Source organism: Breoghania sp. JC706 (assembly GCF_037026715.1).
Taxonomy (GTDB): domain Bacteria; phylum Pseudomonadota; class Alphaproteobacteria; order Rhizobiales; family Stappiaceae; genus Breoghania.
Window position 1 is genome coordinate 1 of sequence record NZ_JBANCG010000015.1, and the last position, 56,625, is coordinate 56,625.

The following is a 56,625-nucleotide window of genomic DNA, read 5'->3' on the forward strand; positions in this document are numbered from 1 at the left end:
CTTGCCGTGGGAGCGATCAGCGAGATCACCCATACGGTGAACCAGATCAACGAGATCACCTCCGGCATTGCGGCCGCCGTCGAACAGCAGGGTGCCGCCACCACGGAGATCGCCCGCAACGTTCAGGAGGCCTCGCGCGGCACCCAGGACGTGTCGGAAAACATCGAGGGTGTCTCCCAGGCCGCCGACGTCGCCAACCAGGCGGTGGCGATGGTCGCGGACGCGTCCGTCGCGCTGGAAAAGGAAGCCTCCATGCTGCGCGACCACGTGGGTTCGTTCCTGAACTCCATCAAGGACAGCGACGCCGCCTGAACCTGCGTGTTCACTTTCCGAATGAAGCGACAGGAAAAGGCCCGCCGAGATACTCGGCGGGCCTTTTTCATGGTCGTTTGGCGCGCACCCGCCGGGTGGCGACGATCTCAGATCTTGCGCAGAGCGACCCGCTCGATGGAGTGGTTCGCCGACTTGGTCAGGATCAGGTCGGCGCGCGGGCGCGTCGGCAGGATATTCTCCGACAGGTTTTCCAGATTGATGTTGGTCCACAGGTCATTGGCGATATCCATCGCCTCCTTGTCGGTGACCTTGGAATACTTGTGGAAGTAGGACCCCACGTCGCGGAAGGCGGTTTCGCGCAGCCGCATGAACCTCTGCACGTACCAGTCGTGCAGCACCGGGATCTCCGCATCGATATAGACGGAGAAGTCGAAGAAATCGGAGACGTAGGGCACGGCCTTGCCGTCGCGCGGCAGCTTGGACGTCTGCAGCACGTTGAGCCCCTCCACGATCAGGATGTCCGGCCGGTCGATGAAGATCGACTGCCCCGGCATCACGTCGTAGTAGAAATGGGAATAGACCGGCGCGCGGACATTTCGCCGTCCGGCCTTGATGTCGGAGAGAAAGTGCAGCAGCTCCGGCAGGTCGTAGCTCTCCGGAAAGCCCTTGCGCCGCATCAGCCCTTCGCGTTCGAGAACGGCGTTCGGGTAGAGGAAGCCGTCCGTGGTCACCAGATCGACCTTGGGGCTCGCCGGCCAGCGGGCGAGAAGCGCCTGCAAGAGGCGCGCGGTGGTGGACTTGCCGACCGCGACAGATCCCGCCACGCCGATGATGTAGGGGACCTTGTTGTTGTTGGTTCCGAGAAACTTCTTGGTCGCCAGATGCACGCCCTGCATCGCCTCCACATAGAAGGAGAGCAGGCGCGACAGCGGCAGGTAGATGCGCTCCACCTGGGCCAGCGAGACCGGATCGTTGAGGCTCTGGAGGCGTCGAACTTCCTCCGCCGTCAGCGTCATCGGCGTGTCGGCGCGAAGCCTGGCCCATTCCACTTCGGAAAAGGTGGTGTAGGGAGAGAGTTCCGCCGGTAGCACTTCGTCCATGCATTCACCGCGCAAGGTGTTGCGCGCTCCAACCAGATCCTGCATTTCGGGCCCATTCGCCCGCGTGGGGTTTCCTCGCCATGCGCGGGTTTGATCAGGAGCGCGCCGTTCGGCGATCATGATCGTGGAAAATGGCCGGAAGGAAGCCCTCGCCGACCTGCCCACCCGGCCGAAACGCGCTCAGGCCCCTCCGAATTCCCCTTGCCGGATGATGAAAACCCTATTCCTTCGGCCGCGAGGCCTTCTCCTCCAGGCCGCTCTGGCCGGTCCGCCCGGCAAGTTCCGCCATCACATCGTCAAGCGGCACGTTCGACGCCTCCAGCACCACGCACAGGTGATAGAGTAGGTCGGCGGCCTCCGACGTCACTCCCGCGCGGTCGCGCTCGACGGCGGCAATCGCGGTTTCCACGGCCTCCTCACCCAGCTTCTGGGCGCATTTGGCGATGCCCTTGCCGATGAGCTTGGCGGTGTAGGAGCCCGGATCCCCGGAGCGCGCGCGCCTGGCGACGATGTCGGCGAGATCGTTCAGCGTGAAATCGGACATGGCAGGCCTTGATCGTGGGGACCGGCGGCAGGCGCGGTCACGGGGCGCGCGCGCATCTCGAATGCCCCTTTGAAGCGTACGGAACGCGTGCGCCGCATCATTTAGGACAATTTCGCGTCCCCGTCGAGGCGCATCGGTATGCCGGCAGCCGCCATGTGGCGCTTCGCCTCGCCGATCGTGTAGGTCCCGAAGTGGAAGATCGAGGCGGCGAGCACCGCCGTGGCATGGCCGTCGCGGATGCCTTCGACGAGATGATCGAGCGTGCCGACCCCGCCAGACGCGATCACCGGCACATGCACCGCATCGGCAATGGTGCGGGTCAGTTCGATATCGAAGCCGACCTTGGTGCCGTCCCGGTCCATGGAAGTCAGCAGCAGCTCGCCGGCGCCGAGCTCCACCACCTCCTGCGCGTATTCGACCGCGTCGATGCCCGTCGCATTGCGCCCGCCGTGGGTGAAGATTTCCCAGCGCCCCGGCTCGCCTTCCCCGCTCACCCGCTTGGCGTCGATCGCCACGACGATGCACTGGTTGCCGAATTTCTCCGCCGCGCGACGCACGAACTGCCGGTCCTTGACCGCCGCGGTCATGATCGAAGCCTTGTCGGCGCCCGCTTTCAGCAACGCGCGGATGTCTTCAACCGTGCGCACGCCACCGCCGACGGTAACCGGCATGAAGCACTGCTCGGCCGTGCGTTGCACCACGTCGAGCAGGATGCCCCGGTCCTCGTGGCTTGCGGTGATATCGAGGAAACAGAGTTCGTCGGCCCCCGCCGCATCGTAGGCCTTGGCCGCCTCCACCGGATCGCCGGCATCGACGAGATCGACGAAATTCACGCCCTTGACGACACGGCCGTCCTTGACGTCGAGACAGGGAATTACGCGGGCCTTGAGCATGGTCAGTTACCTCGTGCCGCCTTGATCAGCGCCAGCGCCTCGGCTGGATCGAGCCGCCCGTCGTAGAGCGCCCGGCCCGAAATCGCGCCCTCCAGAATGGCGCAATCGGGCTCCAGAAGCCGTTTCACGTCGTCGATGGAGGCAAGTCCGCCCGACGCGATGACCGGAATGGAGACGGCGCGCGCGAGCTCCAGCGTGGAAGCAATGTTGAGCCCCTTCAGCACGCCGTCGCGGTCGATGTCGGTGTAGATGATCGCGGCGACGCCGGCGTCCTCGAAGCGTTGCGCCAGATCGACGGCGGTGAGTTCGGAGGTCTCCGCCCAGCCTTCCACCGCCACCTTGCCGCCGCGGGCGTCGATGCCGACGGCGACGCGGCCCGGATGCGCCTTGCACGCCGCCCTGACGAGATCGGGATCGCGCACGGCCACCGTGCCGAGGATCACCCGGCGGATGCCCTTTTCAAGCCAGGCATCGATCTGCGCCATGGTGCGGATGCCGCCGCCGAGCTGCACCGGGTTCGTCGTGGCCGCGAGGATGCGGTCGACGGCCTCTCCGTTGCGGCTTTCGCCCGCAAACGCGCCGTCGAGGTCGACCACGTGCAGCCACTCGAAGCCCTGGTCCTGAAAGGTTCTGGCCTGTGCGCCGGGGTCGTCGTTGAAGACGGTCGCCTCGGCCATGTCGCCAAGCTTCAGGCGCACGCACTGGCCGCCCTTCAGGTCGATCGCGGGAAAGAGGATCATGGGTCTGTCCGTATCGGCAGCCGGCCCGCTTTCAGGGCTTACGGCTTCCATTTCAGGAAATTGGCGATGAGGGCGAGGCCGAGCTGCTGGCTCTTTTCCGGGTGAAACTGGGTGCCCACCATATTGTCGCGCCCGACCATGGCGGTGAACGGTCCGCCGTAATCGAAGCTCGCCACCACCTCTTCCGGCCTGTGCGCCTCAAGGTGATAGGAATGCACGAAATAGGCGTGGCGTCCGTCGGGCCCGGTGGGGATGCCGGCGAGGACCGGATGGACGTCCGCGCCGACGTTTATCGTGTTCCAGCCCATGTGCGGGATCTTCAGGCTCGCATCGTCGGGCTTCATTATCACCACGTCGCCGGCGATCCAGCCGAGCCCCTGGCTCGTTTCGTATTCGAGCCCGCGCTCGGCCATCAGCTGCATGCCGACGCAGATGCCGAGGAACGGCCGGCCTTTCGTGATGACCGCCTCGCGCAGCGCCTCGTCCATGCCGGAAACGGCGGCAAGTCCGCGCCGGCAATCGGCGAAGGCGCCGACGCCCGGCAGCACGATGCGGTCGGCGGCCGCCACCACATCCGGATCGGAGGTAAGGCGGATTTCCTCCGCAAGGCCGTTGTCGCGCGCCGCGCGTTCGAAAGCCTTGGTCGCGGAGTGCAGGTTGCCGGAACCGTAATCGATGATGGCGACGGTCATCGCGTTGCCTCCGGAAACAGGCCGATCACCTCGTCGGAGGGCGTCGGGACGCGAGCGGGAGGAGCCTTCCGGCCGTCGGCCGCGGGGGGCGTGAAACGGCCGGCCGCCGGCGCGGCGGGTTCCGGTCCCTTCCAGGCGGAAAAGAAGCGTATCTCGCATTCGTCGCGGTTCGCGCCCGCCACCACGCCGGCCATCCGCCAGCCGCGCCGCTCCAGCGTCCAGCGGCGCAGGCCGTTGGCCTCCAGCGAAAACAGCAGCGAGAAAGCGAAACCTGCGACGAACGGTGCAACCCCGCCGATGAGCTCGCCGGCGCCCGCAACGAGGATCGCCAGCACCAGATAGCCGACCAGCACCAGCCAGAGGCCGCGAAAGAGAAGCCACGGCACGGCGAAGAAGAAGGCGGGCCAGCAGAAGCCCTCCTTGACGAAGACGACTTTGGTCGCATCCCGCTCGGCATCGTCCGAGGGCGGCGGCGTCATCACCATGAAAGCGCTCATGAGCGATCAGTCTCCCAGCCGGCCCTTGGTGGAGGGCACGCGCGCGCCCTGGCGCGGATCGAGCGCGATCGCGCCGCGAAGCGCCCGCGCGACCGCCTTGAAGCAGGTCTCGGCGATATGGTGGCAGTTCGTGCCGTAGAGATTGGCGATATGCAGCGTGATCCCCGCATTCATCGCGAAGGCGCGGAAGAACTCCTCGAAGAGCTCGGTGTCGAAATCGCCGATCTTCGGCTTGGAGAATTCCACCTGCCAGACCAGAAACGGCCGGCCGGACACGTCGATCGCGCAGCGCGTCATCGCCTCGTCCATCGGCAGGTGCACGTCGGCATAGCGCGTGACGCCCGCCATGTCGCCAAGCGCCTGGCGCACCGCTTGGCCGAGCGCGATGCCCACGTCCTCGGTGGTGTGATGAAAATCGATATGCGTGTCGCCGGCCGCGCGCACGGTGATGTCGACCAATGAATGCCGGGCGAGCTGCTCCAGCATGTGATCGAGAAAGCCGATGCCGGTCACCACATCATAGGCACCCGTGCCGTCCAGATTGACGGTCACCTGGATGTCGGTTTCCTTCGTGGCGCGCGTGATCGAGGCGGAACGCATGCGGAATCCTTCAAGTGCGAGGCCGGACCTTGAGTGTCAAAGGCAGTGTCAAGGGAGCGCAGGCTTCTTAGCAGCCGAGCGGGGCGAAGAAAATAGCGCTGAACGTCAGTTGCGGCAGGCATTGCGCGCGCAAGGCCGATTCCCTCCCGTGCCGGGATCGACTAACCATAGGCCCGTTCCCCTGTCCCGGGACCGATTCGAGGAGCCAGCCGATGTCTTTCCAGCCCCAAACCGCTACCGATCGGCTCATCCTGCCGCTCGACGTGCCCACCGTGGAGGAAGCCCGCGCCATCGTCGCGGAAACGAAGGGTGCGGTCGGGGTCTACAAGGTCGGCATGCAGCTGCAGTTCGCCGGCGGCCTGCCCTTCGCCGAGGAACTGGCCCGCGAAGGCCACAAGGTCTTTCTCGACGTGAAGCTGCTCGACATCGACAACACGGTGGAACAGGCGGTGCGCAACATCGCGAAGATGGGCATGACCTTTGTCACCATCCACGCCTACCCGAAGACCATGCGCGCCGCCGTTGCCGGGCTTGGGGGCGCCGGTCTCTGCCTTCTGGGCGTGACCGTGCTCACCTCCATGGACGACGAGGACGTGAAGGCGGCGGGCTATGCCGGATCTGCGGCCGAACTTGTAAAATCGCGCGCGGTCGCGGCACGGGCCGCCGGCATGGGCGGCATCGTCTGTTCGCCGCAGGAAGTGGGCGACTTGCGCGATCTCGTCGGCCCCGATCTGGTGCTGGTCACGCCCGGCGTGCGCCCGGCCGGATCGTCGGCGGATGACCAGAAACGCGTGATGACGCCGGGCGATGCCATCCGCGCCGGTGCCGACTATCTCGTCTGCGGCCGCCCGATCACCGGCGCCGCCGACCGCCGCGCGGCGGCCGAGGCTGTGGTAGAGGAAATCGCGGCGGCCCTTTGAGAGAAGTGGAAAGCCGGCCCGTGACGAGGTGGACAGGTCCCGGCCGTCCGCCTTTGCCAAAAGCCGTCATTGCCCGGCGAAGTCCGGGCAATCCAGCACGATCCTTGCGCGTTGAATGCGCTGGATCCCCCGGACTTCGCCGGGGGATGACGATAGAGGGCTCTTGAAGGTTTCGCGGGGAGGTGCCGGCCTCACCAGGCCCTTTCGTAGATCGCCAGGATATCCTCGACGCCGAGATCGACCGGGTTCCAGTCGAGAAGCCGGCGGATGCCGTGGGCATCCTTCGCCATCTCGGCGAGATCCTCCTTCGGCACGCCGTGCGCGCGAAGCCGCATGTCGAGCTGAAGCGCGCGGCAGAACTCCATCGCGCCGTCCAACACCTGCTCTGCGCTGCCGGTCTCAAAGCCGAGCGCGGCGCCGACATGCGCGGTCTTTTCCGCCGTGGCATCCGCGTTGGCCGCCAGAACGTGCGGGAAAATCAGCGCGTTAGCGATGCCGTGGGCGATCTTGTAGCGCGCCAGCGGGTAGGAGACGGCATGTCCGGCCGTTGTGTTGACCGGGCCGAGGCATACCCCGCCGTAAAACGCGGCAAGCGAAAGCCCGGCGCGGGCCTCCGTGTCGGATCCGTCGTCGACGGCGCGCTTCAGGTACTTGCCGACAAGCTGGATGCCCTGCAGCGCATAGGCGTCGATCAGCGGATGCGCGCGCTTGGAGGTATAGGCCTCCACGCAGTGGGCCATCGCGTCGACACCGGTCGCGGCGGTCACGAAGGCCGGCACGCTTTCCGTCAGCGCCGGATCGATGATGGCGATATCCGCCAGCATGTGGACGCTCTCGGTCGCGATCTTGGCGTAGGTTTCAGGATCGGTGATGAGCGCGCGCGTGCCGACTTCGGATCCGGTGCCGGCCGTTGTCGGGATCTGCGCCAGCCCGACCTCGCGCGCCGGCGCCCGGTTGGGGCCGGAAATGTCTGCAAGCTGAACGTCGCGCCCCACCATCACGGCCACGAGCTTGGCGAGATCCATAGCCGAGCCGCCGCCGAAGCCGATGACGAGATCGGCGCCTTGCGCCGCCGCCACTGCGCGTTCCAGCATCGGAAGGTCCGGTTCGCCCGTCACGTCGCCGAAACAGGCAACCTTGCCGGAGCCGGGCCGATCCAGGCCGAGCCGATCGATCCGCGCGGCGTTGACCGGGTCCGCCACCACGAAGGGGCGCCGAAAGCCCCGGGTCTCGGCCCAGTCGGCAAGGCGCGACAGCGTCCCTGCGCCAAAGTGAAGCACCGGCGGTCTTTGCAGTTCGATGGGATTGGTCAATTCGAGCATCACGATCTCCGACAGGTCCGGGAGTGAATTCCGGGCGCGGAGCACCCGAATTCGTCAGCACGTGCCGCCTTTCCACCTGTCTCGAAACGCCGTTCCCGGCAGGCGGCATGCTCGCGGAATCCGACAGAAAATCATCTCTGCATCAAAATTTGTCAATTGGTATAAATGGGCTTCGTGCCCGACATGCAGTCTTTCTTCCAGCCCGCCCTAAATATCTGATTTTATATTAACTATATGATTTTATAAGTAAAAATATGGAGCCTCAACCAGTCGAAATACCGTGAAAAATCGGGAATTGCCCAATGAAATTGCGAAAGACCAGAGATTGAGCATACATGTGGATTTATAATTTGACATCTAGAGGCGAGCTGCGCATTCTTCCCTTCGCCCATGAAGCTGGTTAGGGAGGCGCGGGCAGGTCGGCCTGCGGCCGGTCTGAAAAGCCCCAGTCAAGGACACCCATGGTCGGGATGGATTCTCGAAAAAGCGATGTCGTCATCGGCGCGGTCATACTGGCCTTTTGCGCCTTTGCCGCCTGGCGGACCACTTACGTGCATTCCGCGCCGACCGGCACGGTTGCCGGCTCGGCATTCGTGCCCTGGCTCGCCATAGCGCTCATTGCCGCTCTTGCGCTGATCCTCATCGTGCGCGCGCTCATGCACATGAAACTCGGCGGCGCCGACGAGCCCGTCAGCCTGCCCGGCCGCGCGACCTTCGCGCGCATGGGGCTGTTTGCGGCGCTCATGGTCGCCTACGCGGCCGCTTTCATGGCCATCGGCTACATTCCCTCGACCCTGGTCGCCTTCGTGGCCGGCCTGGTTCTGTTCGGCGAGCGCCGTCCGCTGGTGCTGATCCTCTTGCCCTGCATCGCGACGACGGCCGTCTACTACGCTTTCACCACAGTTCTGAACGTGTGGCTGCCCTGACCGGCCGTCCCGGTCGCGCGGTGCGCAGCAACGGATACGTCACGAACACGATACGGAGGAAACCGACGTGAAGCGGAAACTGATTATCGGAATGACCCTGGCCCTGATGGCGGCTCCCGCCGCGGCCGCGGACTTCCCCTCCCGGCCCATCCAGGTCATCGTTCCCTATTCTGCCGGCGGCAGCACCGATTTGTCGCTGCGCGTGGTCGCCGACACCTTCAAGCGGCTTTATGACGGCAAGCAGTTCGTTGTGCGCAACCAGCCGGGCGGCGGCGGCGCCATCGGCACCTCGGCCACCGTGCATGCCCGTCCGGACGGCTACACGCTGGGCGCCGGCGCGCAAGGGCCCATCGCCATCCTGCCCCACCTCGGCGGCACGGACTACACGCTCGATGATGTCGAGTTCGTCGGCCTCTTCGGGCGCAGCATCCAGGTGATGGTCGCCTGCAAGGGCGCTCCGTTCGACGATTTCGAAAGCTTCTTCGAGTACGCCAAGACCAAGGCGCCGCAGATCGGCAACTCCGGAGCCGGTGGCGCCAACCATGTGTCGGCCCAGGCCTTCGCCGACGAAGCCCACATCAAGATCGAGAACGTGCCCTACAACGGCTCGTCCGATGCCCGCACGGCCTGCGTCGGCGGTCACATCGACGCCATGGTCGCCTCTCCGGCCGAAGCGCTGGCCCAGTCCAAGGCCGGCAACATGAAGCCGATCTTCGTGATGGAGCCCAAGCGCATCGACCTCTTCCCCGACACGCCGACGGCGGTGGAAAAGGGCATCAACTTCACGTGGTCCTCGTGGAAGGGCATCATCGCGCCGAAGGGCATTCCGGAAGCCGATCTCGCCTTCCTGCGCGAGGCGGTGAAGAAGATCGCGACCGACGATGAGTTCGTCAAGAAGATGACCGACATGGGCGAGTTCGTGACGTACGAGGACGCGGCCACCTTCAAGGCGCGCGCCGAAAAGGACAGCAAGTCCGCCGAACGCGTGCTCAAGGACATCGGCATGTACGGCATGAACAAGTAGGCATCGCCAGACGAAATCCCGGGCCGGAACCGCCGCAAGGACGGCTCCGGCCCGACGTTTATCAAGAGACATCAAGACAGGCCGCTGGTCATGGAGACGCTCGCCTATCTCGCCCCCCTGTTCCACATCGACGTGCTCGGCGCGATCATGCTGGGCACGCTCGGGGGTCTCGTCATCGGCGCCCTGCCGGGCCTGACCGCCACCATGGGCGTGGCGCTGCTCATTCCGCTGACTTTCGGCATGCCGGCGGTCATGGGCCTCAACATGCTGATCGGTATCTATATCGGCGGCATCTATGGCGGCTGCATCTCCTCCATTCTGCTGAGGACGCCCGGCACTCCGGCCTCCGCCGCCACGGTGCTCGACGGCTATCCGATGGCGCAGAAGGGCGAGGCCGGCAAGGCGCTCGGCATGGCGACCATCGCCTCCACCATCGGCGGCCTCGTCGCCGCCGTGGTGCTCGCCGCCCTTGCCCCGCAGCTTGCCTCCATCGCGCTGCAGTTCGGCGCGCCGGAATATTTCGCGCTGGCGCTGTTCGGCCTCACCATCATCGCTTCGCTCTCCGGCGATCTTCTCAAGGGCGCCATTTCCGGCCTGCTCGGCATCCTGATCTCCTGCGTCGGCGCCGATCCGATCTCCGGCGTGCTGCGCTACACCTTCGGTGTTTCCGGCTTTGCCTCGGGCTTCGCCTTCACTCCGGCCCTGATCGGCCTCTTCGCGCTGTCGGAAGTGTTCACGCTGATGGAGCGCATGGCGCGCGACGAGCCCAACATCCAGCCGGTGCGCGGCCGCTGGCCCTCGTGGCAGGACATGCGCGAGAGCCGCGGCGCGCTGATCCGAGGCTCGCTGATCGGCACGCTGATCGGCATCATCCCGGGCGTCGGCTCCGGCACCGCGTCGTGGATCTCCTACAACGAGGCGCGCCGGTCTTCGCCGACGCCTGAAAAGTTCGGCACCGGCTATGCGCCGGGCATCGCGGCGACCGAGAGCGCCAACAATGCCGTGTGCGCCGCCGCGCTCATTCCGTTGCTGGCGCTCGGCATCCCCGGTGACGTCGTCACCGCCGTCCTCATGGGCGGGCTGATGATCCAGGGTCTTGCGCCCGGACCGATCATGTTCCAGACCAACCCGGACGTGATCGTCGGTATCTTCGGCGGCACCTTTCTCGCCACGATCTTCATGTTCATCTTCGGCATGGCGCTGATCCCTCTCTTCAGCCGCATCCTCGCCGTGCCGCGCCACATCCTGGCCGTGGCGATCATGATCTTCTGCTTCATCGGCTCGTTCGCCATCAACCTGAACCCGGTCGACCTCTACACCATGGTCGGGTTCGGCGTGCTCGGCTGGTTCATGCAGAAGTTCGGCTTCAGCCAAGCGGCGCTGTGCATCGCGATGATCCTCGGCCCCATGCTGGAGGCGAACCTGCGCCGCGGCCTGATGCAGACCCATGACGATCTGTTCGCCTTCGCCTCGGGCCCCCTTACCATCCTGTTCCTCACCCTGACGGTCCTCTCGCTCGGCTGGCCGGTTCTCTCCCGGTTCCTCGCCCGTCGCCGGGAGGCCAAGACCATGACCCTGGAAACGAAATGACCAAGTCCGCCTATGTCGCCCTCGTGACCTGTTTCAACGAAGACGAGACCATCAACTTCGAAGCGACGCGCGCCCAGGTCCGACGCCAGGTCGCAGCCGGCAACAACATCCTGTGCGCCGGCACCAACGGCGATTTCTCCGCCCTCACCTTCGAGGAGAAGGTGAAGCTCACCGAGGCCGTCGTCGACGAGGTTTCCGGCAAGGCCAAGGTCATCGTCAACGCCGGCATGCCGGCCACCTTCGAGACGGTGAAGCTCGCCCGGGAGATCGACCGCGTCGGCGTCGACGGCATCGCCGTGATCACGCCCTTCTTCATCGCCTGCACGCAGGACGGTCTGGAGCGCCACTTCACCACCGTCGCCGATGCGGTGAAGACGCCGATCTACCTCTATGACATCCCGGCCCGCACGCAGAACCACATCGAGCCGGAAACGGCCCGCCGGCTCGCCGACCACGGCAACATCGCCGGCATCAAGGATTCCGGCGGCAAACAGGACACGCTGGAGGCCTACATGGCGATCGGGCGCGAGGTCGAGGGCTTCGACGTCTATTCCGGCCCCGACCACCTCGTCCACTGGGCGCTGCAGAATGGCGCCGCGGGCCCCATCTCCGGTCTCGGCAACGTGATGCCGGAAGTGCTGGCGCGCATCGTCTCCTGCTTCAATGCCGGCGACGAGGCGGGTGCGGCCGCTGCGCAGGAAGCCTACACGGCGCTGCGCGTCGATCTCTACGCGCTGGGCTTCCCGCCCGCCATGGTCAAGCGCGCGCTGTGGGTGATGGACAATTCCGTCGGCGCCAGCCGTCAGCCCGCCCTGCTGCCGAACCCCGAACAGGACGCGCAGATCCGCGCCATCCTCGTCAAGCACGGGCTCCTTGGCGCATGACCACGATCCTCACCACCTCCCCCGGCTTCGGCAAGCACGGCCGCGTGCCGGACCTGATCAAGGAAAAGGGCTGGACGCTCGTCCGTTGCGTCGACACGGCCAAGCCCGATGGCGGTACGTCGGAGCACATCGCCGAGGCCGATTTCCTGGTTGTCGGTCTCGTTCCGGTAAAGGCGGAAACGCTTGAGGGCGCGGCAAAGCTCAAGGGCGTGCTGAAGCACGGCGTCGGCGTCGACAACATCGACATTCCCGCCTGCACCGCGAAAGGCCTGCCGGTCGTAAACACGCCGGGCGCCAATGCCGATGCAGTCGCCGAACTCAGCCTGGGTCTGATGTTCGCGCTCGCCCGCAACATTCCCGCCGGCCACGCCTCGGTTGTCTCCGGCGGCTGGGACCGCAAGGTCGGCACCCAGCTCGGCGGCAAGGTGCTGGGCATCGTCGGTCTCGGTAACATCGGCCGCAAGCTGGCGCTGAAGGCGCGCGGCCTCGGCATGAAGGTGGTCGCCACCGACCCCTATGCCGACCGCGCGTTCGCCGCCGCGAACAATGTCGAGATCGTCGAGCTGGACGCGCTTCTGAAGGCGTCCGACTACGTCTCGCTGCATGTCTTCGGCGGGGCGGGCAACGCTGCCCTCATCAATGCGGAAAAGCTCGCGCTGATGAAGCCGACGGCGTGCCTGCTCAACCTGGCGCGCGGCGAGGTCGTCGATCTCGATGCGGTCGCCGAAGCGCTTTCCGCCGACAGGCTCGGCGGCGTCGCGCTCGATGCCTTCGTCAGCGAGCCGCCGGATGTGAGCCACCCGGTCTTCGCCCATCCGCGCACGGTGTGCACGCCGCATTCGGGGGCGGATACGAAGGAGTCGGTGGAGAACATGGGGCTGATGGTCATCGAGGATATCCAGAGCATTCTCGACGGCAAGACGCCCGGCCGCTGCCTGAACGCCGCCGATCTCGCCTGACCTGCCGCCCACTGGAGTTGAGACATGAACGACAAACCCATCGTCATCACCATGGGCGATCCCTCTGGCGTCGGCGCCGAGGTGACCGTCAAGGCCATGACGAGCCTTTCGGATGCCGAGCGTGCGCGCTATGCGGTGATCGGCGACTTCGACACGCTGGAACGTGCCCGCGACGTCTGCGGCCTGACGCTCGCGCTGCATGCCCATGGCGAGGCGGCACCCGCCGGCTCACTGGCCGTGGTCCATGTGCCGGTCGCCGATCTGCCGGGTCGCTTCGGCGTGCTGTCGCCGGCCTGCGGCGAGGCATCGTTCCGCTATGTCGACACGGCCGTGAAGATGATCCAGGCCGGCGAGGCGGCCGGCATGGTCACCGCGCCGATCAACAAGGAGGCGCTGAATGCCGCCGGCCATCACTATGACGGCCACACCGGCATGCTGGCGCACCTGACCGGCTGCAAGAGCTCGTGGATGCTGCTGGCCTCCGATACGCTGAACGTCATCCACGTCTCCACCCATGTCTCTCTGAAGGACGCCATCGGCCGGGCGACGCCGGAGCGCGTGCTGGAGACGATCCGCACCGGCTACAACCACTTCCGCCGCATGGGCGTGGAGAACCCGCGCATCGCGGTCGCCGGCATCAATCCCCATTGCGGCGAGAACGGCCTGTTCGGCCGCGAGGACGACGAGCAGATCGTGCCGGGCATCAAGCAGGCGCAGGCCGAGGGCATCGACGTTTCCGGCCCGATCCCGGCCGACACGGTCTATCACCGTGCCAACCAGGGTGCGTTCGATCTGGTCGTCGCCCAGTACCATGACCAGGGCCACATCCCGATCAAGCTGATCGCCTTCGACACGGCGGTGAACGTGTCGCTGGGGCTTCCCATCGACCGTTCCTCGGTCGATCACGGCACGGCCTTCGACATCGCCGGCACCGGCAAGGCCAACCACACCAACATGCTCTCCGCGCTCTCCTACGCGGGCAAGCTGGCGGCCGGGCGCAGCTGAAGCGATCCTGCCGCCATCATCCCCCGGCTTCGTCCGGGGGATTCAGCGTTTTTCGAGCGGAAAACGCGCTGGCGGCCCGTCCTTCGAGACGCCCGCTTACGCGGGCTCCTCAGGATGACGTTGTATGCGTTGATGTATTTCGCCGAGCCAACAACACGATAACGTCATCCTGAGGAGCCGTCGCAAGACGGCGTCTCGAAGGATGGGCCACCCGATCAACACCGTCCGCGATCCGCTCCCGGCCTATTTCATACTGAGATCGATCAGCCCGCCGCCGAAAAGCCGGTCGCGGGAATGCTCCAGATGTGCCTGCATCAGGCGGCTGGCGTCGTCGGGACGCCGGTCGCGGATCGCGGCGAAGATCGCCGCATGTTCCCCCAGAACCTCCTCCAGGCTCTTGGCACCATCGCGCATCAGGGTCTGGCCGTGCAGCGTCATGCCGACATTGACGTGATCGCGCAGCGCGCGGAGCGTCGCCTCGAAATACTGGTTGTTTGAGGCCTTCGAGATCGCCAGGTGGAAGTCGAAATCGGCATCCTCGCGGTGCTGCTGCGAGCCGGTGGCGTCGCGCAGCAGGTCCAGCGCCTGCTCGATCTCGGCCAGAACGGCCGGATTGTGCCGCTCTGCGGCGAGGCCCGCCGCCTTGGTCTCCAGATTGAGCCGAAATTCGTAGCAGCGCTGGATATCGGCCAGCGTCTCCACCCGCGCAAAGCCCACCGGCGTCGATTGCGGAGCCCGCACGTAGTTGCCGGCGCCCTGGCGGGAATAGACAAGCCCTTCCTCGCGCAGCCGCTCCAGCGCCGTGCGCAGCACCGGCCGCGATACGCCGAATTCCTGGGAAAGGGTGTTTTCCGGCGGCAGTTTCTGGTTCGCTGGATAGTCGCCGTTGGAAATGCGGCTGAACAACGAATGGTAGACCCGGTCCGCGAGCGACTTCCGCTGCTTCATTCCCAATCCCTCAATGAACAATTTTGGGCGCGTCGCGCCCGGAAACAGTGACGGCCGCCCCATCCGCGCCGGCGAGGTCGGCCTGCGCAGGCGCGCCGAACAGCCGGACAAGCGTGTCGGCCATGCCGAAACCGCCGGACTTGGTCACGACATCGAGCCCGACGGCCCCGTCAAGGGCCCGGGAAACCGGGATTCCAGGCAAGGCCTCTCCCTTCAGTTCAAGCAGGCCGACGCCGAGCCGGCGCAGGATCGCGGCCGCGGATTCGCCGCCGCATGCAAAGAGTGTTGCCGGCTTCAGCGCCCCGACAAGGTCGCAGACACCGCCGGAAAACCTGTTTTCCGCCTCGCGCGGAGCAATCGCATCGTCACCTTGCGCCATCTGCACGACAACGAGCGGCGCGGCACGGACCTCCGGAACCGCACCGTTCGGTGCAATGACAAGTGCATCCTTATCCAATGCCGCGATCTGTCGCAACGTCACGGGATCGCGCGAGCCTATTGCGGCCAGAACCGGTTTGGCCAGAACCGGACTTCCGCTTTCCGGCACGCCTTCCCCCGCCTGGCCGCCGATCGCCGGATCGCCCGCAAGCCGACGCGCGATCGCCTCCGCCAGGCCCGCCGCCCCCACGAACAGCGTGCCCTCAAGATCGTCGGGCAAGGCCTCGTCGAAATCGGCATCCGTCCGGATATCGGGGATCTCCGCCGGCCGGTTCAGCGCGGTGGCCACATCGATGGGCGCGTCGACGCCCGTTCCGGTGACGGCGCCATCCACCACGAGGCGTCCGAGCCGGGGAATGGCGGGCGCGGCCAGCACCGGCCGCGGCATGCTGGCGCTCAGCGTATCGACCTCAGCCGCCACCGGTCCCTTCAGGCGGCTGTCCACCTTCTTCATCACGATCCCGGAAAACCGGCCGACGACGTCGCAGACGCGGGAAACCGCCGCGCTCGCCGCCTCCTCGGACATCTCGCGCGAGCCGGTGGAAACCGCGACCACATCTGGCGCGGCCGCCAGCGCATCGGGCAGTCGCGACGTGTCGAGCGCGACGACGACGCGCAGGCCCCGCTCGGCGAATGCGACCGAGCTGTCGAGCGCGCCCGTCAGGTCGTCGGCGATGATGAGTACCCGTGCCATTCCCGTGCCGTCTCCCCGCCGTCGCCGTGGCGGCACGGGGGAGCGTGCCGCATCCAGCGTCGGATGTTTGTAAACTTGTATTTTCATTCCGGGATGTTGGCAAGGACGGGCGCAGCTTGAACCAAGCTGATGTATAAACGTAATTTTCCGGATAGCGCTCCCGTTACGGAAAGCGCGCGCCCGGTGAAATCGGGGGAACAGATTCTGACAAGAATGGACAATTGCGCGGTCGCCGATCGGGGCCGACATGTCAGGCCGTCGGGATACGCGCCGGGACCGGCATCAGGGCGGGCGCCGGCAGAGGTCGGCGCCCGGGGGCTTTTGGTCGCGCGCACGGGCGGACTTTGAGCGGGGAGGCGGTTCGCCCCCGCTTTGAGCGCGTCAGCCGATCAGATCATCGCCCGCCGCAACGGCGAGGGACGTTCCGTTGGAAAAGGCCAGACGCACCTGCGCGCCCGGCCCGTTCTCCACGGTGATCTTTTCGTCGGAGCCGTCGAAGGTGATCGTCGCGGTATCGCCGTCATAGGCGACGTGGGTGCTTTCCGGCTCGATGCCCGCGCCAAATTTCAGCGTCACCTTGCCTTCGGCCCTGATCGTGTCGTTGCCGTCGCCCGCGGCGTAGTTCACGATACCGGAACTGATGGTGATGCTGTCATCGCCGGTGCCGCCGGTCACCTCGCTGTCTTCGCGAACGGAAATGCGATCGTCGCCCGCTCCGCCGTCGACCGTGCTGCCGGTCCACGCGGCGATCACGTCATCGCCCTCGCCGCCATCCACCACGCTGTTCGACCATACCGAGATGTCGTCATTGCCGTCGCCGCCGAAGACGAGGCTGTTGGACCAGGCCGAGAGGTAATCGTCGCCCGACCCGCCATCGACCCAGCTGTCGGACCAGGCGTCGATGCGGTCATCGCCCTCGCCTCCGGACAGCCGGCCCTGTGTCCACGAGACCAGCGTATCGTTGCCCTCGCCGCCATCCACCGAGGAGCCGGACCAGGCATAGACCGTATCGTCTCCTTTCCCGGCACTCACCGCCGCGTTGCTGCCGACGGCGATATGGTCCGCCTCGTCGGTGCCGATCACCTGCGCTCCGTCGATGCCGTTGACGAAATCGTGCCCCTCGCCGGTGAAGAAGCCGCGTTCCTGAAGCTGCAGCAGGAAATTGCGAAACGTCTCAGAAAACTGGCTGGAGGGCGCGACGAGAGGGGATGTTCCGCTCTCCTCCTGCGAGGTCTCCGAGCTGTCCGCGGAAGCCGTTCCCGCGTTCGTGCCGGCGGACTGGCTCTCCTCGCTGTCAAGCGGGTCCTGCCAGGTGATCTCGCTCGCGCGCGGGGAATGGAAACTCAAGGGCATGAGCGAGGGAAGGCGGTGAAGATCGGCGATGTTCATCGTATCAGGCTCCGACTCGAACGTATCGCTGGCGCTTTGCAGGAACCGGGCCACAGAAGGAAGGCGGCTATACCATTGGAAAGGAATAGCAAAATGCCATCGCGCCGCGCGCGGGGTCGGGCCGGGCGCTTCTTGCGGCAAATTCTGCCGGTCCGTCCCGTAAAAATTACCTAGAGCGCGGTCGGGCTACCGCGCGGCGAGGCAGGCGTCAGCGTCCGCCTCCATGCCGGCGTGCCCCGGTCACTCGGGCTGCATGGACATGCGCGTGCGGTCTGATTGACGCGAAGCCGTCCGGCTGATTGCGGCCAGACCGCCTCGCGTGCCAATTCCGACATCGCAGACCCCGGGATCCTTTCCCGAAAGCGGCGGTTCCGGAACCGCACCGTCGAAGTCTGTGCGGAACAAATCCGTGTCCTCTTGGGGCTGCGCCACTGGGGCATTCCCGTGAGACAACACCAATCAATTGAAACAAATGGCTTAAATCCAGCAGCGTGCGTTCCGATTGAATATCTTTGGAAGGATCGATGTGACCCTTTTTATTGACGGTGATGGAGGGTATCCAGACACGATGTAAACGACCTGAACTGTCTCGCCTGGAAAACGCATGCCGATTACGTCAACGTCACTCGAACGTATCTATTTGCTTTGGGACGACCTGGCCGACTGCGACGTCGGTGCCATCCATGCCTCGCGCCGGTTCCTGCTCGAGACGGTCTGCGGCCTGATCGACGCGCAGAACGCGGACTGGATCGGCTGCGTGCGGTTGAACTCGCCAAAGTCGCGCGATCCGATGAAGGGCTGGCGGCCGCGCACGCTCTTCACCCTGACCCCCTGCGACCACACCAAAGGGGCCATCGGCGTGGCTTTCGAGGAAATGGACAAGGGCGAACCAGACATCACCACCATGCGCAACGTGGAGCTGGCCGGGACTTTCCGGGTGCTCAGCCTGAAGCAGCTGGCCACCCCGGAGTGGTTCGAAGGGCCCTCCTACCAGAACTACTACAAGGCGCTCGACCGTCAGGATTCCCTCTGGGCCGGCATCCCGATCAACGAGGATGCGGAAATCCAGATCGGCTTTCATCGCAGCTTCGCCCGTGAGCCCTTTACTGCGGACGATCAGGAAATCGTATCGCACGCGCTGCGCGGCATTCGCTGGTTTTTCAAGCATCAGATGCTTGGAGAAGGCGTCGGCGTGGCAAGCGCCCCGCTGACCCCCGTTGAGCAACTGGTTCTGCAAGGCCTGCTGCTCGGCCTGACGGAAAAACAGATCGCCGAACAGAACAACCAAAGTCCCCACACCACCCACGACCACGTGAAGCGGATCTTCCGCAAATATGGCGTTTCCAGCCGCTCGGCACTCATGGCCCTTTGGCTCGGCAAAGGCTTGGTTTCAAACAATAACCCCTAAACAGGGGATAGCTCCTTCCCTCTCTGCCGCGTCAAAAGACGGCCAATGCCACAACTTGCGCCGCGGGCAAGCCGCGCGCGGTGTCGCGCCGAGGGGGGATCCATGGACACAACGAAAACAACGGCTCGCTGGGTTTGCGATACGGCAGGCTTGGCGCGATCGGGCGTCTCACGCAGGCTCAGAACCACTCTCCTGCTCGGCACCGCGCTCGTCGTTGCGACCGCCATGGGCCTCGGAACCGCTCAAGCCGGCGGTGGCCGGGGTGGCGATGGTGGACAAGGCCCAGCCGGCGGTCTCTCCATCGTAGGGCGCGGCGGCGGCGGCGGTACAGCGGGAAACGGCGGAAGCAATGGGACCGCCGGCAGAGATAGCGCAGGCAATGGCGGTGGTGGTGGCGGCGGTGCCGGCGGCTTTGCAGGCGGAACCGGTGCCACGAGCGCTCCAGGAGGCCCCGGCGGTGATGGCGGCGCGGGGGGCGCGCATGGAGTGGTCATCTCCACCTCGGCAGTGATTGCAGGTGACAGGACGGGGCAAAACGGCGGCGATGGGGCCAATGGCGGTGACAACGCAACATTCGGCGGCGGTGGCGGCGGCGGCGGCGGTGGCGAAGGTGGTCATGGCGTCGCCGTGACTGCTGCCGTGACTGTCACCAACAGCTCCGTTATTACGGGTGGCGCGGGCGGTCAGGGTGGACTGGGCGGCGCCCATGGGGCCTTTGGCACCAACGGATCCCGTGGCTATGGCGGCACGGGCGGAGCAGGCCTCTCCACGTCGGTGTCCGGCGTGTTTGTCACCAACAACACATCAGCCATCATCGCGGGCGGCAACGGCGGCGCAGGACGGGGGGATGCCGCGGGCGGCGCCGGTATTGTCGGGTCAGGGCTATCTATAGCCAACAACGGCACGATTTCCGGCGGGCTCTCCGGCACCAGCGGCACCCGCGCCAACGCCATCGAATTCACCGGCGGCAGCAACCGTCTCGAGCTTGGGCCCGATTCCATACTGAACGGCGGCATTGCCGTCACCGGCAGCCTGGAGATCATCCAGTTCTACGATGTTGACATCGCCAATACGATTTCCGGAAGCGGTTCGCTGGAGAAAAGCGGCACCGGCGCCCTGACGCTCAGCGGCACCAACACCTATACCGGCGGCACGACGGTCAATGGCGGCAGGCTTACCGTTTCCTCCGATGCCAATCTCGGCGCGGCGAATGGGAGCGTAACGCTCGCCACCGGACTGTTGCAGATCACCGGGACCGGCTTCACCCAGTTGACCCGCGATCTCGCGGTCACCAATAACGCGGGGCTCGAGAACAAGGACGCCGATCTGGTGGTCTCAGGCGCGCTGTCGGGCACGGGGACCTTGAACAAGTTCGGGGCAGGATCCCTCATCTACAATGGCGACGGCTCCAGCTTCAGCGGGTCCCTGAACATTGCAGGGGGCACGCTCGGCGGCTCCGGAACGATCGGCGGCACGGTTCGCATCCAGTCCGGGGCCACGCTTTCCGCCGGCAACAGCCCCGGCACCCTGAACGTTGGGGAACTGATCCTGTTCTCCGGCTCCACATCCGAGTTCGAATTGGGGACGGCGGGAACCGTCGGGGGGATCACGAATGATCTCGTCATCGTGGCCGGAAATCTGGTGCTTGGTGGCACGCTCAACGCCACGGCCGGGTCTTCGGGCTACTACCAGCTGTTCCAGTATGGCGGAACGTTGTCGGGCAGCTACGGTACCGTCAATGTCAGTGGGGTGGCCAACGCAAACGGCGTGATCCAGACCGGCATCTCCGGTCAGGTCAACTTGGTCGTGCTCGCCGACGGGCAGGTGCTGCAGTTCTGGGACGGCGCGGACACGATCGGCAACGGCACGGTCGATGGCGGCTCGGGCACATGGTCGACGAGCGGGACCAACTGGACGGGCCAGCCCGGCGAGGCCGGGATCAACGGTTCGTTCGTGGGCGCAGTCGCGGTCTTCGCAGGCACGGCCGGCACGGTCACGGTCGACGGCACGCAGTCGGTCGACACGCTGCAGTTCAAGACCGACGGCTATACGCTGTCCGGCGGCACGCTGAACCTCGCGCCCGCCTCCGGCACGACCGCCTTCCTCAATGTCGACGGCAACCTTGGGGCCACCATCGGCTCGACGCTGACGGCCGCGGCCGGCATCGGTCTGGAAAAGACCGGCGCAGGCAATGCCTTCCTGTCGGGCGACAGTTCCGGCTTTGCCGGCGACGTGCTGGTCTCCGGAGGCGCTCTCTTCGTCAACGGCACGCTCGGCAATGGCACCAACCGCTTCGACGTGAGCGGCGCGAGCATCGCCGGGCTGGCCGGTGGCGGCACTGTCGCCGGCAACGTCTTCGTCGGCACCAATGGCATTCTGGCGGGATATGGCGGCACGCCGGACAATATTTCGCCCGCAACGCTCACCGTCACCGGCAACGTGGACTTCTCGGCCGGCGGCGCGCTCTACGCGCTGGTGGACTTCGACACGGACACCCACTCCCAGGTCAAGGTCAACGGCACGGCGTCGCTGGCGGGAACCGTCAATGTCACCACCACCGGCACGGCGCCCAATCTCTCGACCGTCACGATCCTGACCGCCGACGGCGGGCGGACCGGCGAGTTCGACGCCGTCACCGACAACTACGCCTATCTGGACGCGGCCCTGAGCTACACGGCGACCACGGTCGACCTGACCCTGACGCGCAACGACGTCGTCCTGTCAGATGTTGCCAAAACCCCGAACCAGAAGGCCGTCGCCAGGTCGCTCCAAGGCACGCCCATCACCAATCCGCTGGTCCAGCAGATCCTCGGTCTGTCGGAGGATGGTTCCCGCGCCGCCTTTGACCGGCTGTCGGGCGAAGCGGTCGCCTCCATGCAGGGCAGCATGACGCAGGAGGCCAATCTCGTCGGCACGACCATCTTCACCCGCATCAACCAGGCCTTCGACGAGGGCGGCCCGACGCCGACCCCCGGGGTCGCGATCGCGACCCACGGCGCCCCGGACGGCCTTGGCGGCGACGCCTACACGATCTGGATGCGGGCCTACGGATCGCTTGGATCCACCGGCTCAACCGCGAACACCGCGGGCCTCGACCGCTCGGCCGGGGGCGGCATGTTCGGTGCTGACGCCCAGCTTGGCCTGGCGCGTCTCGGCGCCTTCGTCGGCTACCAGTCGTCCGATTACGAGGTCAGCGCGCGGGGATCGTCCAGCAAGGCCGACAGCTACCGCATCGGCGCCTATGCCGGCACGAGGCTCGGCGGCTTCCGCCTGTCCGGTGGTGCGGCCTACACCTGGCATGACATCGACACGACCCGCAATGTGGTCGTCGGAGCGCTGGGCGAGCGGCTGACGGGCTCGACCCATGCCGGAACGGCGCAGGCCTTCGGCGAGATCGGCTATGCCTTCCGCCTGCAGGGCGCGACCAACTGGCTGCAGCTCGAGCCTTTCGCAGGGTTGAACTATGTCTCCACCGATCTCGACGGCTATGCCGAAAGCGGCGGCGCCTCGGCGCTGACGGTGAGCGGCTCGACCAATGACGTGACCTTCACGACGCTCGGCGTGCGAACTTCGTCGGAGTTCACCCTGCCTGGTGATGGCCGTCTGGCGCGGGTTTCCGCCATGGCGGGTTGGCGGCACGGGTTCGGCGATCTCACTCCGACCTCGACTAACCGGCTTGCCGGCGGCGCGGCCTTCACCGTCGAGGGCGCACCGATCGCCGAGGACGTCGCGGTGCTCGGCGCCGGCCTGTCGCTGGACATCACCGACCAAGCCAGGCTCGGGCTCGACTATTCAGGCCAGTTCGGAGAGCGGGCCGCCGAGCATTCCGGCTCAGCGCGCTTGAGCTTCCGGTTCTGAGAGGAAGCTGGCCCGGAAATGGTATCGGGTCATGCGCATCCATACCCCTCACGCCCATGCGTCATCACCAGCACAACCGGCCCGGCTCGATTAGCCGGAAGCTCTGCAGCGGATCGATCTCACGCATGGCCCCACTCCCCGGCGAGCCGGCGGCGATGAGGGCTCACCAGCCCTGTTCGGTCGGCATGATGAACATTTCCGACATGTCCATCCGCTCGGGCGCCTTGAGCGCGAAGAGGATGGCGTCGGCGATGTCCTCGCCTTCCAGATAGGTCATTCTGGCGGCGAGATCGTCCATCTGCTTGCGGTATCCGGGATCGCTGATCTGCTCGTAAAGCTCGGATTTGACCGCACCCGGCTGAATGCTGGTGACGCGGATATTGTGCTTGGGGGCGAGTTCCATGCGCATTCCGTCCGACAGGGCGGCCACCGCGGCTTTGGTCGCGCAATAGATGGACAGGCCGGCAAACACCTTGCGTCCCGCGATCGAGGACATGTTGAACACATGACCCGATTTCTGCTTGATCATCTGTGGCAGGACGGCAGCCGAGACATTGAGAACGCCCGAGATATTCACATCGACCATTCGCTGCCATTCATCGGTCCTGAAGCTGTCGATGTCAGAAAGCGGCATTAGTCCGGCATTGTTCACCAGCACGTCGATCCGCCCGTGGGCCGCGATCAGTGCCTCCGCGGCCCGCTTGCACGAGGCCGGGTCCGTCACGTCGGTTTCAAGCGCGATGGCCTGACCGCCGCCTTCTGCGATTTCCGCGACAAGCGCATCGAGTCTGTCGCGCCGGCGTGCGGCAAGTCCGACATTGATGCCCTCTGCAGCAAGTTTGCGCGCGGTTGCAGCACCGATGCCGCTGGATGCACCGGTGACGAGGGCGACTTTGTTCCTGATATCCATTGCTCATTCTCCGTCTCTGGCCTCCAGGGCCGTGAAGGACGTGAGAAGATCTAGAGGCTTCGTCCCCGCCACGCGTTCGCGCCCTTGCGGAGACTGTCGCGATTTTGCGCAAACCTCACATGGCGCGATAGGCCGTTGGGCTCAGGCCGGTGTATTTCCGAAAAACCTGAGCGAAATGTCCGGGGCTGTCATAGCCAACGGACATGGAGATTTCGACGACCGGCAGCGCCGTTTCGCGAAGCAGCGATTTTGCCTTCTCGACCCGGCGCGCCATGAACCAGCGCGAGGGGGGCTGGCCTGTGGTGTTTCGAAAGGCGCGGCTGAAGTGGAACCGGCTCATGGCGCAGAGTTCTGCCAGGACGTCGAGGTCGAACGTCTCCGCCAGGTGCGCGTCCATGTGGCTCAGAACGCGGCGCAGCAGCCAGGCAGGCAATCTGGCCTCTCGGCGCCGCCACGCCGTGTCTTTTTGAGAAAAGTTGCGAAGCAGATGCACGCAGAGCCCGCTTGCCAGGCCTTGCACCAGACATGCATTTCCGTCCGGACCGCGCCGCAGCTCGTCCGCCAGCGTTGAAAGGATGCTTGCGACAAGCGGATCCTCGCCTGCAGAGACATCCTGCAGCCGGACGGCCGGGAGTTTCAGCCCGAGCGATGTGGCCGCAGCCTCCATCAACGCATGGCCGGGATAGAGCTGCAACACATCGAACGGGCGATCATCCGACGTGTGCCAGCGCATGTGATAGGGTTCATCGGCATGGGTCAGGTAAAAGGCGCCCTCGCGGACCCTGGCGCCGATCCAGTCGCCATCCGGTTCACGTTCCTCCACGAACGCCTCGCCCGACAGGATGTAGACGACAAGCGGTTCTGCGACGGCCGGAACGAGAATGTCCTCTTCGCGTGCGGGGCGGGAAAAGATCTGGGCGTCGAGATTGCGCCACGCATCGCCGCTACCCTGAGCTATTTTTCTGCCAGGGAGGTAATTTTCCAGCCCCATGCCGGAGCTGCGGGCCAGGTTGGCATGCGTTTGCACGTTCATTGTGAAGGCCCCAAGGGCAAAATGGAACGTTTCGCGGAAACATTGACCGGTGCTTCCGTCATCACGATGGGCCTGAAATGGTCACAGCACTATCGCGCAGCAATAGTGCCCAGTTTCATCCCGCATGGCCCGCTGCGCGAAAGCAGATCCGCGCGCGATCAAACGCGAGCCTGGCGCCAGGTATCCAGGCATTTGGAAGGTCTCTTCGGGAAGAAAATGGTGCACCCGACAGGATTCGAACCTGTGACCTCTGCCTTCGGAGGGCAGCGCTCTATCCAGCTGAGCTACGGGTGCAGCTTTGCGCGGCGGTGACCCGCCGGCGGATATGCGTTGCATAGCTCAAACCAAAGCCGCAGGCAACCGGATAGACCGACGATCCCGCAACCATCGGTGCACACCCGTCAGGCCAGCCCTGCGGCGTCGCCGTTCCGTCCGATGCCATGCGCGCCGCGTCGCCCGAAATCCGGCCCTGAAACGCTTCCAGGTGCGTCTGGACGAGGGTATCGCGCGTGACGGTGCCGGGCGTCCGGAAGGTGTTCCTCAGGTCGGCGACGCATTCGCAAAGCCCGCCGCCGGCCGGCGATCGATCCGGACAAAGCCCATGTTCGATCGGCCGCAGCGGGTCTCGTCGGGGGAGAGCGTTCTAGAAATCGAGATGGTCGACGACGCGGCTCAGCAGTCCCTTTTTCGGGCCGCCGTTGCCGCGCGGCGTCTTCTGGCGGGGCTGGTCGGATTTGGCGTCGTGGAACTCCAGAACCAGGAACGAGCGGCCGTCATCGGAAAACTCGCTCGCCTTCACCCGGTAGTTCTGCGCGCCGCCCAGCAGGCTGCGCACCGGGCACACGAGGCCGGCCTCGCTGCCATCGGCCTCGATGTCCTGCCTGATCTGGTTGAGGTCGGCAGCCCGCATCAGGATCTGGGTAATCGTGTCGTTGCCCACATGCTCGCGCCTGAGGCCGAACATGCGCAGCGCCGCCGCGTTCGCCGCCGCGATCACGTTGTCGTGCAGCGCGACGGCCATCGCCGGCGTCGGCAGCCGGTCGAAGACCGCGCCCATGTCCACCGCATCCGGATCGGTGACCTCGCCGGCAAAGATCATGCCCTGCTCGCCGGCGGTTCCGCCGAAACGGTGGCAGCGGAAGGTCAGCGTCACCATCGAATTGTCGGCAAGCTGAAAGCGCTGCTGGGCCTTCTGCACGTCCTTGGTGTTGTCCATCAGCGTGGCGATGGTGGAGACGAAGCTCTTGCCCAGCACGTTTCCCGAGGCGCGGATGTGGCGTGCCACCACCATGCGCTCGTCGGTGATGTGGAAGGTGCGCAGGAATTCCGGGTTGGCGGAGCGGATCAGCCCATTCTCGTCGAGCAGCAGGATCGCGGAGGGCGACGTCGTCGTCAGCCGGCTCAGCAGCGTCAGCGCATCGTTGAGCGCGACCTCCCGCCCCACATCCTCCTCGCAATTTCGGAAAATGCCGCGTACCAGCGGCGTGCCGTCCTTCGATTCCGATCGGATCGCCGCGCTTTCGATATGGGTCGCGATGCCGGCCCGGTTCATCACCGTGAAGCGCACCGGCCCGTGATGTCCGTCGCGCAGGGCCGATTCGTAGTGGCGCAGCAGGTTGGCGCGGTCCTCCTCGGCATAACGGGAAACCACATCGCCCAGCCGCTCGGTCGATTGCGGACGGCTCTCCCCCGGCGTTTCGGCGAAAATGCGCTGCCAGGTGATCGTGTTCCGGCGCGGGTCGTAGATCCAGGTCGCCACGCGCAGGATCGAAAGCAGACCGTCGAAAGCGGGGTCGGCGGCGAATGCCGTGTCGCCAGGTCGCGCCTTCCGGTTCGCAGGCGATGCCGCGTCCGCACCGGTTGGCGCCGGTTTCGCCTTGCGTTGGATTGCTTCGACCATATGCCCCTTGACCACGCCTGTTGCGCGCTTTTCGGTCATCCGCTCGTCACTCGTCTCTCGTGTAACCGCGGAGCACTTAACATTCCGTTGTTTTTATCGGTTTCATTTGCCGTATTGCGCTTTTGAAATAAGGGTATAAACCATTGTTATTTATTGCTTTATTCCCATCCGCGAAACGTTGCGAAACCGGGTCCGGCGGCCTGCTGGATCAAGAAGCGCCCGCCGCGTGGCCGTGCTTTCTGCCGGGGTTACAATGCCGGCTTGCCCCGCGCCGTCGCCCGTTCGTGCCGGCCCCTGGAAATCCGAAATCCGGTGGTCTTGATTTCGTCGAACATAGCAAGAACAATGTGGCATCTTCGAGGTACGGGAGCGTTCATGAACGTCTTCGAACAATCCATCGCCGCCGGGCTGATCGACGGCCGCCAGTCGGAGGCCGCGCTGATGGTCCGGCGCGGGGTCTCGCGTCTGATGCGCCGCTCCGGCGCGGCTTGCGTGGTGGAATTCACGCTGCCGTCGGGCCGCCGCGCCGATATCGTCGCGGTGGGGGCCAAGGGCGAGATCTGGATCGTGGAAGTGAAATCCTCGATCGCCGATTTCCGGGCCGATTCGAAATGGCCGGACTACCGGGCCTGGTGCGACCGGTTCTTTTTCGCCACCCATCCCGACGTGCCGGCGGAGATCTTTCCCGAGGAGGCGGGGCTGATGATGTCGGACGGCTTCGGCGCCGACGTGCTGCGCCCGGCACCCGATCATCCGCTTGCCGCGGCTAGGCGCAAGGCGATGACGCTCAGGCTCGCCCAGTGCGCGGCCAACCGGTTGCACGATCTGATGGATCCGGCCATGGGCGGCGGCGAGGCCGGCAGCGGTTTCGGTTTGTGAGGGCGCCCTGCCGCGCCCTGCGGCCGGCACAGGCTTGCGGATATTTCATCCCGATCATTTCAAACCGGTCGCGATTTGCTCTATCGTCCCGCCCCGTTCGATCCCGCGCCACGGCCGGCTTGCGACACGACATCGAGCCCGCCGGCCTTCGTGGCGATGCCATGCGCGCGCGGGCGACCTCCAACAGGATCCGGAAATGACTGTTGAGCTGCGCGGCCACCACTTCCTGTGCCTGCTGACCTATGTGGGAAACGGCTACAACGCGGAATTTTCCCGCGCCTACGATGCCATCGTGGAGCGGCTGAACGCCGGCGAAGGCGTGCGTGTCGTCTCCGGGCCGGATGCGATCTGCGAGGCGCTCATCGCGCACGAAAAGGAGCCGCACTGCTTCCTCGCGCGCGTCTGTGGGCGCGATGCGCGGGCGGCGGCGGAAGTTGGCCCCCTGCTCGGCCGCACCATCGCGCAAGGGGCTGAATTCGTGCTGAGCGGTGAGGATGTCGCGCGGCTGCGGCATGCCTTTGCGCAAGGCGCCATCCGCAGCGCCTGCAACGATTGCGAGTGGTCCCGCTTGTGCACCCGCGTCGGCAAGGCGGGCTACCGGGGCGTGCGTTTGATGCCGCCGCAAGACCCCGCCTGAGCGCGCGGGTTCCTATGCGGATTCCGGCGCTGATTTCGGCGCGGACCCGGGCGCGTTACCATTGGCACGCGGGTCCGCCGTCTCAGCCGAGCGCCTTTGCCTGTGCGACCCAGTCATCGCGAATGGCACGCCCGCGAAGAGAGAGTTTCTCGTCAAGCTCGGCAAGCTGCGCCGCGCTCAGGGCCGCGATCTGCCTCATGTGGTAGATCCCGGCGCCGTTGAGTGCCGCCGCCAGCTTCGGACCGATGCCGGAGATGCGCTTCAGGTCGTCCGGTTCGCCGTCGGGCGCGGCAAGCGTGATCGCGGCGAGACCGGCCGGAACGGCCTGCAGCCGGGCTGCGGGCTTTGCCGCGTGTTTGGGTGCGGGGGCTGCGGCAGGCTTTGCGGCTGCGGCCCCCGCCCCCGCCCCCGCACCCGCACCCGCCGAGGAGGCTGCGGAAACCGCTGCGCGCCCCGGGGCCTGTACGGGGGCGTTCGCCGGCGAGCGATTGGAGCGGATGAAGTCGGCGATGCGCGGGGCGATTTCTGAGCGGAAGCGCGAACCGTTGAAAACGCCGTAGTGCCCGACGCCCTCCTGCATGTAGTGGGCCCGCTTTTCGTCGGGAATGTTGCTGCACAGCCGGTGCGCGGCGCGCGTCTGGCCGATGCCGGAAATGTCGTCCTTCTCGCCCTCCACGGTCAGCAGCGCCGTGTTGCGGATGGCGGCAGGCTCCACCGGTCGCTCTCGGTGCATCATTTCGCCCTTCGGCAGCGCGTGGTCGATGAACACCGTCTCCACCGTCTGCAGGTAGAACTCGGCCGTCAGGTCCATCACCGCCATGTACTCGTCATAGAACTCGCGGTGCTTTTCCGCGCTGTCGCCGTCGCCGGTGACGAGGTGGTTGAAGAAGTCGTTATGGGCGATGAGATGGCGGTCGAGGTTCATGCTCATGAAGCCGGAGAGCTGCAGGAAGCCCGGATAGACCTCGCGCATGACACCCGGCAGCGGGAACGGCACCTGCATGATCACGTTGCGCTTGAACCAGTCGATCCCGTTCGTCATCGCAAGGTCGTTGACGGCGGTGGGGTTTTCGCGCGTGTCGATCGGCCCGCCCATCAGCGTCATGGTGTTGGGGGCGTACGGGTCCCCGTCCGCCTCCATCACCGAAACGGCCGCGAGCACGGGCACCGCCGGCTGGCACACCGCCATCACGTGGGTGTCGCCGGCCAGGCGGTGCAGCATGGAAATGACATAGTCGATGTAGTCATCGAGATCGAACAGCCCGTCCGACAGCGGCACCTGGCGGGCGTCGATCCAGTCGGTGATGTAGACGTCGTGGGTCGGCAGGAAGGCTTCCACCGTACCGCGCAGGAGCGTCGCGTAGTGGCCGGACATCGGCGCGACGATCAGCAGCTTGGGGTCGTTGCGCGGCTTGTCGAGGGCACGCTGGAAATGGATCAGCCGGCAGAACGGACGCTGCCAGACGATTTCCTCGTGCACCGGCACCTTCACGCCGCCGACGCGGGTGGACCCGAAGCCGAAGGTCGGCTTGCCGTAGCGCCGCGTGACGCGCTCGAACAACTCGCACGCCGCCGCCACACTGCGCCCCATGGGCGTGTGCGATGCCGGGTTGAGCGGGTTCTTGAAATAGAGCCGGGTGACATCCGCGGCCGCCCGCATGGGACTGAGCGCCGCATGGTTCATCTCGTAAAGCTGATAGTACGGCACCTGCATGAAGTCATGAAGGTTCATTGCCAGCGTCCCCTTGGTTATTTTTGCAATGCAACATGTTAAAAGGGATTTGGCCGCGCGCGCAACTGAAAGTGACACCGGTTCGGGCAATTGCCTATTTAGACGGCAAAGATCGGATACTTTGGGAGATGGCGGAGCGGCCGGCCACAACCGGAGACGGGTTACGCGCTTTCGACCATTCGCCCTCATGCCGCTGCGCCGTCATTGCCCGGCGAAGTCCGGGCAATCCACCGTCAGCCGCAGAATCCAGCGCGCGCTGGATCACCCGGACTTCGCCGGGTGATGACGATGGAGAGTGATGAAAGCGCATAGAATTCGGTACAAGAACCGGCCACCACTTCCGGGCCAACCTTTGGAGCGATTTCTTGAGCGTATGCCGATCGGATTGGTTCAATCCGATCGGCATACGCTCTAGCCGGGCAACCTCTTTCATCATCTTGATGTCATCCCGGCCGCAGCGAAGCGGAGAGCCGTGACTCAGTAATCGGGATGCCCGGGTCTGGCAGAATGCCTCATTCGGCGGAGCCGACCCGCTTCGCTCAGGCCGCCAGGTCGGCCACCACCGCATCGAGCACGAAGAAGCCGTCGCGCGTGGCGCGCACGCGGGTGTCGTCCATCCGCTCCACCATGCCGTGGAAGACGAGGTCGTTCAGCCGGCGCGGGTCGAGACGGCGGCCGGAAAGCTTCTCGTAGCGGGCGAGATCGACGCCTTCCACGAGCCTGAGGCCCATGATCAGGTACTCGTCGCCCTGCTCTTCCATGGTCAGCACCTGATCCTCGATCATGCCGTGGCCCTGACGCTCCACCTTTTCCAGCCAGGTTTCGGGATGCAGTTCGGTGGCCGTCGCCCGCTTGCCGTTGCCGCCGGTCAGGCGGCCGTGCGCGCCGGGGCCGACGCCGACATAGTCGCCGTAGCGCCAGTAGACGAGATTGTGTCGGCACTCCGCGCCCGGAACGGCGTGGTTGGAAATCTCGTAGGCCGGCATGCCGTGGGCTTCGCAGGTGGACAGTGTCGCCTCGTAGAGATCAGCAGCCGCATCCGGATCCGGCACGACGAGCTTGCCCGCCTCGTAGAGCTTGAAGAACGGCGTGTCGTGCTCGATCGTCAGCTGGTAGAGCGACAGGTGATCGGCCGCGAGGCCGATGGCGCGTTCAAGCTCGGCGCGCCAGGCTTCCGGCGTCTGGCCGGGCCGCGCGTAGATGAGATCGAAGGAAAGCCGCGGAAAGGTCTCGCGCGCCGTCTCGATGGCGCGAAGCGCGGTGTCGACGTCGTGCAGCCGGCCGAGGAACCTGAGTTCCGCGTCGTTCAGCGCCTGAACTCCCAGCGAGACCCGGTTGACGCCGGCGGCCCGGTAACCGCGGAAACGGTCCGCCTCCACGCTCGACGGGTTCGCCTCCATCGAGATCTCGACATCGCTCGCGAGCGTCCAGTTCTTGGCGACCGAGCCGAGGATCGCCTCCACCGTCTGCGGCTTCATCAGCGAGGGCGTGCCGCCGCCGAAGAAGATCGAGGTGACTTCGCGTCCGCGCGTCTGGCTTGCGAAATGGGCAAGCTCGGTCGCGAACGCTTTCGCGAAGCGCTCCTGGTCGATCGCCTGGTGGCGAACGTGGGAATTGAAGTCGCAATAGGGGCACTTGGCCGCGCAGAACGGCCAGTGGATGTAGATCCCAAATCCCGGGTCTTGCGTCATATGGCGCGTGTCGGCTCCAGGCAGGCGTCGGCGAAAAGCTTGAAGGCGCGGGCGCGGTGCGACAGCGGATCGGCCTCGCCCGCACTCCAGCCGTGCTTTTCCTCCGCGCTCATTTCGCCGAAGGTGCGCTCGTGGCCCTCCGGCAGGAAGACGGGATCGTAGCCGAAGCCTTGCGCGCCGCGCGGCGGCCAGACCAGCGTGCCGGCAATCTCGCCCCGGAAGGTCTCCACGTGGCCATCGGGCCAGGCAAGGCACAGCGCGCAGACGAAACGGGCGGTGCGCTTGTCGGGCGTGGAGGCGCCCGCCTGCTGGAGCTTTTCCTCCACGTTGCGCATGGCCATGGCGAAATCCTTGTCGGGCCCCGCCCAGCGCGCGGAATAGATGCCCGGATCGCCGCCCAGCGCATCGACCGAAAGGCCGGAATCGTCGGAAAGCGCCGGCAGGTTCGCAGCCGTGGCGGACGCGCGGGCCTTCAGCTCCGCGTTCGCCTCGAACGTGGTTCCCGTCTCCTCCGGCTCGGGCAGGCCGAGTTCGCCGGCGGAGACCACCTCCATGCCGAAGGGCTCCACCAGCGCACGGATTTCGCGCAATTTGCCCGCATTGTGGCTGGCGAGCACGAGACGGCCGGGCGTGAGGGTGCGGGTCATTGCGCTTGCCTTAAAGGATCGCCATCTTCTGGAGATCGACAAGGCGGGAGATGCCGCCCTGGGCGAGTTCCAGAAGCTGGTTGAATTCGGCGACGGAGAACGGCGCGCCTTCCGCCGTGCCCTGGATCTCGACGAGGCCGCCGGCGCCGGTCATGACGAAATTGGCGTCCGTGTCGGCGTCGCTGTCCTCCAGATAGTCGAGGTCGAGGACGGGCGTGCCACCATAGATGCCGCAGGAAATCGCGGCGACGTGGTCCTTCAGGACCGGCTTCGTCACCATGTCGCGGGCGCGCATCCACTCGATGCAGTCGTTGAGCGCGACCCAGGCGCCGGTGATCGAGGCGGTGCGGGTGCCGCCGTCGGCCTGGAGAACGTCGCAGTCGACGGAGATCTGGCGCTCGCCCAGCGCTTCCAGATCGACCACGGCGCGAAGCGAGCGGCCGATCAGGCGCTGGATTTCCTGGGTGCGGCCGGACTGCTTGCCGGCGGAGGCCTCGCGGCGCATGCGCTCGCCGGTGGCGCGCGGCAGCATGCCGTATTCGGCGGTCACCCAGCCGCGGTTCTGGCCGCGCAGCCAGGGCGGAACGCGCTCTTCCAGGCTTGCCGTGCACAGCACGTGCGTGTCGCCGAACTTGACGAGGCAGGAGCCTTCCGCGTGCTTGGAAACGCGGCGCTCGAGGGTCACGGGCCTGAGTTCGTCGGCGGCACGCTTGGAAGGTCGCATGAAAGGTCTCCGTTTCGGCCGGGCCGCAATCCGTCAGAGGCGCGGAAAGAGGCGCTCGGGTCCGGGATCATTGGCGAGCCTTGTAGCCGCGCCGAGCAAGCCGCGTAAAGGGGCCTTGCCCACTTGTCGGCACTTGGGACTAAATATAGTCAATCCGGCAGCGAAACGGTCCAGCCGGCCGATTGCAAGTTTGAGAGAAACGAATGCGGGATCTGAGCAAGCCAGCCGTATCGATCGAAACCCCCGGCGGGGGGCTGCGCGACCTCGACGACCGGTCGCGCGAGATCTTCCGCTCCATCGTCGAGACCTATCTGGAAACCGGCGAGCCGGTGGGCTCGCGCAACGTCTCGCGCATCCTGCCGATCAGCCTGTCGGCGGCCTCGGTGCGCAACGTGATGTCGGATCTGGAGCATCTGGGCCTCCTGTTCTCGCCCCACACCTCCGCCGGCCGCCTGCCGACGGACCTGGGCCTGCGCTTCTTCGTCGATGCGCTTCTTGAGATCGGCGACGTTACCCGCGACGAGCGCGAGGCGATCGAGGCGCGCGTCAAGGCGTCCGGCGACATGCGCGGCGTGGAACAGGTGCTGACCGAGGCGAGCCAGATGCTGTCCGGCCTTTCCCACGGGGCGGGCGTGGTGCTGACCCACAAGTCCGACACCCGCATGAAGCACATCGAGTTCGTCCGCCTGGAGCCGACCAAGTCGCTCGTCGTGCTGGTCTCCGAAGACGGAACGGTGGAGAACCGCATCATCGACCTGCCGGAGGGGCTGCCGGCTTCCGCGCTGGTGGAGGCGTCGAACTATCTCAACGCCCATATCCGCGGCCGCTCGCTGGCCGAGGCGCGCTCGTCACTCGAAGCGCAGCAGGACCAGCGCCAGGCGGAGATCGACGAGCTGACCCGCCGCCTCGTCGATCAGGGGCTTGCGACCTGGGCCGGCAACGAGACCGGGCGCCATGACACGCTGATCGTGCGCGGGCGCTCCAACCTGCTCGATGCCGCAACGGTAGAGGACATGGAACGCATCCGGCTGCTTTTCGACGATTTTGAAAGCAAGCGCGAACTGATACAGCTTCTGGGAGCGGCGGAACGCGGCGAGGGGGTTCGCATTTTCATCGGTTCGGAGAACAAGCTGTTCTCGCTGTCCGGCTCCTCGCTGATCGTCTCGCCCTACCGCGACAAGGAACAGCGCATCGTTGGCGTTCTGGGTGTCATCGGACCGACGCGGGTGAACTACGCCCGGGTCATCCCCATGGTCGATTACACCGCCAGGGTCGTCAGCCGGCTGCTGGGATAGGAAATTTCATGGCACTTTCGCCTGAGGAACTCGACCGCTACGCGCGGCATATCGTCCTGCGCGATGTCGGCGGCCCCGGCCAGCAGAAGTTGAAGGCAGCGCGCGTGCTGATCATCGGCGCCGGCGGCCTCGGCGCGCCGATGATCCAGTATCTGGCCGCTGCCGGCGTCGGCACCGTCGGCATCGTCGATGACGACATCGTCTCGCTGTCGAACCTGCAGCGCCAGATCATCCACGACACGGATGCGGTGGGTGAGCCGAAGGTGGAGAGCGCCAGGGCGGCGGTCGCCCGGCTCAATCCGCATGTGAACGTCGAGACGCACCGGATGCGCATCACCCCGGAAAACGCGCAAGAGCTGATTTCCGCCTATGACATCGTCGCCGACGGTTCGGACAATTTCGCCACGCGCTACTGCGTGTCCGATGCCGCCTTTTACGCCAAACGCCCTCTGGTGACGGCGGCGATCGGCCAGTTCGACGGCTCGCTGACGACGCTCAAACCCTACCTTGCGGGCGAAAACGGCAAGCCGAACCCGACCTACCGCTGCCTCTTCCCCGACCAGCCGCCGGAAGGCCTTCTGCCGACCTGCGCCGTCGCTGGCGTGCTCGGCGCGCTGCCCGGCATCGTTGGCACCATGCAGGCGATGGAGGTGATCAAGGAGATCACCGGCCTCGGCGAGGATCTCGTCGGCCGGCTGATCCTCTTCGACGCCCGCTCCATGCGCATGGAAACCATCCGCTACGCCTGGTCGGCGAAGAATCCGCTGAACGGCGCCGCGGCTGGGGCGGTGAAAGCCTAAGGGGGCCTGACGGCCCGGCGGACCCGGATCGCGGAGCTTTCGGGTGCGGCCCATCCTTCGAGACGCCCGCTGATGCGGGCTCCTCAGGATGACGTTGCATGTGCTGAGAGTTTTATCGGAATAACAACACGATAACGTCATCCTGAGGAGGCCTGACAAGGCCGTCTCGAAGGATGGGCGACCTGCTTCCGTCCAACGATGCGACACTCTCACCGCCCAATCGGACGTTACGGCCTGCGAGACGACACCACCCGCCCTGTGATACCCACCCGCCCCGTTGCGGCGCCTGCCTTCACCCCGCCGCCATCGTGCGTCACAACGGCTGCGAAACGATCCCGTCGAGGCGGCTCGGGGCGGGCTGACGCGGGCACGCGGGGAACGCGCGGATTCACACGCGTTTTCCTTATGTTGAACCCGCGCTCAAAGCCCTTATAACCTATCGCACACATTCAAATTGCAGGTCGCTGATTCGCATGAACGATACACCGAGAAACGGCAACGGCGCGGACGAGTACGGCGCGGGATCCATCAAGGTCCTCAAGGGCCTGGACGCCGTGCGCAAACGCCCCGGCATGTATATCGGCGACACCGACGACGGTTCCGGCCTGCACCACATGGTCTACGAGGTGGTCGACAACGCCATCGACGAGGCGCTTGCCGGCTGGGCGGATCTGGTGAAGGTGACGCTGAATGCCGACGGTTCGGTCACCGTGACCGACAACGGCCGCGGCATCCCGACGGAGATGCACGAGGAAGGCGTCTCGGCGGCCGAGGTCATCATGACCCAGCTGCACGCCGGCGGTAAGTTCGACCAGAATTCCTACAAGGTCTCCGGCGGTCTGCACGGCGTCGGCGTTTCCGTGGTCAACGCGCTGTCGACCACGCTGAAGCTTGTCATCCGCCGCAACGGCCACGTCCATTCCATGACGTTCACCCACGGCGTGGCCGACGCGCCGCTCGCCGTCATCGGTGATGCGGGCGAAGATACCGGCACGGAGGTGACCTTCCACCCCTCGCCGGAAACCTTCACCAAGCTCGATTTCGATTTCGACACGCTGGAGCACCGGCTGCGCGAACTCGCGTTCCTCAATTCCGGCGTCCGCATCCTTCTAACCGACAAGCGCGGCGTGGAGCCGAAATCGGTGGAGCTGCACTATGAGGGCGGGCTTGAGGCCTTCGTGCGCTACATCGACCGCGCCAAGCATCCGCTGATCGAGGATCCCGTCGTCATCAATACGGAGAAGGACGGCATCACGGTGGAGGCCGCGCTGTGGTGGAACGACAGCTACCACGAGCAGGTGCTGTGCTTCACCAACAACATCCCGCAGCGCGACGGCGGCACGCATCTGGCCGGTTTCCGAGGGGCGCTGACGCGCCAGGTCACCGGCTATGCGGAACGCTCGGGCCTCACCAAGAAGGAGAAGGTCGCGCTTTCCGGCGACGATTGCCGCGAGGGGCTGACCTGCGTGCTCTCCGTAAAGGTGCCGGACCCGAAATTCTCGTCCCAGACCAAGGACAAGCTCGTCTCCTCCGAGGTTCGCCCGGTTGTCGAGAATGCCGTCAACCAGGCGTTGGCCGAATGGTTCGAGGAGCATCCCGCCCCTGCCAAGACCATCGTCGGCAAGGTGGTGGAGGCGGCGGCTGCCCGCGAGGCGGCGCGCAAGGCGCGTGACTTGACGCGGCGCAAGGGCGCGCTCGACGTGGCCTCGCTGCCCGGCAAGCTCGCCGACTGTCAGGAACGCGATCCCTCTAAGGCCGAACTGTTCCTGGTTGAGGGTGACTCGGCCGGTGGCTCCGCCAAGCAGGGCCGCCACCGCGAAAACCAGGCGGTTCTCCCGCTCCGTGGTAAGATCCTCAATGTTGAGCGCGCGCGCTTCGACAAGATGCTGTCGTCAAACGAGATCGGCACGCTGATTACCGCGCTCGGCACCGGCATCGGCAAGGAAGAGTTCGCGCCCGACAAGCTGCGCTACCACAAGATCATCATCATGACGGACGCCGACGTGGACGGCGCCCATATCCGCACGCTTCTCTTGACGTTCTTCTTCCGCCAGATGCCGGAGCTGGTGGAGCGCGGGCACATCTACATCGCCCAGCCGCCGCTCTACAAGGTCAAGCGCGGCAACTCCGAGCAGTACCTGAAGGACGAGAAGGCGCTGGTCGACTTCCTCATCGCCACGGGTCTGGAAGACACCAGCCTGACGCTGAACAGCGGCGAAGTGCGCTCGGGTCCGGACCTGCGCGGCGTGGTGGAAGAGGCGCGTGCCATCTCCAACGTGCTCGACGGCCTGCATTCGCGCTACGACCGCAACGCGGTCGAACAGGCGGCGATCGCCGGCGCCCTGTCGCCGGAAATTCTCGAAGATCATGAGAAGGCGAAGGAAGCCGCCGCCTACATCGCCCGCCGGCTCGATATCCTCGCCGAGGAATTCGAGAAGGGCTGGGAAGGCGAGGCGAAGGACGACGGGTCGCTGGTCTTCACCCGCACGCTGCGCGGCGTGAAGGAGGTCGCAACCATCGACGCGGCCCTTCTGGATTCAGCCGACGCCCGCAAGCTCAACAGCTATCACGAGCATCTGTTCGAGGTGTACGGCAAGGCCGCCACCTTGAAGCGCAAGGACACCGCCCACGCCATCCGCGGCCCGCGCGCGCTGTTCAACTCGCTGCTGGCCTTCGGCCGCAAGGGCCTGTCGCTGTCGCGCTACAAGGGCCTGGGCGAGATGAACCCGGAGCAGCTGTGGGAGACGACGCTCGACCCGAACGCGCGCTCGCTCCTTCAGGTGAAGGTGCGCGAGGCGGATGCGGCCGACGATATCTTCACCAAACTGATGGGCGACGAGGTGGAGCCGCGCCGCGACTTCATCCAGGAAAACGCGCTCTCGGTGGTGAACCTCGACGTGTGAGGAAGCGCGCTTCCGGCCCCCAATCATCGCGCGTCATTCCTGTTTTTCAGGAAAACACGGAAATCGGGGCTCGATCTCTCCGCCGTCATCACCCGGCTTGGTCCGGGTGATCCAGCACGTGCAACGCGCGCCGCAGTCGGCAATGGATTGCCCGGACGGAGCCGGGCAATGACGGAAGAGAGATCGCGGAAAGAGCCGTCGCGCACCGGCGGGGGTCGCTCCGTCAGGCGGAGATTTCGCGCCCTCAGCCCTTGCCGAACCGTCTCAAGGCCGCATCTTTACTAGCGTGACGCGGAACGGCGTTTGCACTTAAGCTGGTTCCGGTCGTTCGCCCGGGCTGCGGCATGTCGTCTCCTTCCCCTGCGACAATTGATCGCCTTTCGAGGGGGAGGCCGACGCCCCAGAGTATCGGGCGGGCACGCGTTGAAGAGGAGGCTTCGCCTTGCGCACGTTCTTTCGCAATCCGCTGATCCGCCTGCTGGCCATCAACTGGCTCGCCGGGTTCGCCGTCACGGTGCTCATCGTGGGCGGGCTCTATCTGACCGACATGGGCGGGCTGTGGTCGCTGATCATGCGCTCGGAAATGCCGATCGTGCCGATCGCCATGCTGTTCTTCGGCTTCCTCATCACCTTCACCAGCGCCGCCATGGGCACGGCCGTCATGTCGATGCCGAGCGACGGCTCCGGCGGTGGTGGCGGCGGACGCCGTTTCAGGATCCGCGCACCCGAACTGGTGCCGGTCCCGGTCAAGGCGCAGGCCTGCAGCCAGGCCCGGATCCGGCGCGGATAGGTCGCGCCGCCTCACGGCAACGCGAAGACTGTCCCGTCGAAAAGCTTGCGCGCGGTGCGCACGATGCCGGAGCGCACCGGCACCGGAAGGCCGCCGCGCGTTTCCGTCTCGATTTCCACGCCGAGCTTGCCGGTCGGGTGCTCGATATCGGCCCGCAGCGGATTGGCCGTCGCGGGCGCCGCGACCTCGGCCGCCGTCGTGCCGGGCACCAGTGCCGCGGCTGCCACCGTCGCCGCCGCCAGCACGCCGATGGTCTCGTGCACCCGGTGCGGAATGAACGAGCGCGTGGCGATCAGCCCGCCCTCGCGCGGGGCCGAGACGAGGCACATCTTCGGCACGGTCTGCTTTTCCACGTCGCCGAGCCCCATCAGCGGCCCGCATTTGAGCCGGATGGCTTCCAGCCGCGCTTTCAGCGCCGCATTCTCCTCAAGCTCCGCAATCGTCTCCGCACCCGTCAGGCCGAGATCTTCCGCCTTGATGATGACATTGGGCATGCCGTTGTCGATCATGGTGACGCGCAGGCCGTCGATCTCGTCAACCGGGTTGCCGGTGGGCAGCAGCGCGCCGCACTGGGCGCCGGCGGTCTCGAAATAGTTCTGGATGACCGGCGCATGGGTGCCGGGCACCCCGTCGATCGCCGCATCGCCCGCATAGGCGACCTCGCCGCCGGGCGTGGACACGTCGAGATCGGCGCGGCTGTCGGAATTCACCATGTAGACGCGAACCGTCGTCACCCCGTCGTTTGCCGCGACCAGCCCGCGCTCGATGGCGAAGGGGCCGATGCCGGCGAGAATGTTGCCGCAGTTCTGGGTGTCGGAGACGATCGGCTTGTCGGGTGTGACCTGCAGGAACAGGTAATCGACGTCGACGCCCTCGCGTGTCGATGGGCTGACAACGGCGACCTTGGAGGTCAGCGGATGGGCGCCGCCGATGCCGTCGATCTGGCGCGGGTCGGGCGATCCCATGATCTTGAGCAGCAGGGCGTCGCGCTCCGCCCTGTCGGCCGGCAGGTCCGATTTCAGGAAATAGGCGCCCTTGGAGGTGCCGCCGCGCAGCAGCATGCAGGGAATGGCGATCTGGCTTGGCATCGAAATATCCCTCCGGGACACGGTTCAACCGAAAACATGCATCCAGTCGCCTCTCCCCATGGGAGAGGGCGCAGATGCGGCGGACGTCTCACCGGAAGCTGTCATTCCCGCGAAGGCGGGAATCCAGCATTCCAGAGACCTCCCCAGCGTGCCCGGGAACTCACCCCCGGGGGTGCTGGATCCCCGCCTTCGCGGGGATGACAGCCCGTAGGTGGATAGGCCGTGGGTGGAAAAGCCGTGGGTGACAGGCCGCGGATTGATAGGCCTCTGGCGGAGCGACCGCTGCCCGCTCCCCTACGCCTCGTCCGGCCAGTAGAGCCGCATCGGGTTGTCGACCACGAGCTTCTTCAACAGCTCCGGCGTCGGCGCGATCTGGCCCAGCAGATCGACGAGCTGGCCGTCGTCCGGCACCCATTTCTTCATGTTCGGGTGCGGCCAGTCCGTGCCCCACAGCACCTGGTCGGGGAAGGTCTCGACCAGATGGCGGGCCTGCTCGACGCAATCTGCGAACGGCGGGCCGTCGTGCGACAGCCGCTCCGAACCCGACACCTTGATCCAGATGTCCCTGCGCGCCTTCAAGAGCCCTTCCAGAAGCTTCATGCCGGGCTGTTCCAGCCCCAGCGCCGGATCGATGCGGCCCATGTGGTCGATGACGACCGGCACAGGCACTTTTTCGATGACGGGCGCAAGCTCGTGGATCTTCTCCGTGTCGAAATAGATCACCACGTGCCAGCCGAGCGCGCCGTAGCGCTTCGACAGGGCCTCCAGCGCGGCGAGTGCGGCGTCGGAGCCCAGATGCTTGACGAAGTTGAAGCGCGAGCCGCGCACGCCGGCCGCATCGAGCCGTTTCAGCTCCTCATCCGTAACGTCCGGCTTCACCATCGCGATGCCGCGGTAAAGGCCGTCGCCCCATTCCAGCGCATCGACGAGCGCGGCATTGTCGGTGCCGTGGCAGCTCGCCTGCACGATCACCGCGCGCTGAAGGCCCAGATGGTCATGCAGCTCGCGCAGCTTTTCTTTCGGCGCGTCGACGGGCGTGTAGGTGCGCGTCGGGGCGAAGGGGAACGTCGCCGCCGGGCCGAAGACGTGGCAATGCGCATCGACGGCGCCGGCCGGCAGCGCGATGTCCGGCTTCTTCGGGTTCGGGTGGAATGCGAGGTATTCGGCACTCATATCCGCGCAGGCTCCTTGGAGGACAGGGACTTGGAGGAGAGATAGGCCTGGGCGACCACCGACATGCCGAGCGCCAGCCCGGCGAGACGGATGGCCAGCGACAGCGGCTCGTAGTCCGGCATCGAGGTCGGCCACAGGAGCAGCGCCGCACCGGCGACCAGCATCGCCCGGGCCAAGACGCCGAGCGGCACGAACAGCCAGCCGGTGAAGGCGGTAGCAAGCGCGGAGACGCCGATCACGGCGGCGACCGTCTGCAGTGCGATGGAGGCCGGCGAGCCGATCAGCAGCAGGCCCGGCGAGTAGATGAAGACGAACGGGATGACCAGCTTGACGAAGCCGAGGCGGATCGCCTCGAAAGCCGTCTCGTTCGCGCCCGCGCCGGCGATGCTGGCCCCCGCATAGGCAGCCAGCGCCACCGGCGGCGTGATCGCGGAAATCAGGCCGTAGTAGAAGATGAACATGTGCCCGGCGATCAGCGGCAGGCCGAAGTCCTCCAGTGCAGGCGCGACCAGGATCGCCAGCAACAGGTAGGCCGCCGACGTCGGCAGGCCGAGGCCCAGCACGAAGGAGGCGATCATGGTGAAGACCAGCACCAGGAACATGCTGGAGCCGCCCACATCGAGGATCAGGCTGGAGATCTGCAGCGCGAGGCCCGTGAGCGTCAGGACACCGATCAGCACGCCGGCGGTGGCGACCGCGGCGACGACGGAGAGCGTGTTGCGCACGGTATCGACCGTGGCGAGCAGCAGGTTCTTAGGCGAGATGCGGGTAGCCTTGGTCATCGGCATGATGACGAGCGCCATGGCGATCGCGTAGACGACCGACTTCATCGGCGTGTAGCCGTAGACGAGACAGCCGACCAGCACGACGAGCGGCGCCAGCATGTAGCCGCGCGAGGCGAGCACCTTGCCCACCGACGGGATGTCGTCGGCCTCCGCACGCGGCATGTTGAATTTGCCCGCCTCCAGTCGCACAGCGACCAGCAGCGCAAGCACATAAAGAAGTGCCGGGATCAGCGCCGCCATGGCGATGCTGACGTAGGGAATGCCGGTCATCTCGGCCATCAGGAAGGCGGCGGCCCCCATCACCGGCGGCATGATCTGGCCGGCCGATGCGGCGGCAGCCTCGATGGCGCCGGCGGTCTTGGCGCGGTATCCGGCCCGCTTCATCAGCGGAATGGTGAAGGTGCCGGTGGTCACCACGCCGGCGACCGCCGAGCCGTTGATGGCGGAGAACATCGTGGAGGAGACGACGGCGGTCAGCGCCGGACCGCCCTGCACGCGGCCGGTGAGCGCGTGGGCGAGATCGACGAAGGTCTGGCCGAGGCCGGACTTCATCAGGAGAACGCCGAGCAGCGAGAACAGGAAGATGTATTGCGCGGCCACCCCCATCGGGATGCCGAAGACGCCCTCGGTGCGCAGGAACAGGTTGGAGGCGAGCCGCCCGGTCGAATAGCCGGAATTGCCGTAGTCGCCGGGGATCAGGTAGCCGAAATAGGCATAGGCCAGCGCCGCCACCGCGATGGCGACCATGGTGCGCCCGATATAGGCGCGCGCCAGAACCAGGACGATCACCATCGTGGCGACGAACAGCGCCTTGTCGATGTCGTTGGCGATCGCTCCGCGCCGGATGATCTGGGTGTAGTTCTCGTAGAGATAGGGCCCGGGCAGAAGCGCCACGATGGCCAGCGCGTAGCAGGCAAGGCGCAGCACCAGGTTGGTCGAGCGCGTGCCGAGCACCAGAAGGCCGGCGGCCGCCATCAGCGAGAAGAACATGGAGCGCAGCAGAAGCGCCGTCAGCCCGCCGAAATAGGACGTGTAGAGCAGCAGCACCGTGACGGCGAGCGCCAGCGCGGAAACGATCAGAGCGACGACTGTCTTCTCCATGCCCTGGATACGGGCCTTGGGAAGCACCTGAGAGGCGAATTGTTCCATGTGAGTTCCGCTCGACAAGGCGACGGGCGGAGGGGATCAGCCGTCGAAATCAGCTCTCCGCCGTCGATGAATAGAGGTGCCGGCCGGTCCCGGCTGGGTTCGGAAAAATCCGGGCTCGAATGCCGGCGCCGGCCCCCTCGCCTCTCCGTCAACGGGAGAAGGCAACGCGGGCCATGCGCGCGCGGACCGCTGAGGGCCCGCGCGCCGGAAAACGGGCCCTACTTCGCCGCTTCGTCGAAGTAGCGCTTGGCACCCGGGTGCAGCGGGATCGGCGTCTTGGGGCCCTTCTTGAGCGAGATCAGCTTCGCCATGGGGTGAACGGCGCCCAGTTCCTTCAGATTGTCGAACAGCGTCTTGGTGACATTGTAGACGAGGTTCTCATCCGCATCGGCCGCGGTGAAGAGGATCGCCGGGTCGGCGAGCTGCGGGGTGTCCTGATCCGTGCCGCGATAGGTGCCGCCGGGCAGCATGTCGACCGCGTAGAAGGGATAGTCCTTCAGGAGCTCGGCGAGCTTGGCCTCGTCGACCGGCACGAAGGTCACGTCCTCGGACGTCGCCAGCTCGATCAGCGCGGAGGCCGGAATGCCGGCGAGAACCATGGTCGCGTCCAGGTTGCCGTCCTTCATCGCGTTGGTCGCTTCCGAATAGGACAGGTACTGGATGTTGCTTTCGTTATAGGCGCCGTAGGCCTTCAGCAGGCGTTCGGCGATGACAGAGGAGTTGGAGCCCGGAGGGCCGACGGAGATGCGCTTGTCCTTCAGATCCGCGATCGACTTGACGTTGGCATCCTTCATGGCCGCGATCTGCAGCATCGCCGGATAGAGATAGGCGATGGCCGCGACGTTCTGCTTCTCCTCGAACGGGTCCTCGCCGTTTGCGCCCGCATAGAGCACCGAGGCCGACGAGAAGCCCATGGTCATCTCGCCCATGGACACGCGGCGGATGTTCTCGATTGAGGCGCCGGTCACCTCGGCCTTGGCGGTGATGCCGTCGCCGTGCTTGTTGATGACGTCGGCCATGCCGGCGCCCACGGCGTAGAACACGCCGCCGGTGCCGCCGGTGCCGATGGACACGCGGTCGGCCGCTTGAGCGGAGCCAAATGTGGCGCCGGCCGCCAGACCAGCCACCAGACCGGCAGCCATGAGCGTTGTCAGGATGCGTTTCTTCATTGGGCAGTACCTCCCGGGTTGAAGCGTTTCTCCACGGAGGCCCCCGCAAGGGCTTTCCCGCCCCCTCGGCAGGGCCGTGTCGCCCCGATGTCGCGCCTCCGGTATTCCGTTACGGAGCACCCGTGCGATGGCGGGAACTCCGATGGCGGCCGGCCATTTCGGTCGGCCAGTTCGCCGTGTCCGCCATCTTGCCGACTTTGCCGCGCGCCACGAAGCGGCGAAACGACACAATCATGCAACCCGGCTTTGTCGCCGCTCCCCACGGCTTCGGCGTCAGATGTACTTCAGTCCCTTCTCCGCGAGCCGCTCGCGCATCTTGTAGATGTCGAGGCCCAGTTCGCCCGATGCCAGCCGCTCGCGCTTGGACGTCTCGTTGGCCTCGCGCGCCTCGGCCTTTTCCAGCGCGAGCGTGGCATGTTCGCGCTTCACCACGCAGACCCCGTCATCGTCCGCGATGATCACGTCGCCCGGATCGATCGCGGCGCCCGCGCACACGATCGGCACGTTGACCGAGCCGAGCGTCTCCTTGACCGTGCCTTGCGCGAAGACGGCGCTCGACCAGACGGGAAAGCCCATTTCGGTGAGATCCCTCACGTCGCGCACGCCGGCGTCGATGACGAGCCCGCGCACGCCGCGCGCGACAAGCGATGTGGCGAGAAGATCGCCGAAATAGCCGGCGTTCGACGGCGAGGTCGGCGCGACGACGAGGATGTCGCCGGGCCGGCACTGCTCCACGGCCACATGGATCATCCAGTTGTCGGCCGGCGGAATGGACACGGTCACGGCGGAGCCCGCGATGCGGGCGCCGGAATAAATCGGCCTCAGGCGCGCATCGAGAAGTCCGATGCGGCCCTGCGCCTCGTGCACGGTCGCCACGCCGCATCTGGCAAGCCCGTCGATGACAGCGGCATCGGCGCGCTCGATCTCCCGGACGACGACATGTTCGCCGGGAGCGGGTCGATAGATCGCCATGGTCCTACAGCTCCGAGATCATGCGCGGGAAGATCGACTGGTAGCCTTCGCCATATTCGACGTTCTTGCCACCGGCCTGACCGCCGGAATTGCGCTTGGCCTGCACGCCACGCTGCTTGCCGACCCGGGTGTAGTATTCCCACAGGTGCTCCTGGCCCTGCATGCACTGGATGGCGGCGTACTTCTTGTCCCACACTTCGGAGATGTCGAGAAGCACGTCCGGCTTCCAGCCGCACTGTTCGGTCTGATGGGGCTCGAACAGATAGACTTGCGGGGCTCCCAGGATCTTTTCGCCCGGGTTATGGCCCCACGCCTGTGCGATCATCCGGCACTCGATGGTCATCTTGGTGGCCGCCGGATGATCGGTATTGTAAGGATCTTCAAGGGAATGGGAGAGGATGAACTTCGGCTGCACCTTGCGCATCACGTCGACGAGCCGGAACTTCGCCTCCTCCGTGACGCCGAGCGGATAGTCGCCGATGTCGAAGAACTGGATGTCGGCGACACCCAGTGCGGCCGCAGCCGCTTCCGCTTCCTTGCGGCGCTCGGTCTTGACATGCTCCATCGTGCAGCCGTCCTGCTTCCACAGCTTGGCGCTTTCCCCGCGCTCGCCGTAGGACAGGCAGACGATCGTGACGTCGTAGCCCTTCTTGGCGTGCAGCGCGATGGCACCGCCGGCGCGCCAGACGAAATCGGCGGAATGGGCACTGACGACGAGGGCCATCGGCTTCGGGCTGGTGGAATTCTGTTCGCTCACGCGGCACGCTCCTTGACTGGTTTCGTTGCGGGCGCGAGCGGCAGGCTGGGCAGGGCGATCCCGCCCCTGATATGAAGGACGCCGACCGCGATCCTGCCAGGGCGCCGCCACGACCTCCCCCACAGAGGTCTGGACCATGCGCCAACGCGTCGCGGCGGGCCAGTCGAAATCATCTCGATAATGATAAGTTCTCGCTATAGGCTTGCCGGCGGATACCATCCATACGGACCGAACACTTGGCGGAACTACCAAACATTCATCACCTGCGTGCCTTCGCGCTCGCGGCCCGGCTGAACTCGGTTCACCGTGCGGCAGATGCCGCGCATCTGTCCCAGCCGGCGGTGACCCAGGCGCTCGCGCGGCTTGAGAAGCGTTATGGCTGCCGGTTCTTCGAACGCCGCTCCACCGGTGTCTATCCGACGGAGCTCGGCGAGATCATGCTGGCCCGGGTGGAACGCGCGCTGGATCTGATCGGCGAGGCCGCGCGCCGGCTTTCGGAAAGCGCGCGCCGCTCCGCCCAGACGAAGGGCGGGACGATCGAGCGGCTGGCGACCACCGCCCAGCTTCGCGCGCTGGTGGCGATCGCGCGCACAGGCGGCTATTCAGCGGCCGCCCGCGCCCTCGGCCTTGCGCAGCCATCCGTCCACCGGGCCGCCCGCGATCTGGAGCGGCTGGCCGGCGTGCCGCTGTTCGAGCGCATCAGCCAGGGCGTGGCGCTGACGCCGCAGGGCCGCATGCTGGCGCTCCGGGCCGCGCTCGCCTTTCGCGAGATCGATGCGGCGACCGATGATCTGGAGGAGGCCAAGGGTCTCGTGCGCGGCCGGCTCGTCATCGGCACGCTGCCGCTGGTGCGCAGCGAGATCCTACCGGAGGCGGTGACCGCGCTTTGCAAGCGCTACCCGCAGGCCTCCATCCGCATCGACGACGGGTCCTACGCCAGCCAGCTGCAGGCGCTGAGGATGGGCGAGATCGATCTGTTGATCGGCGCGCTGCGCCGGCCGGCGCCGGCCGAAGACGTGGAAGAGCGCGAGTTCTTCACCGATACGCTGTCGGTGATCGCCCGTGTCGGCCATCCGCTCGCCGGGCGCGCCCGTGTCGCGCCTGAGGATCTCCAGCGCTATCCCTGGGTCGTGCCGCGCTCCGGAACACCGACGCGCGAGCATTTCGAGACGCTGATCGGCTCGCAGTCGATGAGCGGGCTGATCGAGACCTCGTCGCTCGTGGCCTTGCGCGGGCTTCTTGTGAAGAGCGACCGGCTGAGCCTGCTGTCGCGGCGCCAGATCACCTACGAGGAGCGCGCCGGTCTGCTGACGGCGCTTCCCGTCGAACTCGGCGACCGCCCCCGCCCGATCGGCGTGACGCTGCGCGCCAACTGGCGCCCGACCGGACTGCAGACGGCGTTCCTGGAGATCCTGCGCGAAAAGGCCCGGTAGACGGGGGTATACCCGATCCCTCCGCCGTCATCACCCGGCTCTGTCCGGGTGATCCAGCGGCCGCCGCACATGCCGCAGCCCGCGATGGATTGCCCGGACGAAGCCTGTGCTCGCGAAAGCGGGTGCCGGGCGATGACGGAAGAGAGGTCTGAGCGGCCTGCCCCGGCAATTGCCGGGGCGCCTTCTCAGATGTCGAAGCCGTTCTGGGCGGCGAGGTTCTTCAGCGAGGCCTCGGGCCGCGCGCCGACGTGGCCGATCACCTCCGCCGCCGCCATGCAGCCCAGCTCCGCGCAGCGCGGCAGCTCATAGCCGCGTGCCAGCCCGAACAGGAAGCCGGCGGCGTAGAGATCGCCCGCACCCGTCAGATCGACGACCTCGTCGACCGGATTGGCACGCACCTTGAAGGTCTCCTCGCGGGTGACGGTCAGCGAGCCCTTTTCCGACAGGGTGACTGTGGCCAGCCGCGCATCCTCGCGCACCGCGTTGATCGCGCTGTCGATGTCGGAGGTCTCGTAGAGCGCCTTCAGCTCGTGCTCGTTGGCGAAGACGATATCGACCGCACCGGTGCGGATCAGCTCGCGGAATTCACCGCGGTAGCGGTCGACACAGAAGCTGTCCGACAGCGTCAGCGCCGTCTGGCGGTCGGCGGCATGCGCCAGATCCATCGCCCGGCGGAACGCCTCCTTGGCGGCCGGCGGATCCCACAGGTAGCCTTCCATGTAGGTGATGGCGGAGCGGGAGACGAGATCGGCGTCGATGTCGTCGGGGCCGAGTTCGGTGCAGGCGCCGAGATAGGTGTTCATGGTCCGCTCGCCGTCCGGCGTGATGAGGATCATGGAGCGGGCGGTCGGATTGCCGCCTTTCAGCGGCGCGGTGGAGAAATGGGCGCCGATGCCGCGCATGTCGTGCGCATAGGCCGCGCCCAGCTCGTCGTCGGCGACCTTGCCGATATAGGCGGCCTTGCCGCCGAGCGAGGCGATGCCGGCGATGGTGTTGCCGGCGCTGCCGCCCGACATCCGGGTGGCCGAGCCCATCTTGCCGTAGAGACGTTCCGCCTCGGCGGTGTCGACAAGGCGCATGGAGCCTTTCACCAGCTTCTCGGTGACGAGGAAGTCGGATTCGACATGGGCGAAGACGTCGGCGATCGCGTTGCCGATGCCGAGAACGTCGTAGGTCAGATCGGTCATTCAGATGTCCGTTCGTTGTTGGTCGGAAGGGTGAAGCCCGCTTTGAGGGTTCCGGATCGCCGGAGGCGTCAGACGCCGGGCGTCGGCCGGAGCGCGCGGTTGGCCTCCGGCTCGCGGATCTTCTCGCGGAAGGGGCTGGCGCGATAGACGCCCAGCATCTTGAATTCGGCACAGAAGAACTTCAGCTCCTCCAGCGCCAGGGCCACGTTGCGCTCGTCCGGGTGGCCCTCGACATCCGCATAGAACATGGACGCGAAGAACTGGCCTTCGAGCTGGTAGCTCTCCAGCTTCGTCATGTTGACGTTGTTCGTCGCGAAACCGCCGAGCGCCTTGTAGAGCGCGGCCGGCACGTTGCGCACGCGGAAGATCATGGTGGTGATGACGGGCTGGCCGTTGTCGGCCGCCCGCATGTCGTCGCGCGCGAGGATCAGGAAGCGGGTCGTGTTGTGAGCCGCGTCCTCAACATCGCGCGCGAGGATTTCCAGGCCGTAGGCCTCCGCCGCCAGATCCGGGGCGAGGGCGGCGGCCGTAAGATCGCCGCGCTCGGCGATCTGGCGGGCGGAGCCGGCGGTGTCGGCGCCGACGACGGCGGCAAGTCCCAGCCGGCGGATCAGCTTGCGGCACTGGCCGAGCGCCATGATGTGGCTCTGCACGCTCTTCAGCCCCTCGATGGTGGCGCCCTTGGGCGCCATCAGCTGGAAACGGATCGGCATGAAATATTCGCCGATGATGTGCATGGAGGAACGCGGCAGCAGGTGGTGGATGTCGGCCACGCGTCCCGCGACCGAGTTCTCCACCGGGATCATGCCGAGTTCGGCCTCCCCCGATTCCAGCGCGTGAAAGCAGTCCTCGAAGGTCGCGCAGGGCACCGATTCGTAGTCGGGGTACACGTCCCGGCAGGCCATATGCGAATTCGCACCCGGCTCGCCCTGATACACGATCTTCTTCATGCTCGACATTTCTGGATTGATCCTCGAAATCTTCTTGTCGTTGTTATGTCAGGTCTTTTCATCAGGCCTTTTCGGAGGCCGCTTCCATGCGGGCGAAGGCGGCGCGCACGCGTTCCAGATCCTGGGCGGTGTTGACGTCCATCGGCGTCGCCGGAACCAGGCTCACGTCGATGCGCATACCCGCCTCAAGTGCGCGAAGCTGTTCCAGCTTCTCGCGCATTTCAAGCGGCGATGGCGGCATGGCGACGAACCGTTCGAGCGCGGCCCGGCGCCAGGCATAGACGCCGATGTGCTGGTAGAGCGGCCCGTCGCCGGTGGGAGCGGTGGCGCGGGTGAAATAGAGCGCGCGGTGGCGTCCGGGCGAAAGCGGCGTGGTGACGGCCTTGACGAAGCTCGGGTCGCTGCGCCCCGCCTCGTCGCGGATCTCGGTCATGATGGTACCGATGTCGACGGCCGGGTCGGAAAGCGGATCGAGGGCCGCGGCGAGCGAGGCCGGATCGATCAGCGGCACGTCGCCCTGCAGGTTGAGGATGACGTCGCAGTCGGGATCGGCCTTCTTGACCGCCTCGCGCACGCGGTCGGAGCCCGAGGCGTGGTCCTTGCTGGTCATGACGGCGCGCCCGCCGGCGGCCTCCACCACCGCGCAGATGCGCGCGTCGTCGGCCGCCACCACGACGGGGCCGAGATCGGCCTCGCGGGCACGGTCGAGCACCTGGACGATCATCGGTTTGCCGGCGATATCGGCCAGCGGCTTGTCGGGCAATCGGGAGGAAGCCATGCGCGCCGGGATCACCACGAGAACACGCGGGAGGCGGCGGGAAGAACCAGTGGAAGCGGACATCGAGAAAAGTGCTCCTGGATCGACGCGGAAACCGTTCGGGCCTTCAGGGGTCTTGCGCCGAAGCGCCATTGCGTTGACCGGGCTGGGCTCCCCGGCATCGATCGGGTTCATGGTCTTGGAACGGCGCCGTCCCGGCCCGGACCCTCGGCCGGGCCCGAGGCTCAAGGCTCGGGCCGGGCCCCGGTTCCTGGGGCGGACGCGCTGCTCCGGCGTGCGGGCGTCTGATCGGGCGGATCGCGGCGGCATGCAAACGCTTGCCGGACGCGCTCCCGCTCTTGTACCAATGACGCAGGAAGTGGTTGTTTTATACCTATGGACAGCGGCGTCAAAAAATTTGTAGTTTCCGGCGACTTTGGGCAAAAGTGCTGACAGGGACGGGGAGGGTTGCTGCCGGTCGTCTCCTGACAGCAAGTCAAGTGGAGAAATGGCCGACATGGATAGCTTCGAGCTGAACAAGATCGCCGGAGCAGTGCTGCTCTCCCTTCTCGTCATCATGGCGCTGGGGGTGTCCTCCGACATCATCTTCGACAGCCACGAACCGGAGGTCGCCGGCTATCCGATCGAGGTCGCGTCGGCGGATGGCGCTGGGGCAAGTGCCGAACCTGCCGAAGCGGAAGCGCCGAAGTCGCTGGCCCAGCGCCTGGCCGAAGCCGATGCCGGCGCCGGCGAGAAGGTCTCCAAGAAGTGCCTTGCCTGCCATTCCTTCGAGGAGGGCGGTCCGAACAAGGTCGGCCCGAACCTGTGGGGCGTCGTCGGCCGCAAGCCGGCCAGCCACGAGGGCTTCAACTACTCCGCCGCCATGCAGGAATTCGCCGCCTCGCATCCGGAATGGACGTTCGAGCAGCTCGACGAATTCGTCACCAAGCCGAAGGATCACATCCCCGGCACCGCGATGGCCTTCGCCGGCCTATCCAAGGCGGATGACCGCGCCAACCTGATCGTCTACCTGCACACGCTGTCGGAAAACCCGTTGCCGCTGCCGACCCCTGAGGCCGCCGCGCCGGAAGGCGGTTCGACCGAGAACACCGGCGATGCGGCCCCCGCGGAAGGAGCCGCCCCGGCCGAGCCGGAGACCGCGCCCGCCAACCAGTAGGCGCGGGCATCCTCAGCGACATGTGCGGGCGGGGCGTTCCGAGACGTCCCGTCGATTGGCCCGCCGCCCGGATCCGGATCGTTTCATGCTCTGGCGGAAGCGGGTTCGTGTGTTGGGGCTCATCCTTCGAGACGCCCGCTGACGCGGGCTCCTCAGGATGACGTTGTCCGGGTTGCTATTTCCGCGAAATCAGCGACAGACACAACGAAGGCCTCAACAAACTCAACCTCATCCTGAGGAGCGCTCGCAAGAGCGCGTCTCGAAGGATGGGCCGCACGGAAGATGCGCGCCGTGCTCCCGCCCATCCGTAAAGCGCGTCCCCGCCACCGCAGCAAACGCGAAAGAGGCCACGCCCCTGCCCGCCTATACCCCGTCCTTGGCGGCCACCACGCGCAGCTGGTGGATCATGTGCTGGAGCGACTCCTTCGACAGGCCGGCGATCTTGGCCGACATGAGGTTGGCGAGTTCGGTTGCCTCCGGTTCCAGTCCGGCCGTGTCCACCGTGATGCGCGGATCGGAGATCTCGGCGAGCCGCTGCAACTCTTCCGCCTCGTCCCAGATCACGTTGAAGAAGGTGATGATGCGGTGGACCATGAACCAGGTCGGGCGGCCGCGCCGGCCGTGTTCGAGCGCGGACAGATAGGCGCTGGAGACCTGAAGCGTCTGCGCCATTTCCTTCAGCGTGATGCCGCGCTTGCGGCGCAGGTCGCGCAGCTTCGCTCCGAACGGTGTCATCGCCGCCCCCCGTTTCCGCTTCCCTTGCCCTGGCCCTTGCCCGCGCGCCGGATCCGCACGTAGAGCGCCCCGGCCCCGCCATGGCCGGCATGCGCCTCCTCAAAACCGATCACCAGCATGCGGAATTCCGGCCGCTCCAGCCACAGCGGCACCATGCGCCGCAAAACCCCTTCGCCCGAGCCGGAGCGTCCGCCCTTGCCGGTGATCACCAGCACCAGACGGTGGCCCTCGCCCTGGGCGAGCGCGAGAAAGCGGCGCAGGCGACCGTGGGCCTGGTTCTGGGTCATGCCGTGCAGGTCGATGCGCGCATCGATCGCCTGCTTGCCGCGCGCCACCTTCTGGCGCATGCGGCGATCCAGCGGAGCGAGCGCGGGAATCGAAGGCGGCGGGCGCAGCGCGGCCGGGGCGGTCTGCGTCTTCTTCGGCGCGGAAACAGGCGCGCCGGCCGGCGGTGCCGGCGGTTCCTCCGCCTCGTCCGCCGGCAGGGTCTTTCCGGGCAGTGGGTCCAGCGTGCGCACGACCTGGCGCCAGAGGCGCTTTTCCTCCGGGCTCAGGGGGCGTCCGCGCCGCCCGCGGCCACCGCTCACCGCTTGTCTCCCGAAAGTGCGGCCGCCGCCAGCTTCGAGCCGCGCGGCGCCAGCACCGTGAAACGCGCCGCGTGGCGGATTTCGCCGGCAACATGGCCGGCTTGCGTGCCGGTGCCCACGAAGATGTCGCCGCGCGCCGGGCCGATTATGGCCGATCCCGTGTCCTGCGCGATCATCAGCCGGCGCAACGCGCCGCCTGCGGTCGCGGGCAGGTCCGATTCCACGAAGATGGGCGTTCCGAAGGCATGGAGCTTGCGGTCGACGGCGAGCGAACGGCCTGCCGTCAGCGGCACGCCGGCCGCTCCTTCCGGGCCGTCCGTCTCCTCGCCCGCCACCTCGCGGAAGAAGATGAAGGAGCGGTTTTGCGCCATCAGCGCGCCCGCATCGTCGCGGTGGGCCTCCAGCCAGGCGCGCAAGGCAGCCATGGTCATGTCCTCGCGCGCGATCTCGCCGCGCGCGATCAGGATGCGGCCGATGGCTGTGTAGGGCTGGCCGCTCTTGGCCGCATAGGCGAGCCGCATCACCGAACCGTCAGCGAGCTTCAGGCGGGCCGAGCCCTGAATGTGGATGAAGAAGGCATCAAGCGGGTTCTCGACCCAGGCGATCTCCAGTCCGCGTCCGGCAAGCGCGCCGTCGATGATCGCGGCACGGTCGGGATATTCGGCAAGCCGTCCGTCGGGCAGCCTGCGGGCGAAGGCGTATTCATCGTGGATGCCGGCCCTGCGCGCCGCACCCCGCATCGCGCCCGTGATCTTCACCAGATCGTCGGGCCGCCGGTAGATCGGCACGGAGAAGCGGGCCGTGCGCGTGCGGCTGCCGGCGATCGCCGGTTCGAAATAGCCGGTGACGAAGCCCGGTTCTGATAGCCGCACGGGAACGAAGTCCCGCTCAAAGAAGGCGCGCGCCGCTTCGTGCGATCCTTTTGCCGCCTCCGCCCGGGCGCACAGCGCGCCGAGATCGCGCCCGGTGATGCCGAGCGTGCCGGTGCGCCCATGCGGGGCGCGGCAGCCTTTCAGGAAGGCGGTAAGTGCTGCGCGCTTGTCGTCGTCGCGCCAGCCGGGAAGATCTGCGAAGGAGATGGTTTCAAACGCCGGCCGGGCGCGTGCAGGCGAGAGGCCTGGATCGGGCGCGCCGGAAGCGACGCGCAGCGGCGATGCGCCGGAAACGGTTTCGGGATGGCCACTGGAACCGGAAAGAGGCGACCTGTCGTCCTCGGGAAGCGTCACCGTCACGGCCTCGTTCGTCCTGGCTCCGCCCGTGCCTGTACTCGTGCCCGAAGTCGTGACAGGCGCGGCCCGTACCGGCTGGGGGCCGGCCAGCGGCCCCGCCGCCAGCATCGCGCACGCCAGAAGCCCCAGGCTTCGTATCCCGGCCCGGAAGCTCCGGCGGCCGTCTCCGCCGGAAGTCGCGCCTCCGGCGGGGCGCGGCGGCGGGCAGGCTGCCCCCTGCCGCTTCATGGCCGGCATGTCAGTCCGCCGTTTCGGTCGCCACCAGCTTCCAGTTCGGATCGCGCTGGGTCACGTCGCGCGAGAACGTCCAGATGTCGGTCACGTCGACGACCTGGTTCGGATCGCCCTCGATGATGGCGCCGTCCTCGTTGCGGGTGGCGGAGATGATCTTGGAGCGGAAGCGCACCGTCACCTGGGCGATGTTCTTCTTCAGCGTCGCCTCCACGATCTCCGCCTTGTCGATGCCGACGAAGGTGAAGGCCACCGTCTCCTTGCGCTGCTCCCTGTCGGCAATTGCCGCGACGAAGCCGTCATAGACTTCCTTCGACAGCAGGTTCTTCAGGGTCTTGCGGTCGCCCGCGGCAAACGCGGTAACGATCATCTCGTAGGCCGCCTTGCCGCCTTCCACGAAGCTGCGCGGATCGAACGATCGGTCGGAGGAGATGATCGCGCGCAGCGCCTCGTTGAGCGCGCTGCCCGCAGGCGCGACCTTTTCCAGCCGGCGGTCCTGCGCCTGCTTGCGCTCGTCCTCGTCGTCCCCCTCCTCGCCGCGCGAGGGCAGTGACACGACATTGTCGTTGCCTTCGCGCCCGCCTTCCGCGCTTTCGCGCTGGCGCGGCGAATAGGGATCGAACGGCGGGCGCTCGCTGCCCGTGCGACGGCCGAGAACGCTGCGCAATTTGAACAGGATCACGACGGCCAGTACGAGGAAGATAATGCTGTAGACGTCGAGAAAACCAGTCATGTCCCGCTACCGGCTGTGCTGTTCTTCGAAGGAGCGACGGCCCGCTCAGCCGCCAACTGGCGATGCTGCTGCCCGTCCGTCACCGTTATCCTTCTCCTATGTAAGTCTCCTTGAACCAGCATCCAACGCCAAGCACAAGCCCCGCGTGCCGATTGCCGCAAAAACGTGAGCGAAACGGCGAAAAAAATCGAATTACATGTTTGAAAGTAAGCGTTTCTCCGGCCATTCCCGACAGTGCATGCTGGCATCGGAGCGTTTCGACACCTATGTATCGCGCGAACACTTGCGAGGCACGATGAAACCCGGACTGCTGCTCCCCATCGCCCTTTTAGGGATTCCGATCCTCGAGATTGCCGTCTTCATCCAGGTCGGCAGCCTCATTGGCGTCTTCCCCACGCTGGCGATGATCTTCGTCACCGCCGTCATCGGCACGTCGCTGCTGCGGTACCAGGGCTTTTCGCTGCTCACCCGCATCCGCGCCGAAATGGATGCCGGCCGCATCCCCGGCGCCGAACTCGGCCACGGCGCGATGATCCTTGTCGCCGGCGTGCTGCTGCTCACCCCCGGCTTCGTCACCGACACGATCGGCTTCCTGCTGTTCGTGCCGGCCATCCGCTCGGCGCTCTGGCGCTTCATCGCCCGTCACGTTGTCGTGATCGACATGGCCCGCGGCGGCCCGGCGCGGGGCGCTTCGGGCCGGAACCCGAACGATCCGGTGGTCGATCTCGACGAGGAGGAATGGAGCCGCAAGTCCGGAAACCCGGACACGCCGTGGAACGACAAGCGCCTGAACTAGGGGCTCTCAGCTTCCGGCGGGCGTGGCCCGGTCCCACCCGCCGCAAATGCCATTAAGATTAATAGCTAAAAGGCGAGCGATTCGGCCTGCGCCTTGAAGACTTCCTTACGTATTGGTCCTATCTTCCGGCCTCGCCCGGACGAAAAGCGCAACCGCGCCTGTGTTCAGGGAAGGTGAGGGGATCATGGCCGCAACATCCGGACGGATCGACTGGGTCGATTACGCAAAGGGCTTCTGCATCGTCGCGGTGGTGATGATGCATTCCACGCTCGGCGTGGAGAAGGCCGCCGGCGCCACCGGCTGGATGGGCCACGTGGTGGAATTCTGCCGCCCCTTCCGCATGCCCGACTTCTTCATGATCTCCGGCCTCTTCCTGGCCAACGTCATCGACCGCGACTGGCGCACCTATCTCGACCGCAAGGTCGTCCACTTCGCCTACTTCTACGTCTTGTGGGTGACGATCCAGTTCGCACTGAAGGCGCCGGTCTTCGCGGCTGAGCTGGGCTGGCAGGGCGCGGCATGGGCTTATCTGGAAGCTTTCGTGCAGCCCTTCGGCACGCTGTGGTTCATCTACATGCTGCCGATCTTCTTCGTCGTCGCAAAGGCCGCGCGCGCGGCCCGCATTCCCTGGCAGATCGTGCTGGGCCTCGGCATCGCGTTGGAGATCGTCCACGCCGCCGGCCTCTCCAGCGGGCTGTCGCCATTCCCCACCGGTGCGGTGCTGATCGACGAATTCGCCGCCCGCTTCGTCTATTTCTACACCGGCTATGTCGCCGCCCCGCACATCTTCCGCCTCGCCGCCTGGGCGATGGCGAACGTGCCGAAAGCGCTCGCTGGGCTGCTCGTCTGGGCCCTCGTCAACGGCGCCGTCGTGGCGATGGGCTATTCGCTCTTTCCGGTGGTTTCGCTGGCACTGGGGGCTGCGGGCGCCTGCGCGGTCATTCTCGTCTCCGCGCTTCTGTCGCTCCTCCACCGGGCGGATTTCCTTCGCTTTTTCGGCCAGAACTCCATCGTCATCTATCTGGCGTTCTTCCTGCCGATGGGCGTCTCGCGGACGCTTCTGCTGAAATTC

At 66.1% G+C, this 56,625-nt stretch carries 51 protein-coding genes, 1 tRNA gene and 1 pseudogene (1 of these 53 only partly in view); 20 read left to right on the top strand and 33 right to left on the bottom strand.

Features of this window, described 5'->3' with window-relative positions; genetic code table 11:
• A pseudogene (locus tag V2L18_RS22165) lies at positions 1-312 on the top strand (chemotaxis protein); the annotation flags it as partial.
• Between the two features lie 107 nt (positions 313-419).
• Here the strand turns inward: V2L18_RS22165 and coaA are convergent.
• The 7 genes from coaA to hisB all read right to left on the bottom strand — a co-directional run bounded on the left by coaA (position 420) and on the right by hisB (position 5,339).
• Entirely contained in the window at positions 420-1,373 is a 954-nt protein-coding gene (gene coaA, locus V2L18_RS22170) for a type I pantothenate kinase (protein WP_336180594.1), read from the bottom strand.
• Between the two features lie 220 nt (positions 1,374-1,593).
• Positions 1,594-1,917, bottom strand: coding sequence for a phosphoribosyl-ATP diphosphatase (locus V2L18_RS22175; protein ID WP_336180534.1), 324 nt, complete (start codon positions 1,915-1,917; stop codon positions 1,594-1,596).
• Positions 1,918-2,018: 101 nt separating this feature from the next.
• Positions 2,019-2,810, bottom strand: a complete 792-nt coding sequence (hisF, locus tag V2L18_RS22180) for an imidazole glycerol phosphate synthase subunit HisF (protein ID WP_336180535.1) — start codon at positions 2,808-2,810, stop codon at positions 2,019-2,021.
• Positions 2,811-2,812: 2 nt separating this feature from the next.
• Positions 2,813-3,550 (bottom strand): 1-(5-phosphoribosyl)-5-[(5-phosphoribosylamino)methylideneamino]imidazole-4-carboxamide isomerase, encoded by a 738-nt coding sequence (gene hisA / locus V2L18_RS22185; protein WP_336180536.1) that lies wholly within the window; start codon positions 3,548-3,550, stop codon positions 2,813-2,815.
• Between the two features lie 38 nt (positions 3,551-3,588).
• Positions 3,589-4,242, bottom strand: coding sequence for an imidazole glycerol phosphate synthase subunit HisH (gene hisH, locus V2L18_RS22190; protein ID WP_336180537.1), 654 nt, complete (start codon positions 4,240-4,242; stop codon positions 3,589-3,591).
• On the bottom strand, positions 4,239-4,739 hold the full coding sequence (locus V2L18_RS22195; protein WP_336180538.1) for a DUF2628 domain-containing protein: 501 nt from the start codon (positions 4,737-4,739) through the stop codon (positions 4,239-4,241). Before V2L18_RS22195 ends, hisH begins: the two co-directional genes overlap by 4 nt.
• A gap of 6 nt (positions 4,740-4,745) precedes the next feature.
• The gene (gene hisB, locus V2L18_RS22200) at positions 4,746-5,339 is read right to left on the bottom strand and encodes an imidazoleglycerol-phosphate dehydratase HisB (RefSeq protein ID WP_336180539.1); all 594 of its coding nucleotides are present in this window, start codon (positions 5,337-5,339) and stop codon (positions 4,746-4,748) included.
• A 212-nt stretch (positions 5,340-5,551) separates the two neighbouring features.
• Between hisB and pyrF the strand changes: the two genes are divergently transcribed.
• Positions 5,552-6,259, top strand: coding sequence for an orotidine-5'-phosphate decarboxylase (gene pyrF / locus V2L18_RS22205; protein WP_336180540.1), 708 nt, complete (start codon positions 5,552-5,554; stop codon positions 6,257-6,259).
• A 191-nt stretch (positions 6,260-6,450) separates the two neighbouring features.
• On the opposite strand, the gene V2L18_RS22210 is transcribed toward pyrF, so the two are convergent.
• The gene (locus V2L18_RS22210; RefSeq protein ID WP_336180541.1) at positions 6,451-7,581 is read right to left on the bottom strand and encodes an iron-containing alcohol dehydrogenase; all 1,131 of its coding nucleotides are present in this window, start codon (positions 7,579-7,581) and stop codon (positions 6,451-6,453) included.
• Positions 7,582-8,051: 470 nt separating this feature from the next.
• Between V2L18_RS22210 and V2L18_RS22215 the strand changes: the two genes are divergently transcribed.
• From V2L18_RS22215 to pdxA, 6 genes are all read left to right on the top strand, one after another.
• Positions 8,052-8,507, top strand: coding sequence for a tripartite tricarboxylate transporter TctB family protein (locus V2L18_RS22215; protein WP_336180542.1), 456 nt, complete (start codon positions 8,052-8,054; stop codon positions 8,505-8,507).
• Between the two features lie 67 nt (positions 8,508-8,574).
• Positions 8,575-9,531 carry a tripartite tricarboxylate transporter substrate binding protein gene (locus V2L18_RS22220; RefSeq protein WP_336180543.1) on the top strand — a complete coding sequence of 319 codons (957 nt, stop codon included), beginning with the start codon at positions 8,575-8,577 and terminating at the stop codon, positions 9,529-9,531.
• A gap of 90 nt (positions 9,532-9,621) precedes the next feature.
• Positions 9,622-11,121, top strand: coding sequence for a tripartite tricarboxylate transporter permease (locus V2L18_RS22225; RefSeq protein WP_336180544.1), 1,500 nt, complete (start codon positions 9,622-9,624; stop codon positions 11,119-11,121).
• A complete protein-coding gene (locus V2L18_RS22230; protein ID WP_336180545.1) occupies positions 11,118-12,005 on the top strand; it encodes a dihydrodipicolinate synthase family protein in 888 nt (295 codons plus the stop codon). Before V2L18_RS22225 ends, V2L18_RS22230 begins: the two co-directional genes overlap by 4 nt.
• Entirely contained in the window at positions 12,002-12,964 is a 963-nt protein-coding gene (locus V2L18_RS22235; RefSeq protein WP_336180546.1) for a phosphoglycerate dehydrogenase, read from the top strand. The genes V2L18_RS22230 and V2L18_RS22235 overlap by 4 nt, the downstream gene beginning before the upstream one ends.
• Positions 12,965-12,988: 24 nt before the next feature.
• Positions 12,989-13,969 (top strand): 4-hydroxythreonine-4-phosphate dehydrogenase PdxA, encoded by a 981-nt coding sequence (gene pdxA / locus V2L18_RS22240; protein ID WP_336180547.1) that lies wholly within the window; start codon positions 12,989-12,991, stop codon positions 13,967-13,969.
• Positions 13,970-14,212: 243 nt separating this feature from the next.
• Here the strand turns inward: pdxA and V2L18_RS22245 are convergent, their stop codons facing one another.
• The 3 genes from V2L18_RS22245 to V2L18_RS22255 all read right to left on the bottom strand — a co-directional run bounded on the left by V2L18_RS22245 (position 14,213) and on the right by V2L18_RS22255 (position 17,438).
• Positions 14,213-14,917 (bottom strand): FadR/GntR family transcriptional regulator, encoded by a 705-nt coding sequence (locus V2L18_RS22245; RefSeq protein WP_336180548.1) that lies wholly within the window; start codon positions 14,915-14,917, stop codon positions 14,213-14,215.
• Positions 14,918-14,927: 10 nt separating this feature from the next.
• Positions 14,928-16,049 (bottom strand): four-carbon acid sugar kinase family protein, encoded by a 1,122-nt coding sequence (locus tag V2L18_RS22250; protein WP_336180549.1) that lies wholly within the window; start codon positions 16,047-16,049, stop codon positions 14,928-14,930.
• A 381-nt stretch (positions 16,050-16,430) separates the two neighbouring features.
• The gene (locus V2L18_RS22255; RefSeq protein WP_336180550.1) at positions 16,431-17,438 is read right to left on the bottom strand and encodes a hypothetical protein; all 1,008 of its coding nucleotides are present in this window, start codon (positions 17,436-17,438) and stop codon (positions 16,431-16,433) included.
• 604 nt (positions 17,439-18,042) lie between these two features.
• Here V2L18_RS22255 and V2L18_RS22260 point away from each other — a divergent pair.
• Positions 18,043-18,846 carry a helix-turn-helix transcriptional regulator gene (locus V2L18_RS22260; protein WP_336180551.1) on the top strand — a complete coding sequence of 268 codons (804 nt, stop codon included), beginning with the start codon at positions 18,043-18,045 and terminating at the stop codon, positions 18,844-18,846.
• A 168-nt stretch (positions 18,847-19,014) separates the two neighbouring features.
• Here the strand turns inward: V2L18_RS22260 and V2L18_RS22265 are convergent, their stop codons facing one another.
• Positions 19,015-19,464 carry a hypothetical protein gene (locus V2L18_RS22265; RefSeq protein WP_336180552.1) on the bottom strand — a complete coding sequence of 150 codons (450 nt, stop codon included), beginning with the start codon at positions 19,462-19,464 and terminating at the stop codon, positions 19,015-19,017.
• A 9-nt stretch (positions 19,465-19,473) separates the two neighbouring features.
• Here V2L18_RS22265 and V2L18_RS22270 point away from each other — a divergent pair, with 9 nt between their 5' ends.
• Entirely contained in the window at positions 19,474-22,704 is a 3,231-nt protein-coding gene (locus V2L18_RS22270) for an autotransporter domain-containing protein (RefSeq protein ID WP_336180553.1), read from the top strand.
• 163 nt (positions 22,705-22,867) lie between these two features.
• Here V2L18_RS22270 and V2L18_RS22275 read toward each other — a convergent pair whose 3' ends face one another.
• The 4 genes from V2L18_RS22275 to V2L18_RS22290 all read right to left on the bottom strand — a co-directional run bounded on the left by V2L18_RS22275 (position 22,868) and on the right by V2L18_RS22290 (position 26,586).
• A complete protein-coding gene (locus tag V2L18_RS22275; RefSeq protein ID WP_336180554.1) occupies positions 22,868-23,614 on the bottom strand; it encodes an SDR family oxidoreductase in 747 nt (248 codons plus the stop codon).
• 115 nt (positions 23,615-23,729) lie between these two features.
• The gene (locus V2L18_RS22280) at positions 23,730-24,647 is read right to left on the bottom strand and encodes an AraC family transcriptional regulator (RefSeq protein WP_336180555.1); all 918 of its coding nucleotides are present in this window, start codon (positions 24,645-24,647) and stop codon (positions 23,730-23,732) included.
• A 217-nt stretch (positions 24,648-24,864) separates the two neighbouring features.
• Positions 24,865-24,941 (bottom strand) — tRNA-Arg (locus V2L18_RS22285).
• A gap of 349 nt (positions 24,942-25,290) precedes the next feature.
• The gene (locus V2L18_RS22290; RefSeq protein WP_336180556.1) at positions 25,291-26,586 is read right to left on the bottom strand and encodes a PAS domain-containing protein; all 1,296 of its coding nucleotides are present in this window, start codon (positions 26,584-26,586) and stop codon (positions 25,291-25,293) included.
• Positions 26,587-26,922: 336 nt separating this feature from the next.
• Here V2L18_RS22290 and V2L18_RS22295 point away from each other — a divergent pair, with 336 nt between their 5' ends.
• Positions 26,923-27,426: an MmcB family DNA repair protein gene (locus V2L18_RS22295; RefSeq protein ID WP_336180557.1), complete on the top strand. Its 504-nt coding sequence runs from the start codon at positions 26,923-26,925 to the stop codon at positions 27,424-27,426.
• Between the two features lie 196 nt (positions 27,427-27,622).
• Positions 27,623-28,063: a DUF1284 domain-containing protein gene (locus tag V2L18_RS22300; RefSeq protein WP_336180558.1), complete on the top strand. Its 441-nt coding sequence runs from the start codon at positions 27,623-27,625 to the stop codon at positions 28,061-28,063.
• Between the two features lie 82 nt (positions 28,064-28,145).
• On the opposite strand, the gene phaZ is transcribed toward V2L18_RS22300, so the two are convergent.
• The 4 genes from phaZ to rph form a co-directional block, all read right to left on the bottom strand.
• A complete protein-coding gene (gene phaZ / locus V2L18_RS22305) occupies positions 28,146-29,795 on the bottom strand; it encodes a polyhydroxyalkanoate depolymerase (protein ID WP_336180559.1) in 1,650 nt (549 codons plus the stop codon).
• Positions 29,796-30,334: 539 nt separating this feature from the next.
• Positions 30,335-31,486 carry a radical SAM family heme chaperone HemW gene (gene hemW, locus V2L18_RS22310; RefSeq protein WP_336180560.1) on the bottom strand — a complete coding sequence of 384 codons (1,152 nt, stop codon included), beginning with the start codon at positions 31,484-31,486 and terminating at the stop codon, positions 30,335-30,337.
• Positions 31,483-32,133 (bottom strand): RdgB/HAM1 family non-canonical purine NTP pyrophosphatase, encoded by a 651-nt coding sequence (gene rdgB, locus V2L18_RS22315; protein WP_336180561.1) that lies wholly within the window; start codon positions 32,131-32,133, stop codon positions 31,483-31,485. Before rdgB ends, hemW begins: the two co-directional genes overlap by 4 nt.
• A gap of 10 nt (positions 32,134-32,143) precedes the next feature.
• Positions 32,144-32,857 carry a ribonuclease PH gene (gene rph / locus V2L18_RS22320; RefSeq protein ID WP_336180562.1) on the bottom strand — a complete coding sequence of 238 codons (714 nt, stop codon included), beginning with the start codon at positions 32,855-32,857 and terminating at the stop codon, positions 32,144-32,146.
• Between the two features lie 203 nt (positions 32,858-33,060).
• On the opposite strand from rph, the gene hrcA reads away from it, so the two are divergent.
• From hrcA to V2L18_RS22340, 4 genes are all read left to right on the top strand, one after another.
• Complete coding sequence (gene hrcA, locus V2L18_RS22325; protein ID WP_336180563.1) at positions 33,061-34,152, top strand: heat-inducible transcriptional repressor HrcA; 1,092 nt, start codon at positions 33,061-33,063, stop codon at positions 34,150-34,152.
• An 8-nt stretch (positions 34,153-34,160) separates the two neighbouring features.
• Entirely contained in the window at positions 34,161-34,952 is a 792-nt protein-coding gene (gene moeB / locus V2L18_RS22330) for a molybdopterin-synthase adenylyltransferase MoeB (protein ID WP_336180564.1), read from the top strand.
• Between the two features lie 473 nt (positions 34,953-35,425).
• Positions 35,426-37,855, top strand: a complete 2,430-nt coding sequence (gene gyrB, locus V2L18_RS22335) for a DNA topoisomerase (ATP-hydrolyzing) subunit B (protein WP_336180565.1) — start codon at positions 35,426-35,428, stop codon at positions 37,853-37,855.
• A 442-nt stretch (positions 37,856-38,297) separates the two neighbouring features.
• Positions 38,298-38,645 (top strand): hypothetical protein, encoded by a 348-nt coding sequence (locus V2L18_RS22340; protein WP_336180566.1) that lies wholly within the window; start codon positions 38,298-38,300, stop codon positions 38,643-38,645.
• Between the two features lie 11 nt (positions 38,646-38,656).
• Here V2L18_RS22340 and V2L18_RS22345 read toward each other — a convergent pair whose 3' ends face one another.
• The 6 genes from V2L18_RS22345 to V2L18_RS22370 form a co-directional block, all read right to left on the bottom strand.
• On the bottom strand, positions 38,657-39,733 hold the full coding sequence (locus V2L18_RS22345) for a 4-oxalomesaconate tautomerase (protein WP_336180567.1): 1,077 nt from the start codon (positions 39,731-39,733) through the stop codon (positions 38,657-38,659).
• A gap of 294 nt (positions 39,734-40,027) precedes the next feature.
• Positions 40,028-40,906, bottom strand: coding sequence for an amidohydrolase family protein (locus V2L18_RS22350; RefSeq protein ID WP_336180568.1), 879 nt, complete (start codon positions 40,904-40,906; stop codon positions 40,028-40,030).
• Positions 40,903-42,840, bottom strand: a complete 1,938-nt coding sequence (locus V2L18_RS22355; RefSeq protein WP_336180569.1) for a TRAP transporter fused permease subunit — start codon at positions 42,838-42,840, stop codon at positions 40,903-40,905. The genes V2L18_RS22350 and V2L18_RS22355 overlap by 4 nt, the downstream gene beginning before the upstream one ends.
• Before the next feature lie 218 nt (positions 42,841-43,058).
• The gene (locus V2L18_RS22360) at positions 43,059-44,009 is read right to left on the bottom strand and encodes a TAXI family TRAP transporter solute-binding subunit (protein WP_336180570.1); all 951 of its coding nucleotides are present in this window, start codon (positions 44,007-44,009) and stop codon (positions 43,059-43,061) included.
• Positions 44,010-44,282: 273 nt separating this feature from the next.
• Positions 44,283-44,981: a 4-carboxy-4-hydroxy-2-oxoadipate aldolase/oxaloacetate decarboxylase gene (locus V2L18_RS22365; protein WP_336180571.1), complete on the bottom strand. Its 699-nt coding sequence runs from the start codon at positions 44,979-44,981 to the stop codon at positions 44,283-44,285.
• Between the two features lie 4 nt (positions 44,982-44,985).
• On the bottom strand, positions 44,986-45,705 hold the full coding sequence (locus V2L18_RS22370; RefSeq protein WP_336180595.1) for a PIG-L deacetylase family protein: 720 nt from the start codon (positions 45,703-45,705) through the stop codon (positions 44,986-44,988).
• A 269-nt stretch (positions 45,706-45,974) separates the two neighbouring features.
• On the opposite strand from V2L18_RS22370, the gene V2L18_RS22375 reads away from it, so the two are divergent.
• Positions 45,975-47,171, top strand: coding sequence for a LysR family transcriptional regulator (locus V2L18_RS22375; protein ID WP_336180572.1), 1,197 nt, complete (start codon positions 45,975-45,977; stop codon positions 47,169-47,171).
• Positions 47,172-47,356: 185 nt separating this feature from the next.
• Here the strand turns inward: V2L18_RS22375 and V2L18_RS22380 are convergent, their stop codons facing one another.
• The 3 genes from V2L18_RS22380 to V2L18_RS22390 form a co-directional block, all read right to left on the bottom strand.
• The gene (locus tag V2L18_RS22380) at positions 47,357-48,358 is read right to left on the bottom strand and encodes an adenosine kinase (RefSeq protein WP_336180573.1); all 1,002 of its coding nucleotides are present in this window, start codon (positions 48,356-48,358) and stop codon (positions 47,357-47,359) included.
• A gap of 68 nt (positions 48,359-48,426) precedes the next feature.
• The gene (locus V2L18_RS22385) at positions 48,427-49,317 is read right to left on the bottom strand and encodes a prephenate dehydratase (protein WP_336180574.1); all 891 of its coding nucleotides are present in this window, start codon (positions 49,315-49,317) and stop codon (positions 48,427-48,429) included.
• Between the two features lie 52 nt (positions 49,318-49,369).
• Complete coding sequence (locus tag V2L18_RS22390; protein WP_336180575.1) at positions 49,370-50,149, bottom strand: 3-deoxy-manno-octulosonate cytidylyltransferase; 780 nt, start codon at positions 50,147-50,149, stop codon at positions 49,370-49,372.
• A 433-nt stretch (positions 50,150-50,582) separates the two neighbouring features.
• Here V2L18_RS22390 and V2L18_RS22395 point away from each other — a divergent pair, with 433 nt between their 5' ends.
• Positions 50,583-51,242 carry a cytochrome c family protein gene (locus V2L18_RS22395; protein ID WP_336180576.1) on the top strand — a complete coding sequence of 220 codons (660 nt, stop codon included), beginning with the start codon at positions 50,583-50,585 and terminating at the stop codon, positions 51,240-51,242.
• Between the two features lie 363 nt (positions 51,243-51,605).
• Here the strand turns inward: V2L18_RS22395 and V2L18_RS22400 are convergent, their stop codons facing one another.
• From V2L18_RS22400 to V2L18_RS22415, 4 genes are read right to left on the bottom strand one after another with little or no spacing between them, the layout of a single operon-like run.
• Complete coding sequence (locus V2L18_RS22400) at positions 51,606-51,977, bottom strand: helix-turn-helix transcriptional regulator (protein ID WP_336180577.1); 372 nt, start codon at positions 51,975-51,977, stop codon at positions 51,606-51,608.
• Positions 51,974-52,564: a Smr/MutS family protein gene (locus V2L18_RS22405; RefSeq protein WP_336180578.1), complete on the bottom strand. Its 591-nt coding sequence runs from the start codon at positions 52,562-52,564 to the stop codon at positions 51,974-51,976. The genes V2L18_RS22400 and V2L18_RS22405 overlap by 4 nt, the downstream gene beginning before the upstream one ends.
• On the bottom strand, positions 52,561-54,030 hold the full coding sequence (locus V2L18_RS22410; protein ID WP_336180579.1) for an MltA domain-containing protein: 1,470 nt from the start codon (positions 54,028-54,030) through the stop codon (positions 52,561-52,563). The genes V2L18_RS22405 and V2L18_RS22410 overlap by 4 nt, the downstream gene beginning before the upstream one ends.
• Before the next feature lies 1 nt (position 54,031).
• On the bottom strand, positions 54,032-54,757 hold the full coding sequence (locus V2L18_RS22415) for a Tim44/TimA family putative adaptor protein (RefSeq protein WP_336180580.1): 726 nt from the start codon (positions 54,755-54,757) through the stop codon (positions 54,032-54,034).
• A 196-nt stretch (positions 54,758-54,953) separates the two neighbouring features.
• Here V2L18_RS22415 and V2L18_RS22420 point away from each other — a divergent pair, with 196 nt between their 5' ends.
• Both V2L18_RS22420 and V2L18_RS22425 read left to right on the top strand, forming a co-directional pair.
• Complete coding sequence (locus V2L18_RS22420; protein WP_336180581.1) at positions 54,954-55,553, top strand: FxsA family protein; 600 nt, start codon at positions 54,954-54,956, stop codon at positions 55,551-55,553.
• A 184-nt stretch (positions 55,554-55,737) separates the two neighbouring features.
• Positions 55,738-56,625: the 5' portion of an acyltransferase family protein gene (locus V2L18_RS22425; RefSeq protein WP_336180582.1), read on the top strand. Its footprint extends 171 nt past the window's final position; only the first 888 of its 1,059 coding nucleotides appear in the window; it begins with the start codon at positions 55,738-55,740; its stop codon lies beyond the right edge, outside the window.

Coding starts and splice junctions, on each gene's coding strand:
- coaA (WP_336180594.1), bottom strand. CDS start 1,373: ATGGACGAAGTGCTACCGGCGGAACTCTCTCCCTACACCACCTTTTCC.
- V2L18_RS22175 (WP_336180534.1), bottom strand. CDS start 1,917: ATGTCCGATTTCACGCTGAACGATCTCGCCGACATCGTCGCCAGGCGC.
- hisF (WP_336180535.1), bottom strand. CDS start 2,810: ATGCTCAAGGCCCGCGTAATTCCCTGTCTCGACGTCAAGGACGGCCGT.
- hisA (WP_336180536.1), bottom strand. CDS start 3,550: ATGATCCTCTTTCCCGCGATCGACCTGAAGGGCGGCCAGTGCGTGCGC.
- hisH (WP_336180537.1), bottom strand. CDS start 4,242: ATGACCGTCGCCATCATCGATTACGGTTCCGGCAACCTGCACTCCGCG.
- V2L18_RS22195 (WP_336180538.1), bottom strand. CDS start 4,739: ATGAGCGCTTTCATGGTGATGACGCCGCCGCCCTCGGACGATGCCGAG.
- hisB (WP_336180539.1), bottom strand. CDS start 5,339: ATGCGTTCCGCCTCGATCACGCGCGCCACGAAGGAAACCGACATCCAG.
- pyrF (WP_336180540.1), top strand. CDS start 5,552: ATGTCTTTCCAGCCCCAAACCGCTACCGATCGGCTCATCCTGCCGCTC.
- V2L18_RS22210 (WP_336180541.1), bottom strand. CDS start 7,581: ATGCTCGAATTGACCAATCCCATCGAACTGCAAAGACCGCCGGTGCTT.
- V2L18_RS22215 (WP_336180542.1), top strand. CDS start 8,052: ATGGATTCTCGAAAAAGCGATGTCGTCATCGGCGCGGTCATACTGGCC.
- V2L18_RS22225 (WP_336180544.1), top strand. CDS start 9,622: ATGGAGACGCTCGCCTATCTCGCCCCCCTGTTCCACATCGACGTGCTC.
- V2L18_RS22230 (WP_336180545.1), top strand. CDS start 11,118: ATGACCAAGTCCGCCTATGTCGCCCTCGTGACCTGTTTCAACGAAGAC.
- V2L18_RS22235 (WP_336180546.1), top strand. CDS start 12,002: ATGACCACGATCCTCACCACCTCCCCCGGCTTCGGCAAGCACGGCCGC.
- pdxA (WP_336180547.1), top strand. CDS start 12,989: ATGAACGACAAACCCATCGTCATCACCATGGGCGATCCCTCTGGCGTC.
- V2L18_RS22245 (WP_336180548.1), bottom strand. CDS start 14,917: ATGAAGCAGCGGAAGTCGCTCGCGGACCGGGTCTACCATTCGTTGTTC.
- V2L18_RS22250 (WP_336180549.1), bottom strand. CDS start 16,049: ATGGCACGGGTACTCATCATCGCCGACGACCTGACGGGCGCGCTCGAC.
- V2L18_RS22255 (WP_336180550.1), bottom strand. CDS start 17,438: ATGAACATCGCCGATCTTCACCGCCTTCCCTCGCTCATGCCCTTGAGT.
- V2L18_RS22260 (WP_336180551.1), top strand. CDS start 18,043: ATGCCGATTACGTCAACGTCACTCGAACGTATCTATTTGCTTTGGGAC.
- V2L18_RS22265 (WP_336180552.1), bottom strand. CDS start 19,464: ATGACCACCTTCGCCACCGCCGCCGCCGCCGCCACCGCCGCCGAATGT.
- V2L18_RS22275 (WP_336180554.1), bottom strand. CDS start 23,614: ATGGATATCAGGAACAAAGTCGCCCTCGTCACCGGTGCATCCAGCGGC.
- V2L18_RS22280 (WP_336180555.1), bottom strand. CDS start 24,647: ATGAACGTGCAAACGCATGCCAACCTGGCCCGCAGCTCCGGCATGGGG.
- V2L18_RS22290 (WP_336180556.1), bottom strand. CDS start 26,586: ATGACCGAAAAGCGCGCAACAGGCGTGGTCAAGGGGCATATGGTCGAA.
- V2L18_RS22295 (WP_336180557.1), top strand. CDS start 26,923: ATGAACGTCTTCGAACAATCCATCGCCGCCGGGCTGATCGACGGCCGC.
- V2L18_RS22300 (WP_336180558.1), top strand. CDS start 27,623: ATGACTGTTGAGCTGCGCGGCCACCACTTCCTGTGCCTGCTGACCTAT.
- phaZ (WP_336180559.1), bottom strand. CDS start 29,795: ATGAACCTTCATGACTTCATGCAGGTGCCGTACTATCAGCTTTACGAG.
- hemW (WP_336180560.1), bottom strand. CDS start 31,486: ATGACGCAAGACCCGGGATTTGGGATCTACATCCACTGGCCGTTCTGC.
- rdgB (WP_336180561.1), bottom strand. CDS start 32,133: ATGACCCGCACCCTCACGCCCGGCCGTCTCGTGCTCGCCAGCCACAAT.
- rph (WP_336180562.1), bottom strand. CDS start 32,857: ATGCGACCTTCCAAGCGTGCCGCCGACGAACTCAGGCCCGTGACCCTC.
- hrcA (WP_336180563.1), top strand. CDS start 33,061: ATGCGGGATCTGAGCAAGCCAGCCGTATCGATCGAAACCCCCGGCGGG.
- moeB (WP_336180564.1), top strand. CDS start 34,161: ATGGCACTTTCGCCTGAGGAACTCGACCGCTACGCGCGGCATATCGTC.
- gyrB (WP_336180565.1), top strand. CDS start 35,426: ATGAACGATACACCGAGAAACGGCAACGGCGCGGACGAGTACGGCGCG.
- V2L18_RS22345 (WP_336180567.1), bottom strand. CDS start 39,733: ATGCCAAGCCAGATCGCCATTCCCTGCATGCTGCTGCGCGGCGGCACC.
- V2L18_RS22350 (WP_336180568.1), bottom strand. CDS start 40,906: ATGAGTGCCGAATACCTCGCATTCCACCCGAACCCGAAGAAGCCGGAC.
- V2L18_RS22355 (WP_336180569.1), bottom strand. CDS start 42,840: ATGGAACAATTCGCCTCTCAGGTGCTTCCCAAGGCCCGTATCCAGGGC.
- V2L18_RS22360 (WP_336180570.1), bottom strand. CDS start 44,009: ATGAAGAAACGCATCCTGACAACGCTCATGGCTGCCGGTCTGGTGGCT.
- V2L18_RS22365 (WP_336180571.1), bottom strand. CDS start 44,981: ATGGCGATCTATCGACCCGCTCCCGGCGAACATGTCGTCGTCCGGGAG.
- V2L18_RS22370 (WP_336180595.1), bottom strand. CDS start 45,705: ATGGCCCTCGTCGTCAGTGCCCATTCCGCCGATTTCGTCTGGCGCGCC.
- V2L18_RS22380 (WP_336180573.1), bottom strand. CDS start 48,358: ATGACCGATCTGACCTACGACGTTCTCGGCATCGGCAACGCGATCGCC.
- V2L18_RS22385 (WP_336180574.1), bottom strand. CDS start 49,317: ATGTCGAGCATGAAGAAGATCGTGTATCAGGGCGAGCCGGGTGCGAAT.
- V2L18_RS22390 (WP_336180575.1), bottom strand. CDS start 50,149: ATGTCCGCTTCCACTGGTTCTTCCCGCCGCCTCCCGCGTGTTCTCGTG.
- V2L18_RS22395 (WP_336180576.1), top strand. CDS start 50,583: ATGGATAGCTTCGAGCTGAACAAGATCGCCGGAGCAGTGCTGCTCTCC.
- V2L18_RS22400 (WP_336180577.1), bottom strand. CDS start 51,977: ATGACACCGTTCGGAGCGAAGCTGCGCGACCTGCGCCGCAAGCGCGGC.
- V2L18_RS22410 (WP_336180579.1), bottom strand. CDS start 54,030: ATGCCGGCCATGAAGCGGCAGGGGGCAGCCTGCCCGCCGCCGCGCCCC.
- V2L18_RS22415 (WP_336180580.1), bottom strand. CDS start 54,757: ATGACTGGTTTTCTCGACGTCTACAGCATTATCTTCCTCGTACTGGCC.
- V2L18_RS22420 (WP_336180581.1), top strand. CDS start 54,954: ATGTTTGAAAGTAAGCGTTTCTCCGGCCATTCCCGACAGTGCATGCTG.